Origin of the sequence: Hallella sp., from assembly GCF_037460745.1 — a bacterium.
Taxonomy (GTDB): Bacteria; Bacteroidota; Bacteroidia; order Bacteroidales; family Bacteroidaceae; genus Prevotella; species Prevotella faecis.
Genome location: NZ_JAXVAE010000077.1, coordinates 1 through 53,552, shown reverse-complemented (window position 1 = coordinate 53,552; position 53,552 = coordinate 1). Strand labels below are relative to the sequence as shown.

The following is a 53,552-nucleotide window of genomic DNA, read 5'->3' as shown; positions in this document are numbered from 1 at the left end:
CAGATAATTTAAGGGGTGGAAAACATGACAAGCTAAATCCGTTTAAGACATTTCGAGTTGCGTAAAGGCATGTATTGAGGCTCGATTAGGCATGTTTTGCAGTGTAGGGCGTAGTGTGTGAGGAGGGCATAGCACTTTGTCGGTTGTAAGTAGCTGTATGTCAGGTTGTTAAGAAAGTCGCTAAGAATCGCGTATTTGCGACCAAATGTAGTTGTGGTGACGAATAAGAGCTAAAAATGGGAGAGGCTTGTCTGCTATTTTCCGTGCCTATAGGTGCTTCTGCCCCTTTGTTGTATAGGGGGCGTTAGCGATTCTTGGCATTAGGAGTCTCCCTCATTTCTTGTTTTCCTCTTGGAGTCATGCCCCTTGTTCTCGTATGTTCTATGCTTGGCGTCTACACCCCCCTTCCGTTCGCTTGGCAGCTATTTCTGCCCTTCTTGCTGGCCGTTATTATATAAGGTGGGCTGCTCTTCGTTCCTTCAAGCAAGGCAATGCTTTAGCCTTCCGCCACCTATTATTATATAAGGAGGGAAGCGTTTTACCCATCAAGTTCCACAGGTCAGGCTTTTCCAGACCGCACTTTGCACAATCTCAAGATGCGGTAGGCGGCTTTTCGATTGTAAAAACACGCCTGCTTGTTTTGTATTGTCTTCGATTTCCACTATCTTTGCATAAGATAGATATGAGCCTGCCCATCCGATAGCGAACACGGTTGGCGCTCGCCGCATCCTTTCCTGAATGTAAATTCCATATAGATTACTTATGAAGAAATATTGTCTCGACCTGCGCGTCAGTGCTGTGGAACGTTTGAGCGTGAAGCATGTGTTGCTCAAGCTCACCCAGGAGGCGCCGTTGCCAGCCATGCAACCAGGTCAGTTTGTTGAAGTCAGGGTCGACCATTCTCCCTCAACCTTCCTTCGTCGTCCCATTTCTATCCATTATGTTGATGTCGCCCACAATGAGTTGTGGCTCTTGGTGGCCACCATTGGCGACGGCACCCGCCAGATGGGGCGCCTGCAACCTGGCGATGAGGTGAACTGCCTGCTGCCTTTGGGCAACGGCTTCTCCATGCCCCAAAAGGCATCTAACCGCGTGCTGTTGGTGGGCGGTGGTGTAGGCATTGCTCCGCTGCTCTATCAGGGCGAAGCGCTCCGCAAGGCCGGTCACAATCCCGTGTTCCTATTGGGAGGTCGCACCGCAAGCGACCTGCTCGAGCTCGACCTATATAAAGAGGTGGGCGAGGTGTATGTCACTACCGAGGATGGCTCGTTGGGCGAGAAAGGATTCGTCACGAATCACTCCGTTCTTGAGGGCGGGCAATTCGACCTTATCCAGACCTGCGGCCCTAAGCCCATGATGTTGTCGGTGGCCCGTTATGCCAACGAGCATGCCATCGAGTGCGAGGCTTCGCTCGAGAACATGATGGCCTGTGGCTTGGGAGCTTGTCTCTGCTGCGTGGAGAAGACTGATGAGGGCAATTTGTGTGTGTGTAAAGAGGGTCCTGTGTTTAATATTAAGAGATTGTTATGGTAGACTTAAATGTAAAAATAAATCAATTGCAACTCTCCAATCCCGTGATGACCGCCAGTGGAACGTTCGGTTACGGCTTGGAGTTCCAAGACTTGGTGCCGTTGGAAGAGATAGGCGCCATCATCGTAAAGGGAACCACACAGGCGCCTCGACAGGGCAACGATTATCCCCGTATGGTCGAAACAGCGCAGGGAATGCTTAATTGTGTGGGATTGCAGAATAAGGGCGTAGACTATTTCTGTGAGCACATCTATCCACAGATTAAGGATATCAATACGAACTTCATCGTCAATGTCAGTGGTTCGTCGCCCGACAACTATGCTGCCTGTGCCGCTCGTGTCGACGCGCTCGACCATATTCCCGCCATTGAACTTAATATCTCGTGCCCCAATGTGAAGGACGGAGGCATGGCTTTCGGCGTAACGTGCGAGGGGGCGGCCAGCGTGGTGCGTGCCGTTCGACAGGTTTATCACAAGACGCTCATCGTAAAACTCTCACCCAACGTTACCCACATTGCCGACATTGCACGCGCCTGCGAGAGTGAGGGAGCCGATGCTGTGTCGCTTATCAATACGCTGATGGGTATGGCCATCGACATTGAGCGTCGTCGCCCCAAGTTGAGCATCCGCACTGGTGGACTCAGTGGTCCGGCCGTCAAGCCCGTGGCTGTGCGTATGGTCAACGAAGTGTTCCATGCCGTGAAAATCCCCGTCATTGGTCTTGGAGGCATCATGACTGCCGAGGACGCCATCGAGTTTATGATGGCTGGCGCGTCGGCCATTGAGATTGGCACCGCTAATTTTGTTGACCCTACAGTCACCATGAAAGTGAAGCAAGGCATGGCCGACTGGCTTGAGCGCCACGGTTGCAAGAGCGTTAGGGAGATCGTGGGTGTAGTTTAAGGCCATAGGCGATGAAGAAGGCAGTTGTTGTTGGCGCGTCGTCGGGCATTGGTCGCGAGGTGGCCCGCCTGTTGTTGCAGCAAGGTTGGTCGGTTGGGTTGGCCGCTCGTCGTGTGGAACCCCTTCATGCGTTGGCCCACGATTATCCGGACCGGGCGTGGGTGCAGGCCATCGATGTTACCCGCGACGACGCCCCGCAAGCCCTCATGGCGCTGATAGGTCAGATGGGCGGCATCGATCTCTATTTCCACGCCGCTGGTGTGGGATGGCAAAACGCTGCCCTCGATGCCACCAAGGAGATGCGCACGCTCCTCACCAATGGGGTGGGGTTCACGCAAATGGTGGGTGAGGCCTATCGCTACTTTGCCGAATGTGGAGGCGGCCATATAGCCGTCATATCCTCCATTGCGGGCACCAAGGGTTTGGGAGCCGCTCCGGCATACAGTGGAACCAAGGCTTTTCAGAATGTTTATGTGCAAGCCCTGGAGCAGCAGGCCCACATGCGCCATCTGCCCATTCGCTTTACCGACATCCGTCCAGGCTTTGTGTGCACCGATTTGTTGGGCGATGGTCAGTCCTATCCCATGTTGATGGAGCCACGCCTGGTGGCTCGCGCCATTGTGCGCGCCATCGATCGGCGGTGTCATGTGTGCGTCATCGATTGGCGCTATCGTGTGCTCACCTTCTTCTGGCAACTGATCCCCGACGCCTTGTGGCGCCGCGTCAGCGTTCACACGTAGTCCACTGATGGTTGGCTAAGCGCTAAAGGTTGTGGTGGTCTGCCCCTGCTGATGGCTTGTTTTGGCTGATACCCTCCAGCCCGCTGGTAGTTTTGGTGCTGTAATAATATTTGATGCTTATTACTTCGTCAAGCTTCGTCCACCCTTTCTTATGTCACCTCGTTGAGAGGGTGGACGTCGCAAAACTTGCTATGACTTCAAGGCGGTCGATAGAGCCTAAACGAAACAATGGAGAATCATAATCCCAAATAGGTCATTAGATTTCAATTCTTGTTAGTGTTTGTTTCGAGCAGGTTGCGACAGGCGCAGTGAAGGCATAGCTGACTATGTCGAAACGCAAATAGAAGCAAGATGCCGAAAGAAACGCTGGCAAGAGTAGGAAAGAAACAATAACATTCTGCTATTTCTCCTATTTCGGTCTAATGACCGATTGGGGATAATGGAAGCCTGTTATCCGATAAGGGATAACGAATCAAAAACAACTTGGTATGGTTTGAACACTCTTCATGAAAGCTCAAACCATACCAAGTTGCTTTATGTGGGTTGCGTAGCGTTTGTGGTGCGCTTTGCAGCCCGATGGGGTGGGATCTTTACATCCTCACCGTCTTGTTCAATAGCCAGTTGTCCAATATAACCATGGCCGCCATGTCCTCCACGATGGGCACCGCCCTTGGCGTTACGCATGGGTCGTGTCGTCCTCGTGCGTCGATGGTGGTGGCATTACCGTTGAGGTCGATGGTGGGTTGTGGTCTCAGCAGGGTGGCTACGGGCTTAAACGCCACGCGGAAATATATGTCCTGCCCATTGCTGATGCCGCCCTGAATGCCTCCGCTGTGGTTCGTCGGTGTGTTGGCAGCGTGTTTTTTCAACTGTTTGGCATTCGTGTCGCCGTCCTGTTGGTGGCTTTCGGGCAGAAAGATGTCGTTCACCTCCGAGCCGCGATGCTCCACAATGTCGAACCCGTCGCCATATTCGAAACCTTTCACGGCATTGATACCCAACATGGCAGCACCGAGTTGGGCATGGAGTTTGTCAAATTCCGGCTCGCCCAGTCCCACCGGACAGCCTTTGATGACACATGTAACCACACCCCCGATGGTGTCGCCCTCAGCTTTCACCTTCATGATCAGTTCCTCCATCTCCTTGGCTTTTGCTGGGTCGGGGCACCTAACGATGTTGTCTTCCGCCTTCGCCAAGTCGTAGTGTCGGTAGTCGCGGTCGATGGCAATGTTGCCCACTTGCGACACGTAAGCCTGTATGCTGATTCCCAGAGGGCGCAAGGCCAGTTTGGCGAGCGCTCCACCCACACAACGGCTGATGGTAACGCGGGCCGACGAACGGCCACCACCACGATGGTCGCGCACACCATATTTATTATAATAGGTGTAATCGGCATGTGAGGGACGGAACAGCTGGCGCATGTTGTCGTAGTCGTTCGAGTGCTGGTTGGTGTTCTTCACCACGAATCCGATGGGTGTACCTGTCGTCTTCCCCTCAAACACGCCACTGAGCAATTGCACCCTGTCGGCCTCGTTGCGCTGTGTGGTGATGCGGCTTTGTCCTGGTTTCCTTCTGTCCAGCTCATGCTGTATGAAGTCCATGTCCAAGTCTATGCCAGCCGGCATGCCGTCTACCACACCGCCAACCGCTTCGCCGTGGCTCTCGCCAAAGGTGGTTAATGTGAATATGTTGCCAAAAACATTCCTCATGGGTCAGCTTTCTTCGGTTTGTTAGTCGTTGTGATGGCAGTGGCAATGTCCGTCGCCACCATGCTCATGGTTGTGGCACTTGTCGCCATGTCCGTGGTTCTTGCATCCACCCTCATGGTTGCATCCACCCTCGTGGTTATGGCATCCGCCCTCGTGGTTGCAGTGCCCGCAGCCTTCTCCGTCGCCGTTTCCTTGCAGCGACTCCACGAAAGCCTGAATCTCTTCGTTCGTAGCTTCGTGGGCTTCGAGTATCGATCCCTTGAAGGTCAGTGTGCGTCCAGCCAGGGGATGGTTCAGATCCACTTTCACCTTGTCGGCTGTCACTTCCATCACCACGCCGTTGAAACGGTTGCCATCCTCGTTTTGCAAGGGGATGATGGCGCCCTTTCTAACATGTTCAGCGTCGAAACGACCATCGATCACAAACATCTCCTTGTCCAGATCGATGACATGGCAGTCCTCGTAAGCACCGTAAGCATCCTCAGGAGCAAGCGTAAAGTCGAAGTTGTCGCCTGTGGAAAGGTTCTCCATCTGCTTTTCGAAGGCGTCGAGCGCAATGCCCATGCCGCTGATGAAGGTGAATGGGCGACCCTCAGCAGTTTGCTCCACGAGTGTGTGTTCGCCGTCTGTGGTGTCGTAAAGTTGGTAAGCAAGGCTAATCAGCCGATTGGTTTTGTTGTCCATTGTCATTAATACCTTATTTAATATATAGATGCAAAGGTACTACTTTTTTCCCCAATTCAGCCTTGATGGGGCGCAAAAGAACATACCAATTTCTAAGTATTGCGTCAAAACCATAATTTTTAGGTATTGCAATCACGCCCGAAACCCACTACCTTTGCAATCGTCATTCAAATAAAAAACAAAACGATCATGAGTAAGACTATAGTTGTTTACGGTTCCACAACCGGAACATGCGAGAGCATCGCACAGACCATTGGCGACCAGTTGGGCGCCGAAGTTATCAACGTTTCCGACCTTACGGCCGACCAGTTGGCTGAGGCCGACAATATCGTGCTGGGCACCTCCACTTGGGGCGCTGGTGAACTGCAGGACGATTGGTACGACGGCGTTAATGTCGTGAAGTCGGCCAACCTGTCGGGTAAGCGTGTGGCCCTCTTTGGTTGTGGCGACTCAGCCAGTTATTCCGACACGTTCTGTGGAGGAATGAAGGAACTGTACGATGCGGCCGTGGCGGCTGGGGCTACAGTGGTGGGTGCCGTTCCCACCGACGGTTACACGTTCGACGACTCCGATGCCGTGGTCGATGGCCAGTTCGTAGGGTTGGCTCTCGATGATGTCAACGAAGACGACAAGACTTCGGAGCGCATTTCCGCTTGGCTTCCCGCTCTTGGGTTCTAATCCCATTATCCATTTCCCTCTCGTCGTTCAGTCGTAGATATCGATCCCATAAACCCATGACCACACTGCCCATCGAAATGAAGGTTCTCATGAACCATATCTATGAGTATCAAAAAGGAGTTCGCCAAATGGTGCTCTACACCTTTAACCGTCGTTACTTGGAGTTTGCCGAGCAACGCCTGCAGCGCCAACAAATACAATATGTGGTGCAACCAGCTGGTCGGGGAACGGTCAATCTTTTCTTTGGCAGCAGTGAGTGCATGGATGCCATCCGGCTGATGGTGACGCGCCCGCTCAACGAATTGTCGCCCGAGGAGGACTTCATCCTTGGTGCTCTCTTGGGCTACGACATCCGCCGTCAGTGTGAACGCTACTGCCAGCGCAAGTGTAACGGATGCCCTTGCAATGGGTGTTGAATGTTGGATGGTTCGTCAGCCAACGACATGAAACGATATTCTTGTTCGCTATATAAATAGAATTTGTAATGTTTTTGTATAACAAGTGAAGGGCTCGCTGTGAAGCGGGCCTTTTATTTTCGCCTGTTTTTTTTATTCGAAGCCACAATTTGTAATTGTTGATGAAGCACCTTTTGCGAAAATAATAGTATCTTTGCATGAGTCAACGAAAAGGTTATAAAAATGAAGAAAATCAAGTTATTCTTGTTGAGCGTGGCGAGTTTGTTGCTCGTCTCAGCCTGTGGCACGACAGAGACCGTGCCTCTCACAGGTCGCAAACATCAAGTGTCTTCCAATTATTCCAATGCCCAGATGCTGAGTCTCGGCAGTCAGGAGTACACCAAATTTATGTCAACGGCCCAAAAGAGCACCGATGTTGCCAACTCGGCCATGGTGCAGCGCGTGGGCGAACGCCTTTCGAAGGCCGTCACTTCTTACCTGAACAGCCACGGATACGCCTCCGATGCCAGCAGCTTCCAGTGGGAGTTCAACCTCGTTCAGAGCAAGGAGGCCAATGCATGGTGCTTGCCTGGTGGTAAGATCGTTGTCTACGAGGGCCTGCTTCCCTATACCAAGAACGAGACGGCCCTGGCCATTGTGCTGGGCCATGAGATAGCCCACGCTGTGGCAAAGCACTCGGCTGAGCAGCTCACCAAGCAGAGCAACCAGAACGTTCTCACCCAGGTGGTTGGCACGGCTGGTCAGATGATGGGTGGCACCGCGGGCACAATAGTCCAGGCAGGCGCATCGGTGGCAGGCAAATACGCCTTCCCTCTGATGAACCTCAAGTACAGTCGCTCCAACGAGACCGAGGCCGACTACATGGGACTTATCTTCGCCGCTATGGCCGGTTACAATCCTGAGGAGGCCATACCCTTCTGGAAGCGCATGTCGTCGGGCAGCAACAGTTCCGATTTCTTCAGTGATCACCCCTCTGACGAGAAGCGTATCGCAGCCTTGGAGCAGCACATGCCCGAGGCCAAGAAGTATTACGACGCAGCTGTAGCGGCAGGCAACCAGGCCATTAAGCCCGTCACCAAGAAGACAACCACTAAGACCAGATCGAAGAAAACCACATCAAATCGCAAGTCAACTGCCAAGAAATCATCTTCGACCCGTCGCAAGTAATCATCTCACCCACCCCTAATCCTTGTAAATTATGAACATTTGCATCGTTTGTGGAGCACGCCCCAATTTCATCAAGGTGGCTCCAGTTATCCGGGCCATTGCAAGCGCCAAGGCGCAAGGCCATAACATCGATTATCGCTTGGTTTACACAGGCAGTGCCGACGACCCCACGGTGGAGCCATCGATCTTTGCCGACCTTCAGATAGCCAAGCCCGATGAGTATCTTGGTGTCACCTGTTCCAACCTCAATGAGCTCACGGGTCAGGTCATGTCGAAGTTTGAACAGTATCTCCAGACCCATCCCACCGACACGGTGATTGTGGTCGACGATCTGGCTTCCACTATGGCCACAGCCATCGTTGCGAAGAAGCAGGGCGTTCGGTTGGCCCATATTGCCGCTGGCACCCGTAGCTTCGACATCAGCATGCCCAAGGAGATCAACCGTTTGGTCATCGACGGCCTGAGCGACATCCTGTTCACGGCGGGCATTAGCAACAACTCCATTGCCAATCGCGAGGGCGCCGAACTGTCGAAGGTTTACATGGTAGGCAATGTGCTGATCGATAATCTGCGCTTCTTTGCCACCCACCGCGATCAGCCCAGTCAGGCTTCGTTGCCCATCGATTTGCCCGAGCGCTACTTTGTTTTCACGCTCAATCGCAAGTTGCTCATTGCCGACCGTCCGAAGTTGCGCTCACTGCTCGAGGCCATTGTGGCCCATGCAGGCGATGTGCCAGTCTACGCTCCGCTGCACGGTTTGGCACGCGAGGCTGTTAGCGAATGCCTCTCTGCCCTTGGCGGCAACCACTCGTTCCACCTCATCGACCCCGTTCCTTACTTGGCATTCGAGAACATGTTGCGCCGCGCCGCAGGCATTATCACCGACTCGGGCAATGTGGCCGAGGAGGCAACGTTCTACCAGGTGCCTTGCATCACCCTCAATAGTTACACTGAGCACATTGAGACCGTGAAGGTGGGAACCAACGTCCTGGTGGGCGAAGACGCCGAGCGGTTGGCCAGCGAGGTGACCCGCATGGTTTCAGGCCAATGGAAAGAGGCTGGCATTCCCGACCGTTGGGATGGTCGTTCGGCTGAGCGCATTGTTCAGATATTGATGGAACACGAGTAAGAGGCCAACAGAAAGCCATGCAATCCATTGTTTGATTCAGTGGATTTCACTATGTTACCCTATGACATTCACCACATTTTATATTAAGAACATGGTTTGCGACCGTTGTCGTATGAGCGTCGAAAAGGCGCTATGCGACAACGGTTTGCGTCCTGTTGAGGTGGAGTTGGGCGTGGCTAAAGTTGAGGGCGAAGTGAGCGATGAGGCCCGTTCCCGCTTGTCCGATACCCTACATTCGCTTGGTTTCGAACTCCTTGCCGACCGTCGGCTGCAGCTTGTAGAGCAGGTGAAGGCCGCCGTGATACGCCTTGTGCGCTATCCCGACACCCCGTCGGCGCTCAACCTCTCCGATTATCTGCAGCAAGCGCTCCACATGGAGTACTCTTCGCTATCCAAACTCTTCTCCGAAGCCACCTCCATGACCATCGAACGTTACTACATTGAGCAACGTATAGAGTGTGTCAAGGAACTCCTTTCCTACAATGAGCTAACGCTCACCGAGATAGCCTATCGGCTTCATTATTCGAGCGTGGCCTATCTCTCCAGTCAGTTTAAGATGGTTACGGGCCTTACGCCCACCGCTTATAAGAAACTCCAGCGCAAGGACCGGAAGGCCCTCGACCAGATTTAGGCGCTACCATTTGGCATGTGTTCGTTCTCGAACGCAGCCATTCCGGTAGCCGTTTTTCCTCTATCGCCATGGCCAGTACCACGGTTCATGGTCACTATGCATGCTTATGGCTCCAGGAACCTTCCGTTCTTGAGGCGCCAACTTGTCCATTTCCTGGTTCTTACTTCCCCTGATGTTCCAACGTTCACCCTCGGATGCGCTCTTGCTTGGGCCTTAATAATCTTGTAACATTCGTCCATTATTCCATAACATTATTCTTTGCGAAGTGTGTACCTTTGCATTGCTGAGGCGCTCCTTGGCGTTTGGGAAGCAAAAATATCCCAGTGCTTGTGGGGGGCAATTCCTATCATTGTTATTATCATTCAAACAATATAAAAGTTATGGAAAAGAAGAATTTTGCCGTTAGCGGCATGAAATGTGTTCACTGTAAGGCCCGTGTGGAAGAAGCCATTCGTGCCCTCGATGGCGTGGTGAGCGCCGAAGGCAACCTTGCCGAGGCATCGGTCGCTGTGGAGTACGACCCAACCCGGCTGAGCCCTCAGCAGATCAAGGACGCTGTGGACACCTGTGGCCGATATGAACTGACCCTTTGACGCGCCATGAAACAGGCTCTTCCCGTTGTGGGCATGGCGTGCGCCGCTTGTGCGGGCAGCGTGGAGCGTAAGCTCAACTCGTTGAAAGGCGTGACGAACGCGTCGGTCAACCTCGTAGGGCGGAGCGCCCTCGTCGACTACGATCCCGCCCAAGTTACGTTGGAGGCTATGAAACAAGCCCTCAACGACATTGGTTTCGACCTTGTGATCGAGCAAGACCGTTCGGCCGACGCCATCCGTCGCCGTGAGTATGTGTTGCTTTTGCGTCGCGCCATGCTCTCGTGGTTGCTGTCGTTGGCAGGCATGTGTGTTGGCATGCGCTGGGTAGACGTGGGCGGCCCGACCGTCTCCAACCAGTTGTCGTTGCTCATAGCGCTTGCCAACCTGTGGTTTTGCGGGCGTGCGTTCTACACGAATGCCGTTCGCCAACTGCGCCACGCCATGGCCAATATGGATGTGCTTGTGGCGCTTTCCACCCTTGTGGCCTTCCTCTTTTCGACCTACAACACCTTTTGGGGCGACCCCTCCCAAACCTATTTCGACTCGTGTGGCATGATCATCACCTTTGTGCTCACAGGCCGCTTGTTGGAGGAGAAAGCCAAGGATGGCACGGCCATGAGCATCCGCAAGTTGATGGGCCTGTCGCCCAAGACCGCCCACGTGGTTAGTTACGATGAGGCAGGCAACGCGCCCACGGTCGAAGATGTGCCCGTGGCCACCATTGAGGTGGGCGATGTGCTGGAGGTGCGTCCAGGCGAGCGAGTGCCCGTCGATGGCGAAGTGGTTGCGGCCGAGAGCTTTATGACGGCCGATGCCGCCTACGTCGATGAGAGCATGATAACCGGCGAGCCGCTGCCTGTGGAGAAACGTAGCGGCTCGCGCGTGCTGGCCGGCACCATTCCCTTGCAAGGCAAGTTGCGCATGAGGGCCCGACAGGTGGGCGAGCATACTGCCTTGGCGCGCATCATCAGCATGGTGGAGGCCGCCGAGAGTTCCAAGGCACCCGTGCAGCGCATCGTCGACAAGGCCGCACGCGTGTTTGTTCCCGTGGTGGCCACCTTGTCGCTGCTAACGTTTGTGGTGTGGATGGTTGTGGGCGGATGGGCCGTGTTGCCCCAAGCCCTTGTGTGTGCCGTTACCGTTTTGGTGGTGGCCTGTCCGTGTGCCATGGGCCTGGCCACCCCCACAGCCCTCATGGTGGGCATGGGCAAGGCCGCCGAACACCACGTGCTGATCAAGGATGCCACCGCCTTGGAGCGCTTGCGCAAGGTCGACGTGGTGGTAACCGATAAGACCGGCACGCTGACCAAGGCCAACCAGCAGGTGGATTTCACCCAGGCCGACTCGTTGCCGTATGATGTTCGTGAAACGTTGAAACCCCATGCCCTTGAGGCCATGCAAACGTTGCAAGGCCATGGTGTGGATGTTTGGATGATGAGTGGCGACCGTGAGGATGCCGCCCGCTACTGGGCCGACAAGCTTGGCGTAGCCCATTACAAGGCTGGCTGCACGCCCCAGGACAAGGAAGACCTCGTGAGGCGGTTGCAAGCCGAAGGGAAACGAGTGGCGATGATAGGCGATGGCATCAACGATGCGCAAGCCTTGGCGTTGGCCGATGTGTCGATAGCCATGGCCGATGGCACCGATGTGGCCATGGATGTGGCCCAAGTGACGCTCATGACCGACGACCTTCGCGCCCTTCCTTACGCCATGCGCCTGAGTGGCAAGACGGTAAGCATGATATGGCAAAACCTCTTTTGGGCCTTCGTGTATAACCTCGTCAACATTCCCTTGGCCGCTGGTGTGCTCTGGCTCTTCTATGCCGAGCCCCCCATTCGGCTCACACCCATGTGGGGCGCTGCGCTCATGGCCTTCTCAAGTGTCAGCGTGGTGCTCAATTCGCTGCGTCTTCGCTTTGTGGCCAACCAATAACTGACGGTTGGCCATCCCTGCGGCTGCGACGCATTAGTTGTTGTGTGGTGTCGGGTAATTGTATTGGTCCCAATAGCCATTGGAGCCTTTGGGATACCAATTCTTCTCGACCGATATTTCCAGCGAGAAGGTTTTGTTGGGCGTCCAGCGCACGGCGGCGCCCAGCTTATCGCCCATCTCATTGTTCAGATAAGGCAAACAGCCCCATCCGTAGAGCCCCTGATGATAGGGCGAGTAGCCCATGTATGTGGCTCCTTGGTTTACCAGCGACTTTTGTCCGTAGACATAAGCCGCCCAATGGTCGTTGAACTGATAGCCCAACTCGGCCGTCAGTCCACCGCTGGTGTAGCTGTCGCCGTTCCAGTTGATGTGGTTGATGTAACCGCCACCGGCTACCCATCCTCGCTTACCCAGCGGTTGCAGCCATGAGGCGGCCAACCGCTGGCCGAAGCCGCCTCCGTGGGCGTGTTTGCCAAAGGTGGCAAAGGCGCTCAGGTCGAGGCTCACGTTGAGCCCCTCGTGCAGGGGCCCATTATTATAATAGGTGGAGTAGGGCGTGGGATACCACACCGTGCTGTCGTTTTCCTCCACCTCAGCAGCAGGCTTGGGGTCGGCCTTGCGCTTTGTGGCGGCAGGCACGCCCACGGTGGTGGCGAGGCTTGTTGAGGGCGACGTCATCAGTTGGGGCTGCATCGACTGCGGTTGCAGTTGGTAGGCAGTTCCAATGGGCTTCATGGCCGATGGCGTCTTAAACGACGAGAACTCGGTCTGCGCCATCAAGGCCGAGGCCATGCAGGAAACCATGACAAGTGATGCGATTCTTTTCATGCGGTTACTTCTTTGTCTGCAAATATACAAAGGTCTTGGCGTAGGACGCACTTGCTTATGGATTTTTATTATTGTTTTGGTTAAAGAACCTTAAAACAAGACTTCCGATAAATGTTGTTTGTCACAAAAGCGCGATGATAACGTATAGGTTTATGAACGTTCACGTGTGGGTCCAACACTAACGCAACGCCCGAGAAGGCCCTTTGCGTGGACGTAGAAAAACGAAGGCCGATGGTCGACCGTTGGCTTGCCCAGATCATTAACCATCCCCGTGGCGTTGCCCCCAATGTAATGAAACAATCCCAGTGGAGCCTCTTGACCCTATTGCTCCTGTTCGCCGTGTTGACCGCTCATGCCGCTTCCAAAAAAGTAGTGGTGAAACAGCCCGGCACCTTGTTGCAAAGTTTATCTGCCAACCACCTGAAACGCATCAATAGGCTTACGGTGGAAGGCACTCTCAACGCCAACGATTTTGAGGCGATTCGCCTGATGGCCAGTACGAAAGCCAAGGATGGCAAGCCCGGAACCCTGAGAAGTCTCGACCTCTCGAAGGCGCGCCTTCATGTTGATTACCGCAATATGCCCGACAGTTTGCTGGCACATTGCGATGTGCTCACCGACTTGACGTTGCCCGATAGCCTTTTCAGTATAGGTTATAACTGTTTCGAAGGCTGCACCTCGCTCAAGCGTATCACCTTCCACAACGTTTTCTACGTGCCCTATACGCTGTTTCGTGACCTGCCCTCCCTGGAGTCGGTAACGTTCAAGGGACGCGTGTGGCACATCGACGGTACCCCATTTCTGAACCTCCCCAAGTTGCAGCGCGTAACATTTGGCAGTACGGTGGTCCGCACCGGCGGGCCCCTGTTGGCCAAAAACTGTCCGCGGTTGAGCCAAGTGTCGTTCAAGGGCATGATTCTCGACACCCATTTCCAGCAAGTGGAAGAGTGCCCGCAACTCAGCCAGATAGCCGTGGAGGGCTATGTGGGTTACCAGCGTGGCAACCTGTTTGTGGGTCGTTCGCTACCAGAAGGTGGCGTAGCCATGGCCGACTCGGTGGCGCGTGTGTTTGAGCGCGATAGGCAACAGTCCAAGGAAGTGGTCGATGGCTTTGGATTTGCAGGCGTAGCCTATAACTTGGCCTGCCTCTATTCGCTGAAGAGCGACACCGCCTCAGCCCTTCGGTTCCTCGACCTCTCGTATGCGTTGGGTCCCATGAGCCAGGGATACACCCACATCATGCGCGACCCCGATCTCGACAATGTGCGCCATACCGCCCGTTTTGCCCAGTATGCCGAGCGTGTGCGCCAACTGACCGACTACCTCTATATCCTCCGCCAGGCGCCAGCCTACGAAACCGGCAAGGAGGCGAGTGGCAAGCGTTTCACGTACGCGCCGGCTTCCGACGAGCGACTGATGCGCATACGCCATTACTTCAACCTCGACAGCATTGCGGGCAAGGGCGATGAGGTGAGCCAGTTGAAGAACGTCATGAACTGGCTCCACGACCAGATTCGTCACGACGGAAGCAGTGGCATTCCCAATGTAAAGCGTAGCGCCATCGAACTCTATGATGCCTGCAAACAGCAGAATCGCGGGCTCAACTGCCGTGGCATGGCCATTGTGTTGTCGGAACTTTACATGGCCCTGGGCCATCCCGCGCGCTTCATGACCTGCCAGTCGAAAGCTTACAACACCGATCCCGACTGCCATGTGATATGCGAGGTGTGGAGCCAGCAACTTGGCAAGTGGCTGTGGATGGATCCCTCGTTTGCCGCCTTTGTGAGCGATGAGCAAGGCCATTTGCTCAGTATTGCTGAGGTGCGCGAGCGTCTGCGCACTGATAAGCCACTGGTGCTCAACGAGGATGCCAACTGGAACCATGAGGAGAAGCAAACCAAGGAAGACTACCTCGACAACTACATGGCGAAGAACCTCTATTACCTCTCGTGTTACTTGGAATCGGGAGCCAACACCGAGGATGGCACCCACACCTATGTCACCATTCAGCCCAAGGGCCAATCGTTCCCCGTAGGAGGTGTGGTTACCCACGACGACGCATGGTTCTGGCAAGCCCCAAACGCACAATAAGACAGGCGAGGCACCATCAGCCAGTGCAGGCTGATGGTGCCGATTGGCAGTGTCGGAACGTCGGTAATGAGCCGGAAGGGCGTGGGCAATAACGTGTGGCAGAATGATTGGGTGCGTAAAATACGCAACAAACTATATTGAAATCTACACATTTGTTTTCCATCGCAGAAATATTTGGCGCAAATACGCGATTCGTAGAAGGTTTTTGTAATATTCTAATATCCAACGACTTACAACAAGAATGGTCTTTTTGGCGCTCAACATCCCACCCTTTGCGCTGCGAAACATGCCTAACCGCAGTGCGAAACATGGCTAACCGAGACTCGAAACATGGCCGATCGCATCACGCTTTGGCATGTATCGCAACTCGAAAAACGCCAAACCGCATGCGCTTCCTTCACTTTCGCAACAAAAATCTCGCAAAAACGGCGATTTCGCTCGCTGGTTTGCGCAAAAAACCGGCACAACTTTCTAACCAAAACTCCTGACAACGTCCACCAATGCACCGTGCGCCATGCCGTGCAGCGTGTGTCGTCGCACCCTTTTCACCCCGTATGAGCCCTGTGGAAGGCGCCCGCAAGGGTAGCCCAGGAAGTTATTGGCGGAGGCGAGACAAATGCAGACGACGTGCCAGTTCCCTATTAGATAAGGTACGCGTAGAAGGGTGGGGCAAAGGAGCGGAATGGTGAAATATTGAAAGGATAAATCGAATTTTTCTTAGAAAATGTTTGTAAGTGTCAAACAAAAACTATACTTTTGCAATTGCAAACAACATAAATGATAGATACAATGAAGTCATACGCATCTTTTTACGCCTATTATTGGTACTTTGCATTACGATGTGAAGCGGGAAGTTGCGTGTAGAGTTCAACTTAAGTAAGATATTAAACCGACAAGAGGTTTACATCCAATTCCCGTTTCATGTAGTGAAGCGGGAATTTTTGTTTGTAGACACCTCCAAACGAAGAAAAGATGAAGAGAATAGCCATACAGGGTGTGCCGGGATCGTTCCACGACATTGCCGCCCACCAGTACTTCGAAGGCGAGCAGATCATGCTCATTTGCTGCGACACGTTCGAGGAAGTGTTTGAGAACATCAAGCGCGACCCCACGGTCATCGGCATGCTGGCCATAGAAAACACCATTGCGGGCAGCCTCCTCCACAACTACGAGTTGCTGCGCGCCAGCGGCACCACCATTGTGGGCGAGCATAAGCTCCACATCCAGCATAGCATCTGCTGTCTGCCCGACGACGACTGGGCAACGCTGCAGGAGGTGCACTCGCACCCCGTGGCCCTGATGCAGTGCCGGGCTTTTCTCGCCAACCATCCCACGCTGAAGGCCGTGGAGGCCGACGACACCGCAGGCAGTGCCGAGTATATAGCCAAGCACAACTGCCACGGGTGGGCGGCCATCTGCCACGCCGACGCAGCCCAGTTGTATGGCCTGAAGGTGCTCGAAGACCACATAGAGGACAACAAGCACAACTTTACGCGCTTCCTCGTGGTGAGCGACACACGCAAGGCCGACTTCCTGCGCCCGCTGAGCCTGTCGAACAAGGCCAGCATCGTCTTCTCGCTGCCCCACGCCGAGGGATCGCTGTCGAAGGTGCTCACCATACTCAGCTTCTACGACATCAACCTCACGAAGATACAGAGCCTGCCGGTCATCGGCCACGAGTGGGAATATATGTTCTACGTCGACGTCACCTTTGAGGACCTCGTTCGTTACCGCCAATCGATCGACGCCATCACCCCGCTGACCAAGGACATCAAGATTATAGGCGAATACCAAGAAGCAAAAACCCAACAGATATGATTAAACCAGCAGAGAGAGTAAACACCGTACAAGAGTACTACTTCAGCAGAAAGTTGAAGGAGGTGGCCCGTCTCAACGCGGAAGGCCAGGACATCATCTCCCTGGCCATCGGCAGTCCCGACATGCCGCCATCGGAACAAACGGTCGAGAAGTTGTGTGAGGCGGCCCGTCGCCCCGACGCCCACGGCTACCAGCCCACAGCCGGACTGCCCGAGCTGCGAAAGGCCATGGCCGGATTCTACCAACGCACCTATGGCGTAGAGGTGGACCCCGCCACCGAGCTGCAGCCCATCATTGGTTCGAAGGAGGGCATTATGTATGTAACCCTCGCCTTTTGCAACCCCGGCGACGAGGTGCTCGTGCCCGACCCAGGATACCCCACCTATACGGCCATCAACAAACTGTTTGGCACCAAGATCGTGAACTATAACCTCAGGGAGGACAACGGCTGGCAGCCCGACTTCGAAGAGCTGGAGCGTATGGACCTGAGCAAGGTCAAGGTGATGTGGGCCAACTATCCCAACATGCCCACCGGAGGCAACGCACGCCGTGAGACCCTGGAGCGACTGGTGGACTTTGCGCGTCGGCACGACATCGTGGTGGTGAACGACAACCCCTATTCGCTCATCCTCAACGAGCACCCCATGAGCATCATGCAGGTGCCGGGAGCCAAGGATTGCTGCATTGAGCTCAACTCCATGTCGAAGAGCCACAACATGCCCGGATGGCGAGTGGCCATGATGGTAAGCAACAGGGAGTATATTCAGTGGATGTTCAAGATACAGAGCAACATAGAGAACGGCACCTTCCGAGGCATACAGTTGGCCGCAGCCGAGGCCTACAACACCAACACCGCCGAATGGCATAGGGTGAACAACATCGACAACTACCGTCGGCGCCGTGTGGTGGCCGAGCAAATCATGCAACGGTTGGGCTGCACCTTCGACCCCAAGCAGGTGGGCATGTTCCTTTGGGGACGCATTCCCGACAAGTATGCCGATGTGGAGCAACTCACCGAACGCGTGCTGCACGAGGCGAAAGTGTTTATCACGCCAGGATTTATCTTCGGAAACAATGGTCGGAGATACATCCGCATATCGCTCTGCGCCAAGGACGAGAAGATGCAAGAGGCCCTTCACCGCGTGGAAGCGCTGCAATGGTAAGGCCACGTCCCACCCATCATTAACATAACAACAACCCGCATAACACAACAAATCATTATGGATAATAACTTGGAATTAGAGCTCGAGCCGTTGCACTTGCCGAGCGATAACGAACGCCCATTTGTCATAGCAGGCCCCTGCAGCGCCGAGACCGAGGAGCAGGTGATGACCACCGCCCGCCAGTTGAGTGAGAAAGGATGCCACATGTTCCGTGCCGGAGTGTGGAAGCCCCGCACCAAGCCCGGAGGCTTCGAGGGCAACGGCGAGAAGGCACTGCCCTGGATGAAGGCCGTGAAGGAGGAGACAGGCATGCTCACCGCTACAGAGGTGGCCAAGCCCGAGCATGTGGAGCTCTGCCTGAAGTATGGCATCGACGTGCTTTGGGTTGGTGCGCGCACATCGGCCAACCCCTTTGCCATGCAAGACCTGGCCGACGCCCTGCGCGGCGTGGATGTGCCGGTGTTTGTAAAGAACCCCGTCAACCCCGACCTGGAACTGTGGATCGGTGCCATGGAGCGCATCAACCAAGCCGGCATCAAGCACATGGCTGCCATTCATCGAGGCTTCTCGAGCTTCGACAAGAAGATTTACCGCAACCTGCCGATGTGGCAAATTCCCATGGAGCTCCATCGCCGCATACCCAACCTGCCTATCATCTGTGACCCCAGCCACATAGGCGGTCGACGCGAGCTCATCGCACCCCTGTGCCAGCAGGCCATGGACCTGGGCTTCGACGGACTGCTCGTGGAGAGCCACTGCAACCCCGATGAGGCGTGGAGCGACGCCAAGCAGCAGGTGACGCCCGATGTGCTCGACTATATCCTGAGTCTCCTCGTCATCCGCGATGAGAAGGTAACCACCGAGGGCATACAGCAGTTGCGCCGACAGATCGACGAGCTCGACAACCAGATGATGGAGGTGCTGTCGAAGCGTATGCGCGTGTGCCGCGAGATCGGACAGTATAAGAAGGAGCACAACATGACCGTGTTCCAGAGCAATCGCTACAATGAGATTCTGGAGAAACGTGGCGCCCAGGCCAGCGTGTGTGGCGTCGACCCCGAGTGTGCGGCCCACATCTTTGAGCTCATTCACCAGGAGAGCGTGCGCCAACAGATAGAAATCATCAACCAATAAACAAGCATCGTAATGAAAATACTTATCATGGGAGCGGGCAAGATGGGCTCGTTCTTCATAGATCTGCTCAGTTTCGACCATGAGGTGGCGGTCTACGAGCGCAACGCTAAGCGCTTGCGTTTCACCTATAACTGCCAGCGGTTTACCTCGCTCGACGAGGTGAAGGCCTTCGAACCGGAGCTGCTCATCAACGCCGTGACCGTGAAGTACACCCTGTCGGCCTTCGAGGAGGTGTTGCCTTACCTGCCCGAGCATTGCATCATCTCCGACATCGCATCGGTGAAGACCGACCTGAAAGCCTTCTATGAGAAGACGGGGCATCCCTATGTGTCGACGCATCCCATGTTCGGACCCACTTTCGCCAACCTCAACCAATTGTCGGAAGAGAATGCAATCATCATCAAGGAAGGCGACTACATGGGCCGCATATTCTTCAAGGACCTGTATCAGAAGTTGGGGCTCAACATCTATGAGTACACCTTCGAGGAGCACGACAAGACGGTGGCCTACTCGCTGAGCATACCCTTCGTGTCGACCTTTGTGTTCTCGGCTGTCATGAAGCATCAGGATGCGCCCGGAACGACCTTCAAGCGCCACATGAACATTGCGCGTGGGGTGCTCTCGGAGGACGACTATCTCCTGCAGGAGGTGCTCTTCAACCCCTATACCCACGATCAGGTGGCGCAGATACGCACGGAGTTGAAGGAACTGCTGGCCATCATCGACAACAAAGACGCCGATGGCATGAAGGCTTACTTGACGCGCATTCGAAAGAATGTGTTCGAGTGATTTTATGCATTTTTATGAATAAAAAAAGAGGTGGGAACTGCGGAAATTCCCACCTCTTTTCGTATATAATATAAAGATTATGTGATGAAACGATTGTTACTCCCCCTGCTGTTTGCTTTTTGGGTAATGGCCTTATGTGCACAAACTTATGTGCGTAAGACCAACCTGCCTTGCATCTATATCAATACGGAAGGCAACAAGGCCGTGTCGAGCAAAGAAACTTACATGTATGCCACGATGGTGTATGTGGATGAGAACGATCAAGTGACCCAATACGACAGTCTGCAAATACGCGGACGAGGCAACTCTACGTGGGGCCTGCGCAAGAAGCCTTATCGCATCAAATTCAAGGAGAAGCAGAAATTCTTGGGAAAAGGTTACGCCAAGGCCAAGAGCTGGACGCTGCTGGCCAACGCGGCAGATAAGACCATGATGCGCAACGCCATCACTTCGTATATGGGTGATTTCCTTGGCATGGCGTTCAACCCAGCCGCCAAGTTTGTGGATCTTGAGCTCAATGGCGTCTACCTGGGCACGTATCAGATTAGTGATCAGGTGGATGTGAGACCCCATCGTGTGAATGTGGTGGAGCAAGACTTCCCGCTTACGGAGACGTCGGACATCTCGGGAGGATACCTGCTGGAGGTAGACGGATTTCGAGACGGCAACTGCTTCGCAACCTCTTACTATGGGGTGCCCATCAGAATCCATCGCCCCGACGACGATGAGATTGTGGCCAAGCAGACGGCGTGGATCAACGATTATGTGAATCAGTTTGAGGGGGCCTTGATTTCGGGCGATTACACCGATGAGTATAAAGGTTATCGCAGGTTTGTGGACTCCACATCGCTCGCCAACTGGTACATAGCCACGGAGGTGTCGGCCAATGTCGACGGCTTCTACAGCACGTATTTCTACAAGGACCAGAACGATCCGCTGCTGTATTGGGGACCTCTGTGGGACTACGATATTGCCTACAACAACGATTACCGAACCGATCGTGGAGGGAGTAACACCACACGACAGCTGATGGTGAATGTGGCTTACAATGGCTCGAAGGTGTGGGTGCAGCGTATGTGGACCGACCCTTGGTTTGCGCGCCTTGTCTATCGCCGTTACCAAAAGGCGCTCAGCGATGGACTGGTAGATTTCTTACATCAGAAGATCGACAGTGTGGCCGCGCTGCTTGACGCCTCGCAAAAGCTGAACTACCGCAAGTGGGGCATCGACACGCGTATGTACCATGAGATCGTGTTGTATTCGAGTTACAAGGAATATGTGAACGACCTCAAGCAGTTTGTAAGCGATCACACCGAATTCCTTTCCTCGGCGTTTGCCGCCAAGCAGCCCAATGGGCCCGTAACGCCCGACACGCCATCGGACGCCACGCCACCGTTCGTGGCAGAAAACTATTACTATAGGGTGCTCAATGCGGGCAATTCCATGGCCATAGAGGGGGGAGCGCCAGATCAGATTTATAGCTATTTCAACCAAAGCGACCGTCGGGCGGAGGAGTGGATCATACGGCCCGTGGGCAAGTATTTCTCGTTGGTCAACCGCTCATTGAACAAGGCGCTCAACGATCCTTCGCCCACGGCAAACGTGGGAACCCAACTGGGACTGGCTGAGGTGGACACCACCGACACGCGCCAGCTGTGGGACATCATGCCGCAAGGCACGGAAGGATATTATAACCTGCGCAATGTTTACACGAATCATATCGCCAACTTGTCTGGCGGAAGCTCTAACGCGTACACAAACATCCTGAGCTACACAAACGACTCGCGCAATGGTACCAGCAAGAACCGTCTGTGGTACTTCAAGAAAGGCGACAAGCTGTCGCCTGAGGTGACGGGAATAGGTGCCGTGGAGCCTGATGAGTATGCGCTGGCCTACAATCGCGACATGGGCTATCTGCACTTCGGTAGTGAAACGCCTGACGCTCTGAGGTTCACAGTTAACGTCTACGACGCTACGGGACGCAAGGTGGGCTCGTTCATGGCTTCAGAGAAGATGGACGTGAACTCACTGCCCTCAGGCGTGTATGTCGTGAGTTGGACCGTCGGTGGGCATCGTCGCAGTGCTAAGTTTAGCAAGTAATAATACTCGCTAACAGAGGCTTCGCGCGAAATCTTCAGGATTTTCCACTGATAGCTTTGCGCCTTTCGGCCAAAAGCGTCAGATTCTTCAATAGATCGCATCATATCAAGAGGATGGCTTGGAACGGCTTATGGCTGTTTCAAGCCATTTTCAACCTAAATCGGTCATTAGATTTCAATTCTTGTTTGCGTTTGTTTCGAGCAGATTGCAACGGGTGCGTTGAAGCCATAGCGGGCTATGGCGAAACGCAACCGGAAGCAAGATGCCGAAAGAAACGCTGACAAGAGTTGGAAAGAAACCATAAAATCATAATAACTCACCCATTTCGGTCTAATGCCGATTTGGGTTCAATAGAAGTCGTAGTGGGCTGTGTGGAAACTCGGACGGAGGCAAAAGCACGAAAGAAACGCTTGGATGAGTAGGATGGGAAAGTAGCTTCCGGCATCTCCTGTCTTTTTGGGCCAAATGGCGAATTTGGCTTAAAAAACTTGCTTTTTTATTTTCGTCGCAACCATTTATTATGTATCTTTGCAGAAGATAGCTTGCATTTGGCCTTTTGAGAGATAGTTCTCATGGCGCCCGTAGGCTCCGTTTTTGCAAAAGGTGGAGACGATGAAGGTCGCGGAAAGGCTGGTAAAACAAATGGTTTGCACAACGCTGGCAATTCGTGGAAAAGCAGGCGATGATTCGAAAAGCGACAAGATACGGTGCGCGTGTAGCCGTAGGAATGTCTTTTGAAATAAAGAAAATCAAGTTAAGAAGTAATAGATAAGAAATGTTTGAGAACTTAAGTGAACGCCTGGAACGCTCTTTCAAGATACTGAAAGGTGAAGGCAAGATCACCGAGATCAACGTGGCGGAAACCCTCAAGGATGTTCGCCGCGCTCTTTTGGACGCCGACGTCAACTATAAAGTGGCCAAGAACTTTACCGACACGGTGAAGACGAAGGCACTGGGTATGAACGTGTTGACGGCTGTGAAGCCGGGGCAACTCATGGTTAAGATTGTGCACGATGAACTGGCCAAGTTGATGGGTGGCGAAGCCACCGAGTTGCATCTGTCGGGAAAGCCTTCCATTATCTTGATGTCCGGACTTCAAGGTTCGGGTAAGACCACGTTCAGCGGTAAGCTGGCCAATATGCTCAAGACCAAGCAGCACAAAAACCCTATGTTGGTGGCGTGCGACGTCTATCGCCCGGCTGCCATCGAGCAGCTGAAGGTGGTGGGAGCACAGGTCGGCGTCCCGGTGTACGCTGAGGACGAAAACAAGAATGTCAACGAGATAGCGCTCCATGCCATTCAAGAGGCAAAGGCCAAAGGCCACGACGTTGTGATCGTGGATACCGCAGGTCGATTGGCTGTCGATGAGTCGATGATGCGCGAGATCGCATCGCTGAAGGATGCCATTCATCCCGACGAGACGCTCTTCGTGGTCGACTCCATGACCGGTCAGGACGCTGTGAACACCGCCAAGGAGTTCAACGACCGACTCGACTTCGACGGAGTGGTGCTCACAAAGCTCGACGGTGACACCCGTGGCGGTGCTGCCCTGTCAATCAGAACGGTGGTGACAAAGCCCATCAAGTTCATCGGAACGGGCGAGAAGATGGAGGCAATCGACGTGTTCCACCCAGAGCGTATGGCCGATCGTATCCTCGGTATGGGTGACGTTGTCTCATTGGTGGAACGCGCTCAGGAACAGTTCGATGAGGAAGAGGCTAAGCGCCTGCAAAAGAAGATTCAGAAGAACAAATTCGATTTCGACGATTTCCTCAAGCAAATAGAGCAAATCAAGAAGATGGGCAACCTGAAAGAACTGGCTTCTATGATTCCCGGTGTGGGTAAGGCCATCAAGGATGTCGATATCGACGACAATGCGTTCAACGGCATTGAGGCCATCATCCGAAGCATGACACCGCAGGAGCGTACGCATCCCGAGGTGCTCAACCAAAGCCGCAAGATGCGTATCGCAAAGGGATCGGGCACCAGCATACAAGAAGTGAACCGACTGGTGAAGCAGTTCGACCAAACGCGCAAGATGATGAAGATGGTTACGGGAAACCAAGCCATGTCAATGATGGCGCGAATGAAAGACATGAAGGGCGCTATGCCACGCATGCCGAAACTGTAAAACACGCATTTCGGAGTTGGTGGTTTGACTTGCTCCAACAAGGAATCCCGCATGCGGGAATGACAGATTCTGCATGCCTAAATATTAAATTCCGTTTGCCTAAATATAAATAAGGAGAACAATGGCTTACACATTAATAGATGGAAAGGCGACAGCTACTGCCATTAAGCAGCAAATCGCCGAAGAGGTGAAGGACATCGTGGCCCGCGGAGGTAAGCAACCGCACCTGGCCGCCGTGCTCGTGGGGCACGATGGAGGCTCTGAGACCTATGTGAAGAACAAGGTGATTGCTTGCGAGCAGTGCGGTTTCAAGTCATCACTCATCCGCTACGAGGCTGATGTCACGGAGGAGGAGTTGTTGGCTTGCGTCGACCGTCTCAACAAAGACGAGGATGTCGACGGATTCATCGTCCAGATGCCGCTGCCAAAGCACATCGATGAGCAAAAAATTATCATGGCTATCGACTATCGCAAAGATGTCGATGGATTCCATCCCATCAATGTGGGACGTATGAGCATTGGCCTGCCGTGCTTCATCTCGGCTACGCCACTTGGCATTCTGACCTTGCTCCAACACTATCATGTGGAGACCTCTGGCAAGAAATGTGTCATCCTTGGCCGCAGCAATATCGTAGGAAAGCCTATGGCGCAACTCATGATGCAGAAGCAGTATGGCGACGCTACAGTGACCGTGTGCCACTCTCACTCTAAGACCTTGAAGGAGGAATGCCGTGAGGCCGATATCATCATCGCTGCCATCGGACGTCCCGACTTCGTGACGGCCGACATGGTGAAAGAGGGTGCAGTAGTCATCGATGTGGGCACAACGCGTGTTCCCGATGCCACACGCAAGAGCGGATTCCGCCTCAATGGCGATGTGAAATTCGACGAGGTGGCACCGAAGTGCTCGTTTATCACGCCCGTGCCAGGCGGAGTGGGTCCCATGACCATTTGCTCCTTGATGAGGAATACGTTGGCAGCAGGCAAGAAAGCTTACTATTAAGAGGTATGACCGCAACCGACTGGTATCAAAAAGGCAACGCCTACAGGCAGCAGGGCGACTGGAAACATGCGCTCGATTGCTATATGGAGGCGATAGAACTCGACCCCGAGTCGCCCGCTGTGGAGGCGAAGGCGATGCTCGAGGACATCTTGAATTTCTATAATAAAGATGCGTATAACCCATGATGGGATAAGCCGCGTGGGCCAAACGCAGAGTATGAAGAAATAACAAACCTGTTTAAATCTTATACCTATGGCTAAATTTAAAGGTGCCATTGTCGTTAACACAGATCGATGCAAGGGATGCCAATTGTGCATAGTGGCTTGCCCGAAGGATGTTATCGCGCTGGCTCAGAAAAAGGTGAACGTCCACGGTTATCCGTACGTGGAGGCTGCTCGACCAGACGACTGCATTGGCTGCGCCAGTTGCGGTGTCGTATGTCCTGATGGGTGCATTACGGTTTATAAGAAAAAGATGGAGGACTAAAGCTATGGCAGAACAAGAAGTCGTGTTAATGAAAGGCAACGAGGCTATTGCCAACGCTGCCATCCGATGTGGCGCCGATGCTTTTTTCGGCTATCCCATTACCCCACAGAGTGAAATCATTGAAACCCTGGCGCTGCTCAAGCCCTGGGAAACCACTGGTATGGTGGTTGTGCAGGCTGAGAGCGAGGTGTCGTCCATCAATATGGTGTATGGCGGAGCAGGCGCAGGAAAGCGTGTGCTGACCACCTCTTCGTCGCCAGGAATTGCCCTCATGCAGGAGGGAATATCATATATGGCTGGCGCCGAGATACCGGGCGTCATAGTCAATGTGCAGCGCGGTGGCCCTGGATTGGGAACCATCCAGCCATCACAGAGCGACTATTTCCAGGCCACACGTGGCGGTGGCAATGGTGACTACAACGTCATTGTGCTGGCACCGAACTCCGTTCAGGAGATGGCCGACTTTGTAGACTTGGCTTTCGAGTTGGCTTTCAAATATCGTAACCCGGCCATGATTCTCTCCGATGGCGTCATCGGACAGATGATGGAGAAGGTGGTGTTGCCTCCATTCAAGCCTCGCCGTACTGAGGAAGAGGTGAGGAAAGAGTGCCCATGGGCAACTATGGGACGCACGAAAGACCGTGAGCCCAACATCTTGACATCGTTGGAGTTGAAGCCTGAGGTCATGGAGCTTCGCAACATACACTTGCAGGAGAAGTACCAAACTATTCGGGACAACGAGGTGCGCTACGAGGCGCAGCAGTGCGACGATGCCGATTACATCATCGTTTCGTTCGGAAGTGCGGCCCGTATTGGTGAGAAGGCTGTTGAACTGGCACGTGCCGAGGGCATCAAGGTGGGCCTGTTCCGCCCCATTACGCTGTGGCCGTTCCCGAGTAAGGAGATTGCCGCTGCCGCAAAGGGCAAGAAGGGCATTCTCGTCAGCGAGATCAACGCCGGTCAGATGATCCAAGACGTCAAGTTGGCGGTCAATGGCGCTCTGCCAGTTGAGCATTTCGGTCGTTTGGGTGGCATCGTGCCCGATCCGGAGGAGATAGTCAACGTTTTGAAGGACAAATTAATGAGGTAAGGAAGATGGCAAACGATATAATTGCACCGGAGAATCTTGTTTACAAGAAACCGGAACTGATGAACGACACCCCCATGCATTATTGCCCGGGATGTTCTCATGGAGTGGTCCACAAACTCGTGGCTGAGGTCATTGAGGAGATGGGCATGTCGGAGAAAGTGGTGGGCGTATGCCCTGTGGGATGCGCAGTTTTCGCCTATCGTTATCTTGACATCGACTGGCAGGAGGCTGCCCATGGACGTGCACCTGCCGTGGCAACGGCCATCAAGCGCCTGTGGCCTGACCGCCTCGTTTTCACCTATCAGGGTGATGGCGACTTGGCTTGTATCGGAGCCTGCGAGACCATTCACGCGCTCAACCGTGGCGAGAACCTGACCATGATCTTCATCAACAATGCCATTTACGGCATGACAGGTGGACAGATGGCGCCCACAACGCTCATTGGTCAGAAGACTGCCACCTGTCCTTATGGCCGTGATCCGAAGATTCATGGCTATCCTCTCAACATCACAGAGCTTGCTTCTCACCTTGAGGGAACGTGCTACGTAACTCGCCAAAGCGTGGAGAACGTAGGCGCTATTCGCAAGGCGAAGGCCGCCATAAAGAAAGCTTTCACGGCTTCTATGGAGGGTAAGGGCTCCAGTCTCGTGGAAATTGTGTCTACCTGCAACAGCGGTTGGAAACTTTCTCCTGTGAAGGCCAACCAATGGATGGAGGAGCACATGTTTGAGAAATATGTCAAGGGTGATTTAAAAAATACGTTGGACGAATGAAAACAGAAATCATAATTTCAGGTTTCGGAGGACAAGGCGTTCTCTCGATGGGTAAGATTTTAGCTTATTCGGGCCTGATGGAGAACAAGGAAGTGACATGGATGCCTGCCTACGGCCCTGAGCAGCGAGGTGGAACGGCTAATGTGACCGTCATTGTTAGCGACGAGCGCATCTCGTCGCCCATCCTGAGCAAATATGATGTAGCCATCGTCCTCAACCAGCCGTCGATGGATAAGTTTGCGCCCAAGGTGAAGCCTGGCGGTATTCTCATCTATGATGGATATGGCATCATGACCCCTACAGACCGTAAGGATATCCACGTGTATCGCATCAACGCCATGGACAAGGCTGCGGAAATGAAGAATTCCAAGGTTTTCAACATGATTGTGCTGGGTGGATTGCTGAAGGTTGCTCCCGTGGTGAGCACCGACGGTCTCAACAAGGCGCTCTTCAAGAGTTTGCCTGAACGTCATCATGGCCTCATCCCGCTGAATATGCAGGCTGTGGAAGAGGGCATGAAGATTATAGAACAAACCGTATAATACTTGATTTTTTTATAACTCTCTAGTTTTGGAAGGTAGGTGGCAGTGATGTTACCTGCCTTTTTTGTTTTTTATTTTTGGCTATTTTTTCGCTTTTCCAAAGCCATATTGTGTTGGGAAAACATTATCTTTGCATAAGATAGGCTGCACTCAGCCATTTAGAGGAATGATTTGATGGCTTTTGCTATTCCTATCCGTTCAATTCAAAAACAAACCAACTTGAACCGTAAAATATGAAGAAATTGCTGATTGTCCTGGCTGCTTGTGCGGCAGTTCAGGCCAAAGCCCAACAAACGTTGCCCGCTTATCAGATATTGAACAATGATACGACGTGCGAGGTTTTTATCTATTCGCCTGGCGAGAAAGCAGGTCTTCACCTGGCTTATTTCACTGATGACGAGACTTGGATGGATGTTGGCCAGTTGTGTTCGTCTGATTATGCGCAGTGGGGAAGCGAGAAACGCATGTACGACCCTTGTGTGATTCATGCTGAGGATGGCTCTTGGCGACTTGTGTTTAGCGTGAACAACTATTCTCCTTGTTTCGCCGCGGCTTACAGTGAGGATCTTGTGACATGGCGTCCGCAAGATTATCCGCAGACCACCGTGAAGGGAGCGCTCAGTCCGGTGATGTTCCAGATGGACGACGGAACGTTCGACATTTATTATAAGGCTAAGGATGGGTCGAAGCATTATGTGCAGGCATCGAAGGATTTCCGCAAGTTTACTGAGTCGCCTGATCCCAGTACCATCGACGATGCGGCATGGATGAAGGACACGGCCACGGTGAATGGCGTGTTGCGTCATGGCAATATGTTTGATGTGCCCAAGGTGCATCTCGATTACATCTGCCAGTATTTCGATGCCGTTCGTCGCGATGCGGAGCTGAGTAGCGAGTCGATGCGCGACGATGCCAAGCGTTTTGCCTCCATTGGCAACCATGTCGACGCCACCCTCCGCGTCGACGCTTCGAAGTCCAAACCCATTAGCGATAAGCTCATTGGCGTGTTTTTTGAGGACATCAGTCGTGCGGCCGATGGCGGATTGTATGCAGAGTTGGTGCAAAATCGCGACTTTGAGTACAACTCGGCCGATCGACGCGAATGGTCGTCAACCACCGCATGGCAATCGAACCGCCCCATTGTTGTGAAGACCGATGTGCCTCTGAGCAAGAACAACGCCCACTATGCAGTGGTGGCTGCTAAAGACACCTTATATAATATAGGGTGGGATGGCATCACGGCAGCAGCTAACCAAGCGTTCGACTTTTCTGTTTACCTGCGCAATGAGAATGGTGAAAAGAACCAGGTGTTGGTGCAACTCATCGGTCAGAATGGTGAGGTGTATGCCAAGGAGAAAATCAAGACCGAGGGCCAAGGCTGGAATCGCTATGCCCTTCCGCTGGTAGTGGATAAGAAAGCGGTGAAGGGACAGGTGCGCTTGGCTCTGACACCGCTCAAGGAAGGTCATGTGGCGATCGATATGGTGAGCCTCTTCCCCCATGAGACCTTCAAGGGGCATGGGCTCCGCAAGGACTTGGCCGAGGCCATTGCCGCTCTCCATCCAAAGTTTGTGAGGTTCCCAGGCGGTTGCATGAGTCACGGACAGGGCCTCGACAACATCTACCATTGGAACCATACCGTTGGACCTTGGCAAGACCGTAAGCCCGATAAGAACATTTGGGGCTACCATCAGACTCGCGGCTTGGGTTTCTACGAGTATTTCCAGTTTTGCGAAGACCTTGGGGCTGAGCCGTTGCCTGTGTTGGCAGCAGGTGTTCCCTGTCAAAATTCCGTTCCCAACAAGGAAGGCCTTGGGGGGCAGCAGGGTGGTATCCCCATGAAAGACATGCCTGCCTATTGCCAAGAAATCCTCAACATGATAGAGTGGGCCAATGGCGACCCCGCCACGTCGAAATGGGCCAAGATGCGCGCCGAGGCCGGCCACCCCGAACCATTTGGACTCAAATATGTGGGTATCGGCAACGAGGACATTATCTCCACCACGTTTGAGGAGCGTTACGAGATGATCTGCAAGGCCATCAAGGCAAAGTATCCCAATATGATAGTCGTAGGTACAGTGGGTCCCTTCCATGACCCGTCGGCCGACTATGTGGAGGGCTGGAAGTTTGCCAAGGAACACAAAGACATTCTCGATCTTGTTGACGAGCACTATTATGAGTCGCCGGGATGGTTCATGCACCATCAAGACTACTACGACCACTACGACCGCAATGCGCCCAAGGTGTATTTAGGTGAGTACGCCTCGAGCACCCGCACGGTGGAGAGTGCTCTCGTTGAGGCCATGTATCTCTGTGGCTTGGAGCGCAATGGTGATGTGGTGTCCATGACAAGCTACGCGCCATTGTTGTGTAAGGACGGCTATTCCAATTGGAACCCCGACATGATTTACTTCAACAACGACACCATTACCTGCCTGACACCGAGTTACCACACTCAGCGTTTATGGGGTACCCATAGTGGCGATGTGTATGTGGGCTCGAAGATGAGCGTACGCCCTGAGCTGAGCCACCGCGTGGCAGCAAGCGTGGTGAGGGATAGCAAGACGGGCAAGACCATCGTTAAGTTGGTTAATGCCCTGCCTGCCAGCCTCTCCGTGTCGTTGCAGGGGCTCGCTATCCCCACTGGTGCAAAGGTTGAAGGCTTTGCAGGCAAACCCTCTGAGCGTACCGTTGTGGAGACAACTGGCGTTGAGGTTGGCCCAAAGGTGGAACTCGAACCCTATTCTGTGAAAGTGATCACATTCTAAAAACAGCCTCAATCTAACAAATGATTGGATATGAAACGAATGGGCGACTTCAACTTCGCCCATTCGTTTTTTTTAGCTCCCTTTGGCAAACGGCAAGGTGGCAGCTACGTGGAATCTGTGGGCGCTGTCTTGATTTTTGGCTAAAAAGTTAGTGGGGTGTTTCCAGTGAACTAGCGTGCGAAAATGTTATTTTTGCGAGAATCTGGTGGCTGAAATAGCAGAAACGCCTGCGGTTAGGCATCTTTCGAGTTGCGAGACATGCCAAACTGAGATGCGAAAGGCCATGTTTCGAGTCTTGGTTAGCCATGTTTCGCACTGCGGTTAGGCATATTTTGCAAGGTTGAAGGATGGATGTGGAGAGTTGAATGAAGCTTTTGTGCGATAAGATGCTGATTGTCAGATGATTGTGTAAATGCGCTGAGAATGGCGTATTTTCGCCAAATATTTCTGCGCTGGATAATAAATGTGTAGTTTTCAATATAGTTTGTCGCGCTTTTTACAAACGCACCCAACCGACTATCGTATCTCTATGTAATATAAGGTGTGGGGTGGAGGAGGGTTGCTGGTTACAGAAGGGTGTTCTTTGTCGGGCGTGATAACATGGACTTGTGTGATAGATTGGTCTTTGGTTTGGGTTTCTTTGCTGAAAAAAGTTGCGTTTGTTGGCAGGCCGTCCCTGTGCGATATTCGATGTGGATAGGCCCCGTTTTAAAGCTTTGTAATTGTAATGCATAATTATTGAAATGCCTGAATGTCATTAAGTTTCGTGCTTTTGGTTGTGGGGTGACGTCTGTTTTCGTGGATAGATTATGGTCTATTGTTCCATTGATATAGCCATCTTTTATCTTCTTATGTGTTAACGGGCACAGGCTTTTGAAACCATGTAAATCAAAGGATAATATATTCAATATGTGGCCTTTCCTTTGGTTTTTCTCTGTTTTTAGTGTAGAAAAGTGATGTAAAATACGTTTTTGATGCAAAATGTGTCTTTTTGTGGGTGAAATATTTGGATGTTTCAAGAAAAAACATTTTCTTTGCATTCTGAAACGACGAGAGATAATAGAATAAAACATAAATAATTTTAATTTTAGAGAGTATGAAAAAGTTATTTACTTTGTTTGCAGCCGCTTTGGTTGCCGCTTCTGTTTCTGCTCAGACTACAGTTGAGGGAAGCAAGGTTTTTGACAACATGTACATTGGAGTTAACGGTGGCGTTAGCACCAAGATGACTGGCCACAGCTGGATGAAGGGTCTTAACCCCAACGCTGGCCTGCGCATTGGTAAGAACATCACCCCGGTCTTCGGTTTGGCCATTGAGAGCAACGCTTATTTCTCAAACAAGCCTTGGGCCTCTACCCGTTTGGCTGTTCGCGCAATGAACACCTCTTTGCTCGGAACCCTGAACCTCAGCAACCTGTTCGCTGGTTACAAGGGCGACCCTCGCACATTTGAGCTGGGTGCTGTTTATGGCATCGGCTGGGGTCACGTGTTCATGCACCAGGAGGATGGCCGCGCCATCAACCGTATGACTTCTAAGGCTGGTTTGGACTTCCAGTTCAACTTCGGCAGCAAGAAGCAGTGGCAGTTCTATGTTGAGCCTGCAGTGACATGGGTGTTCAACGGTATGCCTGGCTGCAATGGCGAGAGCGACTATAATGACTATGGTTACAAGGCCACATCTAGCGCCAACCAGGGTGCTTATAACATCAACAACGCTTTCTTCCAGCTCAACGCTGGTGTTGTTTACAAGTTCCAGAACCACGACGGCCGTCACAACTTCACCGTTGCCCAGCTCCGCGACCAGAACGAGATCGACGCTCTGAACCAGACCATCAATGATCTGCGCAACGAGCTCGCCAAGAAGCCTAAGGAGGTTGTCAAGGAGGTTGTCAAGGAGGTTAACGCCGACTGCGCCGCCAACACTGTTATCGTTACTTTCGCACAGGGCAAGAGCGCTCTGACCAGAGATTCTAAGGCAGCTCTCGACGCTGTTAAGGAGGGTAGCCACGTGAAGGTTATCGCTACAGCTTCTCCTGAGGGTAGCAAGAAGTTCAACCAGAAGCTCTCTGAGGCTCGTGCCAAGGTTGTTGCCAAGTACCTGAGCAACAAGGGCGTTATTGTTGACGAGGCTACAGGTAAGGGTGTTCAGGGCAGCACTTCTAACCGTCTGGCTATCGTTTACGTAAAGTAATCGCATCCCATAAGGCTTCGCATAGAGAGCCTTGAAAATATGAAATCCGCTGGTTTCCCGCATGGAAGCCAGCGGATTTTTGTTGGTACACCCATCAAATTCTGCAGTCAGGCAAGTTGATGGATGGTAGCGTTAGGACAGGTTGGTTTGTTATTATTTTGTGTTTAAATGGTGTTTTTTACTTTCAGTTTGATTAAAAAACATGATTTTTTTAAAACGGATTGTTGTAGAATTGAGTTAAAGTAGTTACCTTTGCAGCCGTATTTAGAGAACAAGTAGTTATGAAACATCCATTGAGAAGTGCCGTCTGCACGGAAGGCAGACGTATGGCAGGAGCTCGCGCCCTTTGGGTTGCCACAGGAATGAAGCACGAGCAGTTTGGCAAACCCATTATTGCTGTTGTCAACTCATTCACGCAGTTTGTACCCGGCCACACACATTTGCATGAGATTGGACAGATTGTTAAGCAGGAAATCGAAAAGATGGGTTGCTATGCAGCCGAATTCAACACCATCGCCATCGACGACGGAATCGCCATGGGTCACGATGGTATGCTTTACTCCCTGCCATCGCGCGACATCATTGCCGACTCAGTGGAATACATGGTCAACGCCCACAAGGCTGACGCCATGATTTGCATCTCAAACTGCGACAAAGTAACTCCGGGCATGCTCATGGCTTCCATGCGCCTCAACATCCCCACGGTGTTCTGCTCGGGCGGTCCCATGGAAGCCGGGCGTTGGCGTGGTCAGAACGCCGACCTCATTACGGCCATGATCGCTGGAGCCGACAGTGAGGTGAGCGACGACGAGTTGCAGCAGATTGAGCAATGCGCGTGCCCCGGTTGTGGCAGTTGCTCGGGTATGTTCACGGCCAACTCTATGAACTCGCTTACCGAAGCCATAGGCCTGTCGCTTCCCGGCAACGGCACCATTCTTGCCACACATGCCAATCGTATAGAACTATTTAAGCAGGCCGCCCGCCAAATCGTAAAGAACGCTTTGGCTTATTACGAAGATGGCGACGAGAGTGTGCTGCCGCGTAACATCGCTACGCGCGATGCATTCCTCAATGCCATGACGCTCGATATCGCCATGGGAGGTTCCACCAATACCGTGCTCCATCTGTTGGCTGTGGCCCAAGAGGGCGGCGCCGACTTCAATATGAACGACATCGATGAGCTGAGCCGAAAGACGCCATGCCTGTGCAAGCTTTCGCCCAACACCCAGAAATATTCAGTCCAAGAGTGCAACCGAGCTGGTGGCATCCTGGGCATTTTGAACGAGCTGAACAAGGGCGGACTGATACGTGGCCACGCCAAGCGCGTTGATGGACTGACGCTCGACGAGGCAATGGCTCGCTACGACATCACTGGCGCGTCGGTCGATGCTGAGGCCGACCGCATCTACCACAGTGCCCCCGGTCGCCGTTTCTCCACCCAGATGGGCAGTCAGAATGAGCAATGGCCCAGTCTTGACACCGATCGTGCTGCGGGATGCATACGCGATATGGAACACGCCTATACGAAAGACGGTGGTTTGGCAGTGCTCTTTGGCAACATCGCCCAAGATGGTTGTGTGGTGAAAACAGCCGGTGTGGCTCCCGAACTGTGGCATTTCGAAGGTCCAGCCGTGGTCTTCGATTCTCAGGACGACGCTTGTGAGGGCATTCTCGGAGGTAAGGTGAAGTCGGGCGATTGCGTCGTCATCACCCACGAAGGTCCCAAGGGCGGTCCGGGCATGCAGGAAATGCTTTATCCCACCTCCTACATCAAAAGCCGCCATCTCGGCAAAGAGTGTGCCCTTATCACCGACGGACGATTCTCGGGCGGCACCAGCGGCTTGAGCGTTGGACACATATCGCCCGAGGCGGCGTCGGGTGGCAACATTGGAAAAATCAAGGATGGCGACATCATCGTCATCGACATTCCCAGCCGTACCATCAACGTCAAACTCAGCGATGAGGAATTGGCGGCTCGCCCGCAGCAGCCGTTGCGTCGCCACCGTGAGGTGAGCAAGGCCTTGAGGGCTTATGCGCAGAGTGTTAGCTCTGCCGACAAGGGCGGTGTAAGAATCATAGATTAAGCAGACTACTTATGACAGAAGACAACATAAAGGAAGTGCCCTGGGCTGGAATCCGCATTGGTGAGGAATGCACAGGAGCAGAGATTTTGATGCGCGCCCTGTATCAGGAAAGTGTGCGCACGATATTTGGATACCCCGGTGGAGCCATCATGCCCGTTTACGATGCGCTCTACACCTATACGCGTAAGCGCGATCCGTGGTTCCGCCATGTGTTGGTGCGCCACGAGCAGGCTGCCGCCCATGCCGCCGAGGGCTATGCGCGGGTGAGCGGCGAAGTGGGCGTGGCTGTAGTGACGTCGGGTCCCGGCGCCACCAACACGCTGACCGGTGTGGCCGATGCCATGATGGACTCTACGCCCATTGTGGTTATTGCTGGACAGGTGGGTGTGGCTTCGCTTGGCACCGACGCCTTCCAGGAGGTCGACCTCGTGGGAATGGCGCAACCCATTTCCAAGTGGAGCTATCAGATACGCAGCGCCGAGGATGTGGCTTGGGCCGTCAATCGGGCGTTCTACATCGCCCGCAGTGGTCGCCCAGGCCCAGTGGTGCTCGATTTTCCGCGCAATGCGCAGACGGGTAAGGCCAAGTGGATGCCGGGCAAGGCCGACAATGTGAGGTCGTATAACCCGTATCCCGAGGTTAGTGAGGAGGCTGTGCGACAGGCCGCCGAACTCATCAACAAGGCTCAGAAGCCCTTTGCCCTCGTAGGACAGGGCGTGGAACTGGGTGGCGCACAGCAGGAACTCAAGGCGTTTCTCGAGAAGGCCGACATTCCTGCGGGCCGCACACTGATGGGCCTCTCGGCCCTGCCTTCCGATCATCCGCTCAACATGGGTATGCTGGGTATGCACGGCAACTATGCGCCCAACGTCAAGGAGCAGGAGTGTGATGTGCTGATCGCTATTGGCATGCGCTTCTCTGACCGTGTCACGGGGCGCCTCGATAGCTACGCCCGTCAAGCTAAGATAATTCATCTCGACATCGATCCGTCGGAGATCGACAAGAATGTGAAGACCGATGTGGCCGTTGTGGGCGACTGCAAGGTGTCGTTGCCCGCCATTACAAGTTTGCTCCATGAGGCTTCGCACCAAGAGTGGCGCGACTCGTTCAAGCCGTTACAGGCCGAGGAACAGCAGGAGGTTATCACGCCCTCTATCCATCCCACCGGCGGACCGTTGCTGATGGGCGAGGTGGTCAATGCTGTGGCAGAGGCTACCGAGGGCAATGCTGTTCTCGTGAACGATGTGGGCCTGAACCAAATGTTCTCTTGTCGATACTTCAAGTACAAGCACAAGCGGAGCGTTGTGTCCAGCGGAGGCCTGGGAACCATGGGCTTTGGTCTACCAGCGGCTGTCGGTGCCACCTTTGGCGCGCCCGACCGCACCATCTGCCTGTTCATGGGCGATGGCGGCTTCCAGATGTCCATCCAAGAGCTGGGCACTATCATGGAGCAGCAGGCACCCGTGAAAATGATTTTGCTCAACAACAATTACCTGGGCAATGTGCGCCAATGGCAAGACCTGATGTTCAACCATCGCCATTCGTTCACCCGCATGATGAATCCCTGTTACGAGATCATCGCACGCGGTTACGGCATCCCTTATAGTGTGGCTGTCGACCGAGCCGACTTGAAGGCTAAGATAGCCGAGATGCTCAGCACCGACGGACCTTATTTGTTGGAGTGCGCAGTGAAGGAGGACGAGAACGTAACGCCGATGATTACTCCCGGTAGTGCCATCGACGAGATGCTGCTGCATCTGGACATTTAACCACAAATTGAGAAAACGTATGGATAATAAGGATAAAGAAACGGCCAAGCAGTTTTACACCCTGCTGGTTTACAGCGAGAACGTAGTGGGTGTTCTCAATCAAGTGACAGCCGTCTTCACTCGTCGCCAAGTGAATATAGAGAGCCTCAATGTGTCGGCTTCGAGCCTGGAGGGAATCCACAAGTACACCATCACTTGTTGGAGCGCCCCCGACCAGATCGAGAAAATCACCAAGCAGATCGAGAAGAAAATAGACGTCATCAAGGCCAATTACTATACCAACGAAGAGTTGTTTATCCACGAGGTGGCCATCTTTAAGATCTCCACCCCCGTACTGCTCGACAACTCAGAGATATCGCGCGTCATCCGAAAGCACGGTGCGCGTATGATGGAGGTTAACCCCACATATTCCACTGTGTTGCAAGCCGGACTGACAGAGGATATCACCGACCTCTATGAGCAGTTCAACAGGTACCGCTGTATCTTGCAGTACACGCGCTCAGGCCACATCGCCGTGACCCGCAGCTTTGACGAACCAGTCACCGATTACCTTAATAAACATCAAGAATAACAACTATGAAGAAAGAACTATTGCCTAAGGTTGGCCGCTATGCATTCATGGCGGAGCCGTTCCGTTGCGACTTCAGCAACCATCTGTTTGTTGGACATCTTGGCAATTCTATGCTCAATGCCGCCGACTTCCATAGCAACGACCGCGACTATGGCATGAGTTACCTCAACAAGATTCACCGCACGTGGGTGTTGTCGCGACTGGTCATTGAGATGGAGGAGATGCCGGTGGCATACGAGAAGTTCGACATCGAGACGTGGGTTGAGGGCGTGATGCGCTTCTTTACCAGCCGTAACTTCGCTGTGAAAAGTCCCGACGATGGAAAAGTCTATGGCTATGGACGCAGCGTGTGGGCCTTGATCGATACAGAAACACGCCAGCCTGCCGACATCTTCGAGGTGCAAGGGGGATTGATCAGCGAGTATGTGGAAACCGACAAGCCGTGCCCCATCGACAAGCCGGGTAGGGTGAAGATGGGCAAAGATGCGGCGCTCGTTCGCACCATCGACACCTATTATAATGATGTGGATGTCAACGGACACATCAATTCCGTAAAATACATCGAGCATGTGCTCGATCTTTTCGACCTCGATTGGTACCGCCAGCATCGGCTCAAACGCTTCGAGGTTGCCTATGTGGCTGAGGCTCATCAAGGCGACAGGCTGAGCTTATGGAAAGAGCAAACTGGAGTCGATGAGTATTGTGTGCGTATCACTCGCGATGATGATACAAAGCAAGAAATCGTAAGATGTTTGATGAAATTCGTAAAAGATTAAAAGAAAACTTGCATATATTATTTTAAATCACTACCTTTGTGCACGTAAACAATGCATGAAGATGCTGAGAGAACTTTGACGTATAACGTTTTTAATAATATTAGCTTATGGCAAAAATGAATTTTGGTGGCGTTGTAGAAGATGTTGTCACCAAGGAAGAGTTTCCGTTGGAGAAAGCTCGTGAGATTTTGAAGGACGAGACAATCGCTGTTATCGGATATGGTATTCAGGGTCCTGGTCAGGCAGGCAACCTTAGGGATAATGGTTTCAATGTAATTGTAGGCCAACGTCAGGGTAAGACCTACGACAAGGCTGTTGCCGATGGATGGGTACCGGGCAAGACTTTGTTCTCCATAGAGGAGGCTGCCGAGAAAGGAACCATCATCTGCATGTTGCTTTCCGATGCCGGTCAGATTGCCGTTTGGCCTAAGCTTAAGAAGTATCTTACAAAGGGTAAGACCCTCTATTATAGTCATGGCTTTGCTATCAACTGGCAGGATCGCACAGGTGTTGTTCCTCCCGAGGATGTTGATGTCATCATGGTGGCTCCTAAGGGATCGGGCACATCACTTCGCACTATGTTCCTTGAGGGCCGTGGCTTGAACTGCTCGTATGCCATCTATCAGGATGCTACGGGCAAGGCCGAGGAGAAGTGCATAGCTTTCGGTATCGGCATTGGCGCTGGTTACTTGTTCCAGACAACCTTCCACAAGGAGGCTACGTCTGACCTTACTGGTGAGCGCGGCTCGCTGATGGGTGCTATTGAGGGATTGTTCGAGGCCCAGTATGAGGTGCTCCGTTCTCACGGACACTCACCCTCTGAGGCTTTCAATGAGACTGTTGAGGAGCTCACACAGAGCCTTGCCCCGTTGTTTGGTGAGAAGGGAATGGATTGGATGTACGCCAATTGTTCAACAACGGCCCAGCGTGGCGCCCTCGACTGGGCTCCTCGCTTCAAGGCAGCCATCAAGCCTGTGATGGAATGGCTCTACCTGAGCGTGGAGAATGGTACAGAGGCTCAGATTTCTATCGACAAGAACTCACTGCCCGATTACCGCGAGAAGCTCAATGCCGAGCTGCAGGCCATGCACGACATGGAGATGTGGCGTGCCGCCGAGACAGTACGCCAGTTGCGTCCTGAAAACAACTAATAGGATATAGACACAAACACAAGCACAAACACAAATAGGAATCCCTGGCTCTCCTTAAGCGAGAGTCAGGGATTTATGTCTTTGTAACATTCGAAAGGTTGCGTTTTGAACATGCCGTTGGGCCATTGTCCTGTTGCAATGCGGCGCTTTGGATGTGACGTTTGGGGGCTAAGGTTTGATAATGAAGGGCGATTCTCGTGATTAGCGGTAAATCAAGAGGCCGTCTATGTGAACGAGTTCCTCATTGCAGAGATATTTGAGTGCTTCCTTGAAGGCTTTTCGGGGCAAAAGAAGCTCGGATGTTTCTTTGATGTCGTGGGGCTTATGATCGGCTAAGAGGTCGAGTATGGCTTGCTTGGCGTCTTTGAATTCTTGTTCCGCATTGGGGTTGGGCTGGTGGTCAACGCATACGTCGCAGATGCCGCAGTCTTCCGATTTCGTCTCATCGAAGTAGCGGAGGAGCTGTCGGCTACGGCACACGTGGTTGTTGGTGGCGTATGCTTCTATGGCGTTGACGTGCTTGATGAATTGCTCTTTGCGTTGGTCGTACACGCTGGCAGGTATCACCACGTCGCAACCGTCTATGCGATCTTGGGTGTAGGTGATGAATGGTGTCTTGCGCTGAGGGATGAAATGTAGTATTCGCCTGTGGCTCAGGCTTTTTAGGATGAGGTAAACCTCATTCTGACTGAGCCCGCTAACCTGTGAGATGAGTGCCTCTTCAACGTAACGGTAGTCGGAGAACAGGCCGCTATAGTTCCGTAGCAAGGCGGAGATGACGGCCTCCTCGTTGGGCGTTGTTTCGTATAGCTTGTAGAGCTCGTCGCGTCCAAGCAGGAACCTAAGTCGTGCTCGCGCGTCGGGATCGGTCTCATATTCGATGTAACCTGCGCTTTGCAAGATGTGCAGCGCGGAGTTTACGTAGAGAGGGTAGAAGTGGTAGATATAGCAGAACTGATCTATGTTGAACGTGAAGGTGTGCCCGTTGCCGCTGCCCAGTCCCACTTGGAAGAAATAAGCCAGATGATCATACACATCGCGCACGATCTCCTTGGATGGGAAAGTGGTCTTGATCCTTTTTGCCAGTACGGCATGGTCGTGCCCGTTCCACAACAGGATGGCGTACGCTTTCTTTCCGTCGCGTCCAGCTCGTCCCGCCTCTTGGAAATAAGCCTCTACCGAATCGGGGCAGTCGAGATGAATCACAAGGCGCACGTTAGGCTTGTCAATACCCATTCCGAAGGCGTTGGTGGCTGCCATGACGCGTTTTTTATCGGTTTGCCAAAGCTTTTGCCGTTCGTCTTTAATGGCGGGTTCCAATCCTGCGTGATAGAATGTGGCCGACACGCCCTGCTGTTCAAGCCATTCTGACACGACCTTGCTTCGCCTCCGGCTACGTGTGTAAATGATGGCGCTGCCTTCTACCGACTTAAGAATATGGAGCAGTTCGGCGTATTTGTCCAACGCCTCGCGTACCACGTAAGCCAGGTTGTCGCGTTTGAAGCTCATGCGGAACACCTTCTTTTCTCTGAATTGCAGGCGTTCCATGATATCGTCCATGACGCGTCGTGTGGCGGTGGCGGTCAGGGCCAACACGGGAGCGTCGGGCTTGACGCGTCGGATCTCCGCAATTTGTAGGTAGGATGGTCGGAAGTCGTAGCCCCATTGGCTGATGCAGTGGGCCTCGTCGACGGTGATGAAACTCACCTTCATGTGCTTGAGTTTCACCAAGAAAATGTCGGAAGCGAGGCGTTCGGGCGATACGTAGAGCAGTTTGACGGCGCCGAAGATAGCGTTTTCGAGAATCTTGATGATTTCGGAGCGCGCCTGTCCTGAGTAGATGGCGGCTGCTTGTATGCCCTTCTGTTTCAAGTGGCTCACTTGGTCCTTCATGAGGGCGATAAGAGGTGTGACGACAATGCACACGCCCTCCTGGGCGATGGCGGGAACCTGGAATGTGATGGATTTCCCTCCGCCCGTTGGCATAAGGCCGAGCGTGTCCTTGCCTGCCCCTATGCTCTCAATAATTTCGCGCTGGATACCTCTGAATTCCGAGTAGCCCCAGTATTTCTTAAGTATCCCTAAGTATTTGTCGTCTTGTGGCAATCTAATGACCGATTGTTGTTAAAAAACGGAGATGCCCGCGGTATCCGTATGCATCTCCGTGATGTGTTTATAGTTCATCCTCGCTTTCCGTCGGCCGGATATCCTCTATCTGCAGTTGAACCTGGTTACGCTTGAAGATATTGCCTTCAATGGTGTATGCGATGTCGAACGATCGTCGCGACTTTATGTATCGTGCGGAGGCGCTTTGGCCGAAGGCTATGCCGTTGACCACAGTTCCCGACTTAGAGTCGACCAGTTCCAACTTGATGTGCTCTTGCTGCCGGCCCACCACCTTGCTCGTTCCGTAATCGTACACGCCCGTTGTGCAGAACACAGGTTTGGTGTTGCCTGGTCCGAAGGGCGAGAATCGCTTCAGGTCGTTGTGCAAACGCTTCGAGATGTCCTTGAAGTCGAGCACAGCGTCGATGTTGAGTATGGGCTCCGTTTGTTCTGGTTGGATATGTTCTTCCACATAATGCTGGAATCGTTGGCGGAACTCTCGTATATCGTCCCATCTCAGTGTGAGGCCGGCGGCGTAGGAATGGCCTCCGAAGTTGAGCAATAGGTCGCGACAGTTTTTGATGGCTGCGTAAACGTCGAATCCCATCACCGAGCGCGCCGATCCGGTAGCTAAGTCGCCATCGCGCGTTAGCACCACGGTTGGGCGGAAATAGATTTCCGTGAGGCGCGACGCCACGATGCCGATGACACCCTTCTTCCAGTTCTCGTCGTAGAGCACAATGCTCGATTGGTGCTTTTGGCTTTCCAGTTTCGACACGATGAGGTTGGCCTCTTCGGTCATCTGCTTGTCGATGTCCTTGCGTTGCTCGTTGTATTCGTTGATGTGTCGTGCGGCTTTTAGTGCCAGCGAGAAGTCCTTCTCTACGAGCAGGTCGACGCTCTCCTTGCCATTCTCCATGCGTCCCGACGCATTGATGCGTGGTCCTATTTTGAAGATGATGTCGCTCATCGATATCTCGCGTCCGTTAAGCCCGCAGATGTCGATGATGGCCTTTAGGCCCACGCTGGGGTTTTGGTTGAGCTGTTTCAGGCCGTGGAAGGCAAGTATGCGGTTCTCGTCGGTCACCGGAACGATGTCGGCGGCGATGCTCACGGCACAGAAGTCGAGTAGGGGGATGAGTCGCGAGAATGGGATGCCGTTGTTCTTGGCGAAGGCTTGCATAAACTTGAAGCCCACACCACATCCGCACAACTGCTTGAAGGGGTAGCTGTCGTCGGTCCGTTTGGGGTTGAGGATGGCCACAGCCGGCGGCATTACCTCATCGGGCACATGGTGGTCACAGATGATGAAGTCAATGCCCAAGCTTTTGGCATACTCTATCTCCTTGACGGCTTTTATTCCGCAGTCAAGGATAATGATGAGTTTCACGCCTGTTTGCTTCGCGTAGTCTATTCCCTTTTGGCTCACGCCGTACCCCTCGTCGTAGCGGTCGGGTATGTAATAGTCGATGTTCGAATAGAATTGCTGAAGGAATTTATACACCAAAGCCACAGCCGTGCAACCGTCCACGTCGTAGTCGCCATATACCAAGATGCGCTCTTTGCGCCCCATGGCATCGTTAAGCCTGTCGACCGCCACGTCCATATCCTTCATGAGGAATGGGTTGATGAGGTCGGCAAGCTGGGGCCTGAAGAAGCGCTTGGCCGCACTCTCGGTGGTGATGCCACGCTTGATGAGCAGTTGGGCCAAAATGGGGCTCATGCTCAGTTTGTCGCCTAATTCTTTGGCTTGCTGCGATTGTTGTGGTGTAGGTGCGTCATACTTCCACTTGAAATGCATCTTTAGTTGTTTTTGTTTCTATGGCAAAGATACGAAAAAATGAAGATATATGTGTTAATCTCTATAGAATAATTTGGCATTTGCCCACCAAATCGGTCGTTAGATTTTAATTCCTGTTAGTGTTTGTTTCAAGCAGGTGGCGCCGGGGGCATTGAAAGCATTGTGGGCTATGTCGAAAAGCGGATGGAAGTAAGATGTCGAAAGAAACGCCGACAAGCGTTGAAAAGAACCAATGGTGCTCCTTTTGTTCTTCCTGTTTCGGTCTAATGGGCGATAAGGTTAAATGCGTCTGGCTATGTGCCGAAGGTGTTAAGCATTTGTTCCCTTGGGTTGTGGGGTGGGGCGATATGTGCTTTGCTTTTGTGCAGATATGCAAAAGGGCCATCCCTGTCAGTGTTGACGGGGATGGCCCTTGGTGTTGTTATAGCTTTGCTTCTAAGTTGTTGGACTTAGAAACCGCACTTCTTTCGGATGTCCTTAGGCACTGCGTTCTTGTTGACCATGTAGTCCATGGTGTTGGCAATGATGTAGTTCTTGGTCATGTACCAAGTGCCTTTGTACTTGCCGGTCTCACCCCAAGAGTTTTTCACCATGTAGTACTCCTTGCCGTTCTGGTCCTTGGCGATACCGTAGATGAGCATACCGTGGTCGTCTGTCAGCTCCCAGTTGTCGTAACGCTCCTGGCGCTGCTTCTGTGTAGGAGTCACCTCAGGCACGTTTACGCCCAGAGAGTCGATGAGGTTCTTCTTCTGGGTGTTGGTAAGCTTGAGCCAACGAGCCATGTCTGAGCCTTCAAGGCTCTCCAGTTTCTTGGTGTCGTACATGTAGGCCAGGCCGTCGCGTGTGAAGCCTTCCTCAGAAACGTCGCCACCCCAAGCCACGGTATAGCCGTTCATGATGGCGTTGTCGATGATTCTGCCCAGGTCTTCGATAGGCACGTTCCATGACAATGGGTTGCGCCAGTTGTCCTGCACCTCAACTGCGAATGTGGTCCAGAACGGATGGTGTGTGTAAGATGTGAAGCTCACATATTCGTTGCAAGCCACAGAGTCGAGGCCGATGGCGGCAGCGAAGCTCTTCGGAGTATAGGTCTTGCCCTCATACTTGAAGCTCTCGGGGCACTTGCCGAGGTATGAGTCGAGGATGCCCTGCAGGCCGTTTTTCCATGCGGGAGACAGCTTGCTGGCGTTGCTCTTAGCCACAGCGGCCACGTAAGGAGACATCACGTTGAAGAACTCGTTGAAGTTGAACAGCGTGTCGCCATACAGGCTACCTGTGCGAGGCATAGCGTCCTCGGGGCAGATGCCGTAGTGCTGGATGGCGAACAGGGGATCGTAGGCGCTACCGCCCTGTGCGAACTGGCAGTCGCCATGCAGACGCACCACCTGGATAGCGCGGTCCATGTAGGTCTTGTTGGCAACGAAAGCCTCGCAGAGGTCGAATGTCTTGTTGGTCTTTCTCAGCAGTTCAGCCTCGAAGAAAGAGAGTGTGCTATAGTCCCAGCAGGTTCCCGAACGGTTTTGGTTCTTGATGCTGGTGATGGGGTTTGCCTTGACAGTGGTGAATACGGGCTGGTTGGCCTTCTCACCGTCCTTCTTCTCAGCTGCGCCTGCATTGAGGGTCAGCATGGCCGCCATAGCGGCCAGGATGATTTTCTTCATGAATAGTATTGTTTTTATTGTTTATGTTCTTATTTTATTAGTTATTGGCGATGAACTCCTCCACATCCTTCGGGTGGTAGGGGATGATGTCCTTGCCGATGAAGCGGCAACCGTCGTCTGTGATGAGCAGGTCGTCCTCAATACGAATGCCACCAAAGTCCTTATAGGTCTCCAGCTTGTCGAAGTTGATAAACTCCTTGCAGTGTCCGCTTGCCTTCCAGTCGTCGATGAGTGCGGGTATGAAGTAGATGCCTGGCTCGTCGGTGACCACGAAGCCTTTCTCCAGTCGGCGACCCAAGCGCAGGCAGTTGGTACCAAACTGCTCCAGGTTCGGACGCACCTCCTCGTCGAAGCCCACGTTGATCTGGTCGAGGCTCTCCATGTCGTGCACATCCATGCCCATCATGTGACCCAAGCCGTGAACCATGAACATGGCGTGCGCTCCAGCTGCCACAGCTTCGTCGGTATCGCCCTTCATGAGGCCGAGCTCCTTCAGTTTCTCTGTCATCAAACGGCAAACGCCGAAGTGCACATCCCACCATTTCACGCCTGGTTTTGCCACGCTTGCGGCATAGTCGTGGCAGGCCTCCACGATCGAGTAGATCTCCAACTGGCGCTGGTCGAAATGACCGCTGACCGGTGTTGTACGTGTGTTGTCAGAGCAATAGTTGTTTATGGTTTCCGCTCCACAGTCGCAGAGCATCAGTTTGCCAGCCACCAGGGGTGCCTCAGAGGGCGCTCCGTGCTGAATCTCGCCGTGCTGCGAGAGAATTGTGGGGAAGCTAACCATGGCTCCATACGAGTTGGCGATGCCGGCGAGCGTTCCAGCAATTTCTTTCTCTGTTACACCTGGGCGGCACATCTTCATGGCCGTTGTGTGCATCTTGTAGCCGAGAACGGCTGCGCGCTCCAGTTCCTCAATCTCCTCATCGGTCTTGATGTTACGCATCTTCACCACAGCCTTGATCAGCTCCATGCTGGCGCTTTCCTTCTGTTGGTTGGGGTGGATGCCCAGGAGGTCGAATATCTGGATCTTGATGTCGGCACGATAAGGGGGCAAGAAGTGGATCTTACGCTTTTGGCGCAGAGCCTCATTGCAGATGGTCTTCAGCGCTTTCATGGGAGCCGAGTTGGCCACACCCACTTGCTGAGCCATGTCGTGTACGCTATCTACTGAACCATACCACACGATGTCGTCGATGGAAATGTCGTCGCCGATAAGTGTTTCCTTGTCATTGTCAATGTCAATGACCCCCACCAATCCGTCGTGGTTCTGCCCGAAATAGTACAGGAACGTCGAATCCTGACGGAAGGGATAGTACCCGTTGTTGGGGAAGTTGGCTGGTGAACTATTGTTACCAAACAACACGATGATGCCACTCTTTACGAGCTTCTTGAGCTCTGCGCGGCGGCCGACGTATGTTTCTGTGTTAAACATAAAATAGATTTTTTAGCGTTCAATGATGCAAAGATATAAAAAAACTTGGGAGAAATTGCTTAACTTTGCAACTAAATTTTAGCATTTCATGCAGATTTATAGAAATACAGGCTTAGTTCTTGAAGGAGGAGGCATGCGAGGCGTGTTTACCAGTGGTGTGCTCGACGCTTTTATGAAGCACGAGCTTTATTTTCATTATGTGGTTGCCGTTTCGGCAGGGGCATGCAATGGCATGAGCTACATTTCGCGCCAGCCCCGTCGTGCGCGCCTTTCCAACATTGATTTCTTGAGCCAATACAATTATTTGGGCTTGCGTTATTTGTTCACCCAAGGAAGTATCTTGGATAAGAAACTGCTGTATGATAGTTTCCCCAACAAGCTCATTCCTTTCGATTACGATGAGTTTTTCAAGCATGCAGCCAACTTTGAGATGGTTACAACCAACTGTTTGACGGGGCGTCCCGAGTATCTCTCCGAAACGTCCGACCATCAACGCGCCATCAATATTGTCATGGCTTCGAGCTCGCTGCCCTTTGTGAGCAAGATGGTAACGGTCGACGGTGTGCCGATGCTGGATGGTGGCATTACCGATTCCATTCCTTTCCTGCACGCGCGCGACATGGGACATCCTTTCAATGTGGTCGTTTCCACGCGCAATTACGGCTATCGTGAGTCGGGGCGCGACCGCAAGATTCCCCCCTTCATCTATCGTCATTATCCCCGTTTGCGTGTGGCGTTGAGCCATCGCATCGACGCCTACAATGAACAATTGCAGATGATGGAAGACCTGGAGCGTGCTGGCGACATAGTGGTGATACGTCCCCAGCGCCCCATGGAAGTGGGCCGCATAGAGAAGGACACCCAAAAGTTGGAGCGTCTCTACGAGGAAGGCTTCCAGTTGGGCGAGGCGTTTTGCGATAGTTTGCGGTGATAACAACAACGTGTTGCGAGTGAAATGGAAAAAATATGGTACGGAATGACGTATCGCAACATTTTTTAAGTATCTTTGCAACCAACTTATTCGGCAATCGGTTCTCCGCGAGGAGATGAAAAGGGAACCAGGTGAAAGTCCTGGGCAGTCCCGCTGCTGTAAGCGACATTCTCTCATCCCCACAGCAAAAAGTCACTGGTGATGGGCACGTAGGCCGCCTAAGGTTCCCCGAGGAACCTTTGGCGATGGTGCGATGCCTATGATTGGGAAGACGTGTGGATGGTCGCAAGCCAGAAGACCTGCCATTGCTTATTTGATGATTTCCAATTCTCGAGGAAGAATGCGAAAACAATTGACATGTACTTTTGCGCTCTTGCTGAGCCCGTTGGCTGCATTGGCGCAAACCGATTCCATTTCGCTCCGCGGCGTGGAGGTGACCGCTGTTGCCCTCAACCGCAATGTGACAGGCGCCCATCCCACCCAATCGCTTACGGCCAAGCAGTTGCGCCAGTTGGGCCTTGATCATGTGGCCGATGCTGTGAAGCACTTTGCCGGCGTCAGTGTGAAGGACTATGGTGGCATTGGCGGTATGAAAACCGTGTCCATCCACAGTCTTGGCGCCCAGCATACGGCCGTGGTTTACGATGGCGTGGCACTCAGCAACACCCAAGCCGGACAAATCGACATTGGCCGATACGACACCGACAACCTCGCGAGTATCAGCATGTCGGTGGCCGACGACGACCAGTTGATGATTTCTGCCCGCCAATATGTGTCGGCCGGTGTGCTCACCCTGACCACCGAGCGTCCCCATTTCGCCGATGGGCAATGGCAGACGTTGCGTGTGGGAGTTGGCGCAGGCTCTTTCGGCTTGGTCTCGCCCTCGTTGCGATGGTGGGTGAAACCCTTTGAGCGCACAGCCTTTTCGCTCTCGGCCAAGATGACACGGGCCGATGGAATCTACCCTTATACCCTGCGCAATGGCAACACCTCGTCGCGTCAACGCCGATACAACACCGACATTACCGCTTGGCAAGCAGAGGCCAACGCTTACCATACATTTGCCGACGGAAGCGAGCTGGCGATGAAAGCCTATTGGTATTACTCTGAGCGGGGACTGCCCGGAACCGTCATTCTCTATGCCAACCCTTCCGATGAGCGCATGTGGGACGAGGACTTCTTTGCCCAAATGGCTTATCGGCGCTCGTTGGGCGCTCGCCTGCGGCTGCAAACCCGCCTGAAGTATACCCACTCGTGGAACCAATATCGCGACTGGGGCTCACAGTATACCGATGGCGTTCAGACCGACCGCGACCGCCAGGACGAGGGCTATGCCTCTGCCACGCTGGGATGGTTGGCAGCCGAGGGACTTCAGTTTGCTGTGGCGCAAGACCTGTCGTACAACCGTTTGAACAATAATGTCTACGTCAACACCCAGTATGATGTGCCGCGCCCGTCGCGCTGGACCTCCATCTCCGCCGTGGCCATGAAGGCCCAGTGGGGTAGGATGAAGTTGCAGGCCAACACCGCCTACACCTATGCGGCGGAACGGGTTAGCGAGGGCGACCGTCCGGCCGACAAGCGGCGCCTGACCCCCTCGGTGGCCTTGAGCTATCGTTTGCTGTCCTCTGCACCTATTTATATAAGGGCCCTTTACAAGCATTCGTTTCGTGTGCCCACGTTCAACGACCTGTATTATCGCCGCTTGGGCAACATCCACTTGAAGCCCGAGAAAGCTCGGCAGTGGAGCTTGGGCCTGACCTGGGAGACCCACACGTCGCGCTTGCGTTACCTGACGATTACCGCCGACGGCTATTACCACGACGTTACCGACAAGATTGTGGCGTTCCCCAGCACCTATGTGTGGCGCATGGTGAACTATGGCAAGGTGGAAATACTTGGCGCTGACTTCACCTTGGGCGCGCAGGTCGACTTGGCGCGGCAATGGAGCGTGAGCGGTTCGGCCTCGGCCACCTGGCAACACGCCGTCGACAAGACCAACCGAACGCAACAAACCTACAACAACCAACTGCCCTACACGCCACGTTGGAGCGGCAGTGGCTCGCTGGCCATGGTGACACCGTGGCTCACCCTGGGCTACACCGTCGTGATGCAGGGTAGCCGTTACAGTCTGGGGCAGAACAAACCTGAGTATCGCATGCCCGCCTTTTGGGACCACGGCATCAGCCTGTCGCGCGAGTTGACACTCGGCAAGGTGCGCCTTGCGCTGAGTGGCAAGGTGTCGAACCTTACCAACGAGCAATATTCCATCATACAATACTACCCCATGCCCGGCCGACAATACACCGTCTCCGCCATGATCCATTGGTGATGGATGGGCCGATACGCATGACTTATCATTCACATTATATATTTTAACAACATGAAATTCAGAAACATTTATCTTGCAGTGGCCTTGCTGGCAACCAGCGTGGCCTTCACCGCTTGTAGCGATGACAACGAGTGGAACCAGACCGGTGGCGGAAAGGTGGAGATGACCTCTCCGGCCCGCGCCTTTATCCTCAATGAGGGAACGATGAACCACAACAACTCCAATCTGATTTATTTCGATTGGTCGACGGGTCAGGTGAACGGCTCCGACCTCTTCCGCGCGCAGAACGACCGTGTGCTGGGCGACACGGGCAACGACATTCTCACTGTCGACAACAACAAGTTGGTGGTGGCTGTCAACGTGAGCAACTACATCGCCTTGCTCGATGGCTATGGCGTGGAGAAGAGCCGCGTTAGCTTTGAGCCCTACAAGAACCTTGGACAGGTGCGCTCCATCGACGAGGAAGATGGCATCATCTATGCCGTGTCGTATGGCGGTTACGTCAGCCGTCTGCGCATTTCGGGCAACCAACTGGTCTACATGGACTCGCTGCGCGTTGGCGACCGTCCTGAGGACGTGGTGGAAGAGGATGGCAAGCTCTACATCACCCTGCAGGGCCAGAACTATACCGACAACCGTTTGGCCATTGTGAGCAACGACTTCAAGACCATCAGCTATGCTACCATCATGCAGGATCCGGTGAAGGTGTATGAGGAAGACGACAAGATCTTCATTACAGGATATGGCGCCATGTACAATAATCCTTGGGGTGTTTACGATCCTGCCAAGGGCACTTACACCGAGTTGGGACACGCCTCGGTCATTGGTGTGGGCGACGACGTGGTCTATACGGCCTATTGCGAGACCAACTGGAATACACACATCACCACCACGGCCCTGGGCGCCTACAACGTAAAGACCGGTCAGACCGACGCCAACTTCTTCAAGAACCAGCCCGCAGAGTTGGCATCCACCAACGTCTACAGCATCAGCGTCAACCCCTACAACCACAAGATCTACTTGGCCACATCGGCTTCCGACTATGTGAGCGATGGTCGCGTGTATGTGTTCGACGGCAATGGCAACTATGAGACGAGCTTCTCATCGTATGGCGCCAACCCCAACCGCATCGTGTTCCTCCACTAAGATGTTGCGGTTACTAAGCTTTATCACTTGCGTGCTGCTGCTCTGCTCCTGTGGAAACCACACGGCAGGCAGCGGCCCACAGGGCGACACGCTGGCCCTCGACCATGCCTCTTTGCTGACCATGGTCGAGGATGGCGCGTCGACCCATGTCACCGTGAGCGACCCGTGGCACGCGGGCAAGACGCTCCAGCGCCTCACCTTGGGCACTGCGGATGACAATGGCGTGTTGCGCCCCTTGCGCCGCGTGGTGGTGTTCACCACCTCCCACTGTCAGTTGTTGGAGTATCTGGGTCTGGCTGACCGCATTGTTGGCGTGTGCGATGTGCAGTATATGCTCATCCCCGACATCCAACAACGCGTGAAGACCGGTGCGATAGCCGATTGTGGCGATGCCATGAGTCCCGACGTGGAGAAGATCGTGAGCCTCAATCCCGACGCCATCATCCTTTCTCCCTTCGAGGGCGGCAGTTACGGACGCCTCGAAAAGCTCGGCATTCCGCTCATTATGGCGGCCGACTACATGGAGACCTCCGCTTTGGGACGTGCCGAATGGATGCGTTATTACGGTCGCTTGTTTGGCGAGGCGGCCAAGTCCGACTCACTCTTCCATGTGGTCGATTCCACCTACGGCGCGCTGAAGGCCTATGCCGCCCGCCTGCCCAAGGGGCGCAGCATCCTTACCGAGCGCAAGACGGGTGCGGTGTGGTATGTGCCTGGAGGACAAAGTTCGATGGGCGTGCTCCTTGCCGATGCCAACAGTCCGTACGCCTTTGCCAACGACGAACATAGTGGTAGCCTCTCGCTCTCGTTCGAACAGGTGCTCGACAAGGCCGGGGCGTCCGATGTGTGGGCCTTTAAGTTCAATGGCCAGCGCCCCATGACACGCACCGACTTGCTGCGCGAGTATCAGGGCTACAAAGCTTTGCGCGCTTTCCAAACGGGCGAAATCTATGAGTGCAACGCCTCGCTGACCCCTTACTTTGAAGAGGTGAGCTTCCGCCCCGACTATCTTCTGCGCGAGATGATCCTGCTGGCGCATCCGAAGGCGGCCTTGGGCAACTTGCGCTATTTCACGAAAATTGCTTCACCCCCCTTGGCCCAATAAGTACATTGGGGTTGAACCTTATAATGATCCTGATGAGAACCCTGTGTGATAACCGACGTGTGGGCGTCATGCTAATGCTGATGCTGGGTGTCGTCCTACTGTTCTTGATGAGCCTGCTGCATGGCAGCGTGAACATTCCCATCGATGAGGTGGCGGCCATTGTGCTGGGCGAGCCGAGCAAGGCGAGCTGGCGCTTCATTGTGATGGAGACGCGTTTGCCACAAGCCCTGACGGCTTTGCTGGCAGGCGGTGCGCTGGCCGCAAGCGGCTTGTTGCTCCAAACGGCCTTTGGCAATCCCTTGGCTGCCCCCGACATCTTTGGTGTGACCAGTGGGGCGTCGTTGGCCGTGGCCTTGCTGACATTGGCTCCCGTGGCCGCCCTGCCCATGGCTGTGGGTTATCTCTCGGGGGTTGCGGCTGCCTTTGTGGGAGCCCTTGCCGTTACCGCCCTCATCTTTGCGCTGAGCAGATGGGTGCATAGTCCGGTGGTGCTCATGGTGGTGGGCATCATGGTGGGCTATCTGGCTTCAAGCGGCATAACGCTGCTCAACTTCTTCGCCACCGAGGAAGGCGTAAAGAACTTCGCCGTGTGGGGCATGGGCAACTTTGGCAACGTGTCGATGGATATGATGCCGGTGTTTGCACCCCTCACGCTGCTTGCCACCCTGAGCACCTTCTTGCTTATGAAACCGCTCAATGCGTTGCTTCTGGGTGAGCGCTACGCTGAAAATCTGGGCGTCAATGTCAAGGCGTTGCGACGTGCGCTCCTGGTGCTTACCGGTCTGCTCACAGCTGTGGTGACGGCCTTTTGCGGCCCCATCGCGTTCATAGCCCTTGCCGTTCCCCACATGGCGCGCATGTTGCTGCGCACCTCCGACCATCGCCAGTTGCTCGGCATGACCATTCTTACAGGACAGGTCGTGGCCTTGCTTTGCAATGTGCTGACCACCTTACCCGGCGACGCGGGTGTGTTGCCGCTCAATGCGGTGACGCCGCTCATTGGCGCACCGGTCATCATCTATGTGTTGTTGGACAAGAAACCCTAAGCTATCATGACTATCACTACCAAGAAAGGCGACACGGGAACCACTTCGCTTGGCGACGGAACACGTGTCGAAAAAGACAACCTTCGCATCGAACTCAATGGCCAACTCGACGAACTGTCGGCCTACCTCGGCTTGTGCAAGGCGGCCTGCTGCCAGGCTGAGCCTTACACCACCCTGCAACGCCAGCTGATGGGACTCATGGCGCTGGTGGCAAAGCCCACCGCCTCGCTTCCCGCTACCGCCGAACAGCAGGTGAAGACGGCCGTGGCCCACATGGAACAAGAGATGGAACGGCGTGTGGGCGATGCCCCACGGTTCGACTTTGTGCTTCCGGGACGCGATCTTGCCGATGCCGCCCTGCATCTGGCGCGTGCCAAGGCGCGCACCTGCGAGCGCCGCATGGTGACGTTGGCCAAGGTCGAAGCGGTGCCGCCCCTGTTGCTTACATACCTCAACCGCCTCTCCGATTACCTGTTTGCGTTGGCCGTCGGTCGGCCTTGACCGGTAGGGTGGAACCACCGCTTCTTTCCCGTTTGGTCATTCTTGTTAGTCAAACGGAAAGGGTAACTATTCAGCGGTAGCGCTGCACCCTTAATCCATAATTGAAATATACTGCA

Annotated in this window: 43 protein-coding genes and 1 riboswitch; of the genes, 36 read left to right on the top strand and 7 right to left on the bottom strand. The window is 53.5% G+C overall.

Annotated features, from left to right (window positions below; translation table 11 throughout):
- Positions 1 to 762: 762 nt before the first annotated feature.
- The 3 genes from WKK33_RS04315 to WKK33_RS04305 are packed head-to-tail and all read left to right on the top strand — an operon-like array spanning position 763 to position 3,172.
- Positions 763 to 1,533, top strand: coding sequence for a dihydroorotate dehydrogenase electron transfer subunit (locus WKK33_RS04315; protein ID WP_337569435.1), 771 nt, complete (start codon positions 763 to 765; stop codon positions 1,531 to 1,533).
- The gene (locus tag WKK33_RS04310) at positions 1,527 to 2,432 is read left to right on the top strand and encodes a dihydroorotate dehydrogenase (protein WP_337932647.1); all 906 of its coding nucleotides are present in this window, start codon (positions 1,527 to 1,529) and stop codon (positions 2,430 to 2,432) included. The genes WKK33_RS04315 and WKK33_RS04310 overlap by 7 nt, the downstream gene beginning before the upstream one ends.
- An 11-nt stretch (positions 2,433 to 2,443) precedes the next feature.
- Entirely contained in the window at positions 2,444 to 3,172 is a 729-nt protein-coding gene (locus WKK33_RS04305; RefSeq protein WP_337932646.1) for an SDR family NAD(P)-dependent oxidoreductase, read from the top strand.
- A 590-nt stretch (positions 3,173 to 3,762) separates the two neighbouring features.
- On the opposite strand, the gene aroC is transcribed toward WKK33_RS04305, so the two are convergent.
- Positions 3,763 to 4,881, bottom strand: coding sequence for a chorismate synthase (gene aroC / locus WKK33_RS04300; RefSeq protein ID WP_337636981.1), 1,119 nt, complete (start codon positions 4,879 to 4,881; stop codon positions 3,763 to 3,765).
- Positions 4,882 to 4,902: 21 nt separating this feature from the next.
- Positions 4,903 to 5,565: an FKBP-type peptidyl-prolyl cis-trans isomerase gene (locus tag WKK33_RS04295; protein WP_337636982.1), complete on the bottom strand. Its 663-nt coding sequence runs from the start codon at positions 5,563 to 5,565 to the stop codon at positions 4,903 to 4,905.
- Between the two features lie 189 nt (positions 5,566 to 5,754).
- Between WKK33_RS04295 and fldA the strand changes: the two genes are divergently transcribed.
- The 7 genes from fldA (at position 5,755) to WKK33_RS04260 (ending at position 12,111) form a co-directional block, all read left to right on the top strand.
- Positions 5,755 to 6,243, top strand: coding sequence for a flavodoxin FldA (gene fldA, locus WKK33_RS04290; protein WP_337932644.1), 489 nt, complete (start codon positions 5,755 to 5,757; stop codon positions 6,241 to 6,243).
- A gap of 56 nt (positions 6,244 to 6,299) precedes the next feature.
- On the top strand, positions 6,300 to 6,659 hold the full coding sequence (locus WKK33_RS04285; protein WP_215758610.1) for a DUF2023 family protein: 360 nt from the start codon (positions 6,300 to 6,302) through the stop codon (positions 6,657 to 6,659).
- A gap of 222 nt (positions 6,660 to 6,881) precedes the next feature.
- Positions 6,882 to 7,826: a M48 family metallopeptidase gene (locus tag WKK33_RS04280; RefSeq protein ID WP_337932642.1), complete on the top strand. Its 945-nt coding sequence runs from the start codon at positions 6,882 to 6,884 to the stop codon at positions 7,824 to 7,826.
- 31 nt (positions 7,827 to 7,857) lie between these two features.
- Positions 7,858 to 8,955 carry a UDP-N-acetyl glucosamine 2-epimerase gene (locus tag WKK33_RS04275; RefSeq protein ID WP_337469678.1) on the top strand — a complete coding sequence of 366 codons (1,098 nt, stop codon included), beginning with the start codon at positions 7,858 to 7,860 and terminating at the stop codon, positions 8,953 to 8,955.
- 112 nt (positions 8,956 to 9,067) lie between these two features.
- Positions 9,068 to 9,586, top strand: a complete 519-nt coding sequence (locus tag WKK33_RS04270) for an AraC family transcriptional regulator (protein ID WP_337932640.1) — start codon at positions 9,068 to 9,070, stop codon at positions 9,584 to 9,586.
- A 380-nt stretch (positions 9,587 to 9,966) separates the two neighbouring features.
- On the top strand, positions 9,967 to 10,179 hold the full coding sequence (locus WKK33_RS04265; RefSeq protein ID WP_215758617.1) for a heavy-metal-associated domain-containing protein: 213 nt from the start codon (positions 9,967 to 9,969) through the stop codon (positions 10,177 to 10,179).
- A gap of 6 nt (positions 10,180 to 10,185) precedes the next feature.
- Positions 10,186 to 12,111 carry a heavy metal translocating P-type ATPase gene (locus WKK33_RS04260; protein WP_337932638.1) on the top strand — a complete coding sequence of 642 codons (1,926 nt, stop codon included), beginning with the start codon at positions 10,186 to 10,188 and terminating at the stop codon, positions 12,109 to 12,111.
- 33 nt (positions 12,112 to 12,144) lie between these two features.
- Here the strand turns inward: WKK33_RS04260 and WKK33_RS04255 are convergent, their stop codons facing one another.
- On the bottom strand, positions 12,145 to 12,939 hold the full coding sequence (locus WKK33_RS04255) for a hypothetical protein (RefSeq protein ID WP_337932636.1): 795 nt from the start codon (positions 12,937 to 12,939) through the stop codon (positions 12,145 to 12,147).
- Positions 12,940 to 13,230: 291 nt separating this feature from the next.
- Between WKK33_RS04255 and WKK33_RS04250 the strand changes: the two genes are divergently transcribed.
- The 20 genes from WKK33_RS04250 to ilvC all read left to right on the top strand — a co-directional run bounded on the left by WKK33_RS04250 (position 13,231) and on the right by ilvC (position 39,369).
- Entirely contained in the window at positions 13,231 to 15,030 is a 1,800-nt protein-coding gene (locus tag WKK33_RS04250; protein ID WP_337932634.1) for a leucine-rich repeat protein, read from the top strand.
- A 972-nt stretch (positions 15,031 to 16,002) separates the two neighbouring features.
- Positions 16,003 to 16,848 (top strand): prephenate dehydratase, encoded by an 846-nt coding sequence (locus tag WKK33_RS04245; RefSeq protein WP_337932633.1) that lies wholly within the window; start codon positions 16,003 to 16,005, stop codon positions 16,846 to 16,848.
- Positions 16,845 to 18,011, top strand: coding sequence for an aminotransferase class I/II-fold pyridoxal phosphate-dependent enzyme (locus WKK33_RS04240; protein ID WP_337932631.1), 1,167 nt, complete (start codon positions 16,845 to 16,847; stop codon positions 18,009 to 18,011). Before WKK33_RS04245 ends, WKK33_RS04240 begins: the two co-directional genes overlap by 4 nt.
- A gap of 69 nt (positions 18,012 to 18,080) precedes the next feature.
- Positions 18,081 to 19,145, top strand: a complete 1,065-nt coding sequence (locus WKK33_RS04235; RefSeq protein WP_337469793.1) for a bifunctional 3-deoxy-7-phosphoheptulonate synthase/chorismate mutase type II — start codon at positions 18,081 to 18,083, stop codon at positions 19,143 to 19,145.
- Between the two features lie 12 nt (positions 19,146 to 19,157).
- The gene (locus WKK33_RS04230; protein WP_215758627.1) at positions 19,158 to 19,934 is read left to right on the top strand and encodes a prephenate dehydrogenase/arogenate dehydrogenase family protein; all 777 of its coding nucleotides are present in this window, start codon (positions 19,158 to 19,160) and stop codon (positions 19,932 to 19,934) included.
- Between the two features lie 84 nt (positions 19,935 to 20,018).
- Complete coding sequence (locus WKK33_RS04225; protein WP_337932630.1) at positions 20,019 to 22,034, top strand: CotH kinase family protein; 2,016 nt, start codon at positions 20,019 to 20,021, stop codon at positions 22,032 to 22,034.
- A 775-nt stretch (positions 22,035 to 22,809) separates the two neighbouring features.
- Positions 22,810 to 24,165: a signal recognition particle protein gene (gene ffh / locus WKK33_RS04220; RefSeq protein ID WP_215758630.1), complete on the top strand. Its 1,356-nt coding sequence runs from the start codon at positions 22,810 to 22,812 to the stop codon at positions 24,163 to 24,165.
- 121 nt (positions 24,166 to 24,286) lie between these two features.
- Entirely contained in the window at positions 24,287 to 25,168 is an 882-nt protein-coding gene (gene folD / locus WKK33_RS04215) for a bifunctional methylenetetrahydrofolate dehydrogenase/methenyltetrahydrofolate cyclohydrolase FolD (RefSeq protein WP_337677835.1), read from the top strand.
- 5 nt (positions 25,169 to 25,173) lie between these two features.
- Positions 25,174 to 25,353, top strand: coding sequence for a tetratricopeptide repeat protein (locus WKK33_RS04210; protein WP_215758632.1), 180 nt, complete (start codon positions 25,174 to 25,176; stop codon positions 25,351 to 25,353).
- A 67-nt stretch (positions 25,354 to 25,420) separates the two neighbouring features.
- A complete protein-coding gene (locus WKK33_RS04205) occupies positions 25,421 to 25,654 on the top strand; it encodes a 4Fe-4S binding protein (protein ID WP_215758634.1) in 234 nt (77 codons plus the stop codon).
- A 4-nt stretch (positions 25,655 to 25,658) separates the two neighbouring features.
- Entirely contained in the window at positions 25,659 to 26,744 is a 1,086-nt protein-coding gene (locus WKK33_RS04200) for a 3-methyl-2-oxobutanoate dehydrogenase subunit VorB (protein ID WP_215758635.1), read from the top strand.
- Positions 26,745 to 26,749: 5 nt separating this feature from the next.
- On the top strand, positions 26,750 to 27,517 hold the full coding sequence (locus WKK33_RS04195; RefSeq protein ID WP_215758636.1) for a thiamine pyrophosphate-dependent enzyme: 768 nt from the start codon (positions 26,750 to 26,752) through the stop codon (positions 27,515 to 27,517).
- Positions 27,514 to 28,059 (top strand): 2-oxoacid:acceptor oxidoreductase family protein, encoded by a 546-nt coding sequence (locus WKK33_RS04190; protein WP_215758638.1) that lies wholly within the window; start codon positions 27,514 to 27,516, stop codon positions 28,057 to 28,059. The genes WKK33_RS04195 and WKK33_RS04190 overlap by 4 nt, the downstream gene beginning before the upstream one ends.
- Positions 28,060 to 28,292: 233 nt before the next feature.
- Positions 28,293 to 30,827, top strand: coding sequence for an alpha-L-arabinofuranosidase C-terminal domain-containing protein (locus WKK33_RS04185; RefSeq protein ID WP_337932627.1), 2,535 nt, complete (start codon positions 28,293 to 28,295; stop codon positions 30,825 to 30,827).
- A gap of 1,096 nt (positions 30,828 to 31,923) precedes the next feature.
- Positions 31,924 to 33,018 carry an OmpA family protein gene (locus tag WKK33_RS04180; protein WP_215758641.1) on the top strand — a complete coding sequence of 365 codons (1,095 nt, stop codon included), beginning with the start codon at positions 31,924 to 31,926 and terminating at the stop codon, positions 33,016 to 33,018.
- 281 nt (positions 33,019 to 33,299) lie between these two features.
- Complete coding sequence (gene ilvD / locus WKK33_RS04175) at positions 33,300 to 35,102, top strand: dihydroxy-acid dehydratase (RefSeq protein WP_215758642.1); 1,803 nt, start codon at positions 33,300 to 33,302, stop codon at positions 35,100 to 35,102.
- Positions 35,103 to 35,113: 11 nt separating this feature from the next.
- Positions 35,114 to 36,871, top strand: a complete 1,758-nt coding sequence (gene ilvB, locus WKK33_RS04170; protein WP_337468745.1) for a biosynthetic-type acetolactate synthase large subunit — start codon at positions 35,114 to 35,116, stop codon at positions 36,869 to 36,871.
- A gap of 19 nt (positions 36,872 to 36,890) precedes the next feature.
- On the top strand, positions 36,891 to 37,442 hold the full coding sequence (gene ilvN, locus WKK33_RS04165) for an acetolactate synthase small subunit (protein ID WP_337932626.1): 552 nt from the start codon (positions 36,891 to 36,893) through the stop codon (positions 37,440 to 37,442).
- A gap of 5 nt (positions 37,443 to 37,447) precedes the next feature.
- On the top strand, positions 37,448 to 38,218 hold the full coding sequence (locus WKK33_RS04160) for an acyl-ACP thioesterase domain-containing protein (protein WP_215759970.1): 771 nt from the start codon (positions 37,448 to 37,450) through the stop codon (positions 38,216 to 38,218).
- Between the two features lie 107 nt (positions 38,219 to 38,325).
- Positions 38,326 to 39,369 (top strand): ketol-acid reductoisomerase, encoded by a 1,044-nt coding sequence (gene ilvC, locus WKK33_RS04155; RefSeq protein WP_337569394.1) that lies wholly within the window; start codon positions 38,326 to 38,328, stop codon positions 39,367 to 39,369.
- A gap of 201 nt (positions 39,370 to 39,570) precedes the next feature.
- Here the strand turns inward: ilvC and WKK33_RS04150 are convergent, their stop codons facing one another.
- From WKK33_RS04150 to WKK33_RS04135, 4 genes are all read right to left on the bottom strand, one after another.
- Positions 39,571 to 41,475 (bottom strand): ATP-dependent DNA helicase RecQ, encoded by a 1,905-nt coding sequence (locus tag WKK33_RS04150; protein ID WP_337932625.1) that lies wholly within the window; start codon positions 41,473 to 41,475, stop codon positions 39,571 to 39,573.
- A gap of 67 nt (positions 41,476 to 41,542) precedes the next feature.
- Positions 41,543 to 43,276: a single-stranded-DNA-specific exonuclease RecJ gene (recJ, locus tag WKK33_RS04145; RefSeq protein WP_337932624.1), complete on the bottom strand. Its 1,734-nt coding sequence runs from the start codon at positions 43,274 to 43,276 to the stop codon at positions 41,543 to 41,545.
- Between the two features lie 449 nt (positions 43,277 to 43,725).
- On the bottom strand, positions 43,726 to 44,937 hold the full coding sequence (locus WKK33_RS04140) for a C1 family peptidase (RefSeq protein ID WP_215759966.1): 1,212 nt from the start codon (positions 44,935 to 44,937) through the stop codon (positions 43,726 to 43,728).
- 37 nt (positions 44,938 to 44,974) lie between these two features.
- A complete protein-coding gene (locus WKK33_RS04135) occupies positions 44,975 to 46,375 on the bottom strand; it encodes an aminopeptidase P family protein (protein ID WP_287767754.1) in 1,401 nt (466 codons plus the stop codon).
- Positions 46,376 to 46,463: 88 nt separating this feature from the next.
- Here WKK33_RS04135 and WKK33_RS04130 point away from each other — a divergent pair, with 88 nt between their 5' ends.
- The 6 genes from WKK33_RS04130 to WKK33_RS04105 all read left to right on the top strand — a co-directional run bounded on the left by WKK33_RS04130 (position 46,464) and on the right by WKK33_RS04105 (position 53,436).
- Positions 46,464 to 47,306 (top strand): patatin family protein, encoded by an 843-nt coding sequence (locus WKK33_RS04130; RefSeq protein WP_337932623.1) that lies wholly within the window; start codon positions 46,464 to 46,466, stop codon positions 47,304 to 47,306.
- Between the two features lie 81 nt (positions 47,307 to 47,387).
- Positions 47,388 to 47,628, top strand: a riboswitch (cobalamin riboswitch).
- An 18-nt stretch (positions 47,629 to 47,646) separates the two neighbouring features.
- On the top strand, positions 47,647 to 49,638 hold the full coding sequence (locus WKK33_RS04125; RefSeq protein WP_337932621.1) for a TonB-dependent receptor plug domain-containing protein: 1,992 nt from the start codon (positions 47,647 to 47,649) through the stop codon (positions 49,636 to 49,638).
- Positions 49,639 to 49,689: 51 nt separating this feature from the next.
- A complete protein-coding gene (locus WKK33_RS04120) occupies positions 49,690 to 50,784 on the top strand; it encodes a hypothetical protein (RefSeq protein WP_337932619.1) in 1,095 nt (364 codons plus the stop codon).
- Between the two features lies 1 nt (position 50,785).
- Entirely contained in the window at positions 50,786 to 51,889 is a 1,104-nt protein-coding gene (locus WKK33_RS04115; protein WP_337932618.1) for an ABC transporter substrate-binding protein, read from the top strand.
- Positions 51,890 to 51,912: 23 nt separating this feature from the next.
- Positions 51,913 to 52,935, top strand: coding sequence for an iron ABC transporter permease (locus WKK33_RS04110; protein ID WP_337932648.1), 1,023 nt, complete (start codon positions 51,913 to 51,915; stop codon positions 52,933 to 52,935).
- A gap of 6 nt (positions 52,936 to 52,941) precedes the next feature.
- Positions 52,942 to 53,436 (top strand): cob(I)yrinic acid a,c-diamide adenosyltransferase, encoded by a 495-nt coding sequence (locus tag WKK33_RS04105; protein ID WP_337932617.1) that lies wholly within the window; start codon positions 52,942 to 52,944, stop codon positions 53,434 to 53,436.
- The last annotated feature ends 116 nt before the right edge of the window (positions 53,437 to 53,552 follow it).

What these genes read in the sequence shown, in the direction of transcription:
- aroC (WP_337636981.1), bottom strand. Translation starts at nt 4,881, where the DNA reads ATGAGGAATGTTTTTGGCAACATATTCACATTAACCACCTTTGGCGAG.
- WKK33_RS04125 (WP_337932621.1), top strand. Translation starts at nt 47,647, where the DNA reads ATGCGAAAACAATTGACATGTACTTTTGCGCTCTTGCTGAGCCCGTTG.
- WKK33_RS04190 (WP_215758638.1), top strand. Translation starts at nt 27,514, where the DNA reads ATGAAAACAGAAATCATAATTTCAGGTTTCGGAGGACAAGGCGTTCTC.
- ilvC (WP_337569394.1), top strand. Translation starts at nt 38,326, where the DNA reads ATGGCAAAAATGAATTTTGGTGGCGTTGTAGAAGATGTTGTCACCAAG.
- WKK33_RS04310 (WP_337932647.1), top strand. Translation starts at nt 1,527, where the DNA reads ATGGTAGACTTAAATGTAAAAATAAATCAATTGCAACTCTCCAATCCC.
- WKK33_RS04115 (WP_337932618.1), top strand. Translation starts at nt 50,786, where the DNA reads ATGTTGCGGTTACTAAGCTTTATCACTTGCGTGCTGCTGCTCTGCTCC.
- WKK33_RS04280 (WP_337932642.1), top strand. Translation starts at nt 6,882, where the DNA reads ATGAAGAAAATCAAGTTATTCTTGTTGAGCGTGGCGAGTTTGTTGCTC.
- WKK33_RS04105 (WP_337932617.1), top strand. Translation starts at nt 52,942, where the DNA reads ATGACTATCACTACCAAGAAAGGCGACACGGGAACCACTTCGCTTGGC.
- WKK33_RS04255 (WP_337932636.1), bottom strand. Translation starts at nt 12,939, where the DNA reads ATGAAAAGAATCGCATCACTTGTCATGGTTTCCTGCATGGCCTCGGCC.
- WKK33_RS04265 (WP_215758617.1), top strand. Translation starts at nt 9,967, where the DNA reads ATGGAAAAGAAGAATTTTGCCGTTAGCGGCATGAAATGTGTTCACTGT.
- WKK33_RS04315 (WP_337569435.1), top strand. Translation starts at nt 763, where the DNA reads ATGAAGAAATATTGTCTCGACCTGCGCGTCAGTGCTGTGGAACGTTTG.
- WKK33_RS04205 (WP_215758634.1), top strand. Translation starts at nt 25,421, where the DNA reads ATGGCTAAATTTAAAGGTGCCATTGTCGTTAACACAGATCGATGCAAG.
- WKK33_RS04135 (WP_287767754.1), bottom strand. Translation starts at nt 46,375, where the DNA reads ATGTTTAACACAGAAACATACGTCGGCCGCCGCGCAGAGCTCAAGAAG.
- WKK33_RS04275 (WP_337469678.1), top strand. Translation starts at nt 7,858, where the DNA reads ATGAACATTTGCATCGTTTGTGGAGCACGCCCCAATTTCATCAAGGTG.
- folD (WP_337677835.1), top strand. Translation starts at nt 24,287, where the DNA reads ATGGCTTACACATTAATAGATGGAAAGGCGACAGCTACTGCCATTAAG.
- WKK33_RS04130 (WP_337932623.1), top strand. Translation starts at nt 46,464, where the DNA reads ATGCAGATTTATAGAAATACAGGCTTAGTTCTTGAAGGAGGAGGCATG.
- WKK33_RS04295 (WP_337636982.1), bottom strand. Translation starts at nt 5,565, where the DNA reads ATGGACAACAAAACCAATCGGCTGATTAGCCTTGCTTACCAACTTTAC.
- WKK33_RS04180 (WP_215758641.1), top strand. Translation starts at nt 31,924, where the DNA reads ATGAAAAAGTTATTTACTTTGTTTGCAGCCGCTTTGGTTGCCGCTTCT.
- recJ (WP_337932624.1), bottom strand. Translation starts at nt 43,276, where the DNA reads ATGCATTTCAAGTGGAAGTATGACGCACCTACACCACAACAATCGCAG.
- ilvD (WP_215758642.1), top strand. Translation starts at nt 33,300, where the DNA reads ATGAAACATCCATTGAGAAGTGCCGTCTGCACGGAAGGCAGACGTATG.
- WKK33_RS04245 (WP_337932633.1), top strand. Translation starts at nt 16,003, where the DNA reads ATGAAGAGAATAGCCATACAGGGTGTGCCGGGATCGTTCCACGACATT.
- WKK33_RS04210 (WP_215758632.1), top strand. Translation starts at nt 25,174, where the DNA reads ATGACCGCAACCGACTGGTATCAAAAAGGCAACGCCTACAGGCAGCAG.
- WKK33_RS04285 (WP_215758610.1), top strand. Translation starts at nt 6,300, where the DNA reads ATGACCACACTGCCCATCGAAATGAAGGTTCTCATGAACCATATCTAT.
- WKK33_RS04240 (WP_337932631.1), top strand. Translation starts at nt 16,845, where the DNA reads ATGATTAAACCAGCAGAGAGAGTAAACACCGTACAAGAGTACTACTTC.
- ffh (WP_215758630.1), top strand. Translation starts at nt 22,810, where the DNA reads ATGTTTGAGAACTTAAGTGAACGCCTGGAACGCTCTTTCAAGATACTG.
- WKK33_RS04270 (WP_337932640.1), top strand. Translation starts at nt 9,068, where the DNA reads ATGAGCGTCGAAAAGGCGCTATGCGACAACGGTTTGCGTCCTGTTGAG.
- WKK33_RS04110 (WP_337932648.1), top strand. Translation starts at nt 51,913, where the DNA reads ATGATCCTGATGAGAACCCTGTGTGATAACCGACGTGTGGGCGTCATG.
- WKK33_RS04225 (WP_337932630.1), top strand. Translation starts at nt 20,019, where the DNA reads ATGAAACGATTGTTACTCCCCCTGCTGTTTGCTTTTTGGGTAATGGCC.
- ilvN (WP_337932626.1), top strand. Translation starts at nt 36,891, where the DNA reads ATGGATAATAAGGATAAAGAAACGGCCAAGCAGTTTTACACCCTGCTG.
- WKK33_RS04195 (WP_215758636.1), top strand. Translation starts at nt 26,750, where the DNA reads ATGGCAAACGATATAATTGCACCGGAGAATCTTGTTTACAAGAAACCG.
- WKK33_RS04250 (WP_337932634.1), top strand. Translation starts at nt 13,231, where the DNA reads ATGAAACAATCCCAGTGGAGCCTCTTGACCCTATTGCTCCTGTTCGCC.
- WKK33_RS04120 (WP_337932619.1), top strand. Translation starts at nt 49,690, where the DNA reads ATGAAATTCAGAAACATTTATCTTGCAGTGGCCTTGCTGGCAACCAGC.
- ilvB (WP_337468745.1), top strand. Translation starts at nt 35,114, where the DNA reads ATGACAGAAGACAACATAAAGGAAGTGCCCTGGGCTGGAATCCGCATT.
- WKK33_RS04305 (WP_337932646.1), top strand. Translation starts at nt 2,444, where the DNA reads ATGAAGAAGGCAGTTGTTGTTGGCGCGTCGTCGGGCATTGGTCGCGAG.
- WKK33_RS04160 (WP_215759970.1), top strand. Translation starts at nt 37,448, where the DNA reads ATGAAGAAAGAACTATTGCCTAAGGTTGGCCGCTATGCATTCATGGCG.
- WKK33_RS04200 (WP_215758635.1), top strand. Translation starts at nt 25,659, where the DNA reads ATGGCAGAACAAGAAGTCGTGTTAATGAAAGGCAACGAGGCTATTGCC.
- WKK33_RS04185 (WP_337932627.1), top strand. Translation starts at nt 28,293, where the DNA reads ATGAAGAAATTGCTGATTGTCCTGGCTGCTTGTGCGGCAGTTCAGGCC.
- fldA (WP_337932644.1), top strand. Translation starts at nt 5,755, where the DNA reads ATGAGTAAGACTATAGTTGTTTACGGTTCCACAACCGGAACATGCGAG.
- WKK33_RS04260 (WP_337932638.1), top strand. Translation starts at nt 10,186, where the DNA reads ATGAAACAGGCTCTTCCCGTTGTGGGCATGGCGTGCGCCGCTTGTGCG.
- WKK33_RS04140 (WP_215759966.1), bottom strand. Translation starts at nt 44,937, where the DNA reads ATGAAGAAAATCATCCTGGCCGCTATGGCGGCCATGCTGACCCTCAAT.
- WKK33_RS04230 (WP_215758627.1), top strand. Translation starts at nt 19,158, where the DNA reads ATGAAAATACTTATCATGGGAGCGGGCAAGATGGGCTCGTTCTTCATA.